The sequence below is a fragment of the Streptomyces sp. NPDC127117 genome, assembly GCF_042677325.1.
Taxonomy (GTDB): Bacteria; Actinomycetota; Actinomycetes; order Streptomycetales; family Streptomycetaceae; genus Streptomyces.
Genome location: NZ_JBHXTM010000033.1, coordinates 1 through 57671, shown reverse-complemented (window position 1 = coordinate 57671; position 57671 = coordinate 1). Strand labels below are relative to the sequence as shown.

The 57671-nt window shown below is 69.5% G+C and carries 51 protein-coding genes and 6 pseudogenes (1 of these 57 running past the window's edge); 39 read left to right on the top strand and 18 right to left on the bottom strand.

Annotated elements, in window-relative coordinates:
* From ACFVH0_RS26490 to ACFVH0_RS26470, 5 genes are all read left to right on the top strand, one after another.
* A protein-coding gene (locus ACFVH0_RS26490) for a (5-formylfuran-3-yl)methyl phosphate synthase (RefSeq protein WP_385824022.1) crosses the window boundary here: on the top strand, positions 1-604 show its 3' portion. The gene continues 173 nt to the left of window position 1, outside the view; only the last 604 of its 777 coding nucleotides appear in the window; its start codon lies off the left edge, out of view; its stop codon occupies positions 602-604.
* Positions 605-611: 7 nt separating this feature from the next.
* Positions 612-2018: an aldehyde dehydrogenase family protein gene (locus ACFVH0_RS26485; protein WP_385824020.1), complete on the top strand. Its 1407-nt coding sequence runs from the start codon at positions 612-614 to the stop codon at positions 2016-2018.
* Positions 2019-2020: 2 nt separating this feature from the next.
* Entirely contained in the window at positions 2021-3124 is a 1104-nt protein-coding gene (locus tag ACFVH0_RS26480) for an NAD(P)-dependent alcohol dehydrogenase (protein ID WP_385824089.1), read from the top strand.
* Between the two features lie 169 nt (positions 3125-3293).
* Positions 3294-4202: a class I SAM-dependent methyltransferase gene (locus tag ACFVH0_RS26475; RefSeq protein WP_385824018.1), complete on the top strand. Its 909-nt coding sequence runs from the start codon at positions 3294-3296 to the stop codon at positions 4200-4202.
* Between the two features lie 290 nt (positions 4203-4492).
* The gene (locus ACFVH0_RS26470; protein WP_385824016.1) at positions 4493-4885 is read left to right on the top strand and encodes a VOC family protein; all 393 of its coding nucleotides are present in this window, start codon (positions 4493-4495) and stop codon (positions 4883-4885) included.
* Positions 4886-5146: 261 nt separating this feature from the next.
* Here ACFVH0_RS26470 and ACFVH0_RS26465 read toward each other — a convergent pair whose 3' ends face one another.
* Positions 5147-5755 carry a TetR/AcrR family transcriptional regulator gene (locus tag ACFVH0_RS26465; protein ID WP_385824014.1) on the bottom strand — a complete coding sequence of 203 codons (609 nt, stop codon included), beginning with the start codon at positions 5753-5755 and terminating at the stop codon, positions 5147-5149.
* Positions 5756-5801: 46 nt separating this feature from the next.
* On the opposite strand from ACFVH0_RS26465, the pseudogene ACFVH0_RS26460 reads away from it, so the two are divergent.
* Positions 5802-5942: pseudogene (locus ACFVH0_RS26460) on the top strand (SRPBCC family protein); the annotation flags it as partial.
* Positions 5943-6020: 78 nt separating this feature from the next.
* Here ACFVH0_RS26460 and ACFVH0_RS26455 read toward each other — a convergent pair.
* Positions 6021-6272, bottom strand: a pseudogene (locus ACFVH0_RS26455) (cytochrome P450); the annotation flags it as partial.
* Between the two features lie 433 nt (positions 6273-6705).
* Here ACFVH0_RS26455 and ACFVH0_RS26450 point away from each other — a divergent pair.
* The gene (locus tag ACFVH0_RS26450) at positions 6706-7767 is read left to right on the top strand and encodes an ATP-binding protein (RefSeq protein WP_385824012.1); all 1062 of its coding nucleotides are present in this window, start codon (positions 6706-6708) and stop codon (positions 7765-7767) included.
* Complete coding sequence (locus ACFVH0_RS26445) at positions 7764-9563, top strand: hypothetical protein (protein ID WP_385824010.1); 1800 nt, start codon at positions 7764-7766, stop codon at positions 9561-9563. Before ACFVH0_RS26450 ends, ACFVH0_RS26445 begins: the two co-directional genes overlap by 4 nt.
* A gap of 191 nt (positions 9564-9754) precedes the next feature.
* Here ACFVH0_RS26445 and ACFVH0_RS26440 read toward each other — a convergent pair.
* Positions 9755-10066: pseudogene (locus tag ACFVH0_RS26440) on the bottom strand (SDR family oxidoreductase); the annotation flags it as partial.
* Between the two features lie 900 nt (positions 10067-10966).
* Between ACFVH0_RS26440 and ACFVH0_RS26435 the strand changes: the two are divergent.
* The 20 genes from ACFVH0_RS26435 (at position 10967) to ACFVH0_RS26340 (ending at position 29891) form a co-directional block, all read left to right on the top strand.
* A complete protein-coding gene (locus tag ACFVH0_RS26435; RefSeq protein WP_385824008.1) occupies positions 10967-12100 on the top strand; it encodes a zinc-binding dehydrogenase in 1134 nt (377 codons plus the stop codon).
* A complete protein-coding gene (locus tag ACFVH0_RS26430; RefSeq protein WP_385824006.1) occupies positions 12097-13053 on the top strand; it encodes an ROK family protein in 957 nt (318 codons plus the stop codon). The genes ACFVH0_RS26435 and ACFVH0_RS26430 overlap by 4 nt, the downstream gene beginning before the upstream one ends.
* Positions 13046-14086, top strand: coding sequence for a phosphotransferase family protein (locus ACFVH0_RS26425; protein ID WP_385824004.1), 1041 nt, complete (start codon positions 13046-13048; stop codon positions 14084-14086). Before ACFVH0_RS26430 ends, ACFVH0_RS26425 begins: the two co-directional genes overlap by 8 nt.
* 372 nt (positions 14087-14458) lie before the next feature.
* Entirely contained in the window at positions 14459-14959 is a 501-nt protein-coding gene (locus tag ACFVH0_RS26420; protein ID WP_385824002.1) for a dioxygenase, read from the top strand.
* 101 nt (positions 14960-15060) lie between these two features.
* On the top strand, positions 15061-16419 hold the full coding sequence (locus tag ACFVH0_RS26415) for an aspartate aminotransferase family protein (protein ID WP_385824000.1): 1359 nt from the start codon (positions 15061-15063) through the stop codon (positions 16417-16419).
* Positions 16416-17372, top strand: coding sequence for an inositol monophosphatase family protein (locus tag ACFVH0_RS26410; protein WP_385823998.1), 957 nt, complete (start codon positions 16416-16418; stop codon positions 17370-17372). Before ACFVH0_RS26415 ends, ACFVH0_RS26410 begins: the two co-directional genes overlap by 4 nt.
* A 14-nt stretch (positions 17373-17386) precedes the next feature.
* The gene (locus ACFVH0_RS26405; protein WP_385823996.1) at positions 17387-18292 is read left to right on the top strand and encodes a diiron oxygenase; all 906 of its coding nucleotides are present in this window, start codon (positions 17387-17389) and stop codon (positions 18290-18292) included.
* Positions 18279-19154, top strand: a complete 876-nt coding sequence (locus tag ACFVH0_RS26400) for a hypothetical protein (RefSeq protein WP_385823995.1) — start codon at positions 18279-18281, stop codon at positions 19152-19154. The genes ACFVH0_RS26405 and ACFVH0_RS26400 overlap by 14 nt, the downstream gene beginning before the upstream one ends.
* Entirely contained in the window at positions 19151-20209 is a 1059-nt protein-coding gene (locus ACFVH0_RS26395) for an NAD(P)H-dependent flavin oxidoreductase (RefSeq protein WP_385823993.1), read from the top strand. The genes ACFVH0_RS26400 and ACFVH0_RS26395 overlap by 4 nt, the downstream gene beginning before the upstream one ends.
* Positions 20210-20211: 2 nt before the next feature.
* Positions 20212-20445: an acyl carrier protein gene (locus ACFVH0_RS26390; protein ID WP_385823991.1), complete on the top strand. Its 234-nt coding sequence runs from the start codon at positions 20212-20214 to the stop codon at positions 20443-20445.
* A 7-nt stretch (positions 20446-20452) separates the two neighbouring features.
* Positions 20453-21004 (top strand): MOSC domain-containing protein, encoded by a 552-nt coding sequence (locus tag ACFVH0_RS26385; protein WP_385823989.1) that lies wholly within the window; start codon positions 20453-20455, stop codon positions 21002-21004.
* A 388-nt stretch (positions 21005-21392) separates the two neighbouring features.
* Positions 21393-22763, top strand: a complete 1371-nt coding sequence (locus ACFVH0_RS26380; RefSeq protein WP_385823987.1) for a hypothetical protein — start codon at positions 21393-21395, stop codon at positions 22761-22763.
* Positions 22764-22779: 16 nt separating this feature from the next.
* Positions 22780-23637 (top strand): TIGR03620 family F420-dependent LLM class oxidoreductase, encoded by an 858-nt coding sequence (locus tag ACFVH0_RS26375; protein ID WP_385823985.1) that lies wholly within the window; start codon positions 22780-22782, stop codon positions 23635-23637.
* A 136-nt stretch (positions 23638-23773) separates the two neighbouring features.
* On the top strand, positions 23774-24478 hold the full coding sequence (locus ACFVH0_RS26370) for a hypothetical protein (RefSeq protein WP_385823984.1): 705 nt from the start codon (positions 23774-23776) through the stop codon (positions 24476-24478).
* Entirely contained in the window at positions 24391-25356 is a 966-nt protein-coding gene (locus ACFVH0_RS26365; protein WP_385823982.1) for an alpha/beta hydrolase, read from the top strand. The genes ACFVH0_RS26370 and ACFVH0_RS26365 overlap by 88 nt, the downstream gene beginning before the upstream one ends.
* Before the next feature lie 57 nt (positions 25357-25413).
* Entirely contained in the window at positions 25414-26412 is a 999-nt protein-coding gene (locus ACFVH0_RS26360) for a hypothetical protein (RefSeq protein WP_385823980.1), read from the top strand.
* A gap of 235 nt (positions 26413-26647) precedes the next feature.
* A complete protein-coding gene (locus ACFVH0_RS26355) occupies positions 26648-26881 on the top strand; it encodes an SDR family NAD(P)-dependent oxidoreductase (RefSeq protein ID WP_385824087.1) in 234 nt (77 codons plus the stop codon).
* A complete protein-coding gene (locus tag ACFVH0_RS26350; RefSeq protein WP_385824090.1) occupies positions 26814-27080 on the top strand; it encodes a hypothetical protein in 267 nt (88 codons plus the stop codon). Before ACFVH0_RS26355 ends, ACFVH0_RS26350 begins: the two co-directional genes overlap by 68 nt.
* A gap of 240 nt (positions 27081-27320) precedes the next feature.
* Positions 27321-28199: a hypothetical protein gene (locus ACFVH0_RS26345; protein ID WP_385823978.1), complete on the top strand. Its 879-nt coding sequence runs from the start codon at positions 27321-27323 to the stop codon at positions 28197-28199.
* Positions 28200-29024: 825 nt separating this feature from the next.
* On the top strand, positions 29025-29891 hold the full coding sequence (locus tag ACFVH0_RS26340) for a hypothetical protein (protein WP_385823976.1): 867 nt from the start codon (positions 29025-29027) through the stop codon (positions 29889-29891).
* 231 nt (positions 29892-30122) lie between these two features.
* On the opposite strand, the gene ACFVH0_RS26335 is transcribed toward ACFVH0_RS26340, so the two are convergent.
* Positions 30123-30986, bottom strand: coding sequence for a DUF3592 domain-containing protein (locus ACFVH0_RS26335; protein WP_385823974.1), 864 nt, complete (start codon positions 30984-30986; stop codon positions 30123-30125).
* A gap of 92 nt (positions 30987-31078) precedes the next feature.
* On the bottom strand, positions 31079-32170 hold the full coding sequence (locus ACFVH0_RS26330; protein ID WP_385823972.1) for a hypothetical protein: 1092 nt from the start codon (positions 32168-32170) through the stop codon (positions 31079-31081).
* Between the two features lie 23 nt (positions 32171-32193).
* Between ACFVH0_RS26330 and ACFVH0_RS26325 the strand changes: the two genes are divergently transcribed.
* On the top strand, positions 32194-32574 hold the full coding sequence (locus ACFVH0_RS26325; protein WP_385823970.1) for a hypothetical protein: 381 nt from the start codon (positions 32194-32196) through the stop codon (positions 32572-32574).
* Here the strand turns inward: ACFVH0_RS26325 and ACFVH0_RS26320 are convergent.
* On the bottom strand, positions 32571-33464 hold the full coding sequence (locus ACFVH0_RS26320; protein ID WP_385823969.1) for a hypothetical protein: 894 nt from the start codon (positions 33462-33464) through the stop codon (positions 32571-32573). The two genes, ACFVH0_RS26325 and ACFVH0_RS26320, sit on opposite strands and share 4 nt — an antisense overlap.
* Before the next feature lie 768 nt (positions 33465-34232).
* Here ACFVH0_RS26320 and ACFVH0_RS26315 point away from each other — a divergent pair.
* Positions 34233-35147, top strand: coding sequence for a serine protease (locus ACFVH0_RS26315; RefSeq protein WP_385823967.1), 915 nt, complete (start codon positions 34233-34235; stop codon positions 35145-35147).
* A gap of 695 nt (positions 35148-35842) precedes the next feature.
* Here the strand turns inward: ACFVH0_RS26315 and ACFVH0_RS26310 are convergent.
* A pseudogene (locus ACFVH0_RS26310) lies at positions 35843-36403 on the bottom strand (FAD-dependent oxidoreductase); the annotation flags it as partial.
* Positions 36400-36822 carry an arsenate reductase ArsC gene (locus tag ACFVH0_RS26305; RefSeq protein ID WP_385823965.1) on the bottom strand — a complete coding sequence of 141 codons (423 nt, stop codon included), beginning with the start codon at positions 36820-36822 and terminating at the stop codon, positions 36400-36402. The pseudogene ACFVH0_RS26310 and the gene ACFVH0_RS26305, both read right to left, overlap by 4 nt.
* 95 nt (positions 36823-36917) lie before the next feature.
* Here ACFVH0_RS26305 and ACFVH0_RS26300 point away from each other — a divergent pair, with 95 nt between their 5' ends.
* Together ACFVH0_RS26300 and arsB are read left to right on the top strand one after the other, a co-directional pair.
* Entirely contained in the window at positions 36918-37226 is a 309-nt protein-coding gene (locus ACFVH0_RS26300) for an ArsR/SmtB family transcription factor (protein WP_385823963.1), read from the top strand.
* Positions 37223-38341 carry an ACR3 family arsenite efflux transporter gene (gene arsB / locus ACFVH0_RS26295; RefSeq protein ID WP_385823962.1) on the top strand — a complete coding sequence of 373 codons (1119 nt, stop codon included), beginning with the start codon at positions 37223-37225 and terminating at the stop codon, positions 38339-38341. Before ACFVH0_RS26300 ends, arsB begins: the two co-directional genes overlap by 4 nt.
* 698 nt (positions 38342-39039) lie before the next feature.
* Here arsB and ACFVH0_RS26290 read toward each other — a convergent pair.
* Complete coding sequence (locus ACFVH0_RS26290; RefSeq protein ID WP_385823960.1) at positions 39040-39405, bottom strand: ArsR/SmtB family transcription factor; 366 nt, start codon at positions 39403-39405, stop codon at positions 39040-39042.
* Between the two features lie 104 nt (positions 39406-39509).
* Here ACFVH0_RS26290 and ACFVH0_RS26285 point away from each other — a divergent pair, with 104 nt between their 5' ends.
* Together ACFVH0_RS26285 and ACFVH0_RS26280 are read left to right on the top strand one after the other, a co-directional pair.
* Positions 39510-40898 carry an NAD(P)-binding domain-containing protein gene (locus tag ACFVH0_RS26285; RefSeq protein ID WP_385823958.1) on the top strand — a complete coding sequence of 463 codons (1389 nt, stop codon included), beginning with the start codon at positions 39510-39512 and terminating at the stop codon, positions 40896-40898.
* Positions 40899-41123: 225 nt separating this feature from the next.
* Complete coding sequence (locus tag ACFVH0_RS26280) at positions 41124-41321, top strand: hypothetical protein (protein WP_385823956.1); 198 nt, start codon at positions 41124-41126, stop codon at positions 41319-41321.
* A 128-nt stretch (positions 41322-41449) separates the two neighbouring features.
* Here the strand turns inward: ACFVH0_RS26280 and ACFVH0_RS26275 are convergent, their stop codons facing one another.
* Positions 41450-42241, bottom strand: a complete 792-nt coding sequence (locus ACFVH0_RS26275; RefSeq protein ID WP_385823954.1) for an MBL fold metallo-hydrolase — start codon at positions 42239-42241, stop codon at positions 41450-41452.
* Positions 42242-42354: 113 nt separating this feature from the next.
* Between ACFVH0_RS26275 and ACFVH0_RS26270 the strand changes: the two genes are divergently transcribed.
* The gene (locus ACFVH0_RS26270) at positions 42355-42957 is read left to right on the top strand and encodes a CGNR zinc finger domain-containing protein (RefSeq protein ID WP_385823952.1); all 603 of its coding nucleotides are present in this window, start codon (positions 42355-42357) and stop codon (positions 42955-42957) included.
* Positions 42958-43160: 203 nt separating this feature from the next.
* Here ACFVH0_RS26270 and ACFVH0_RS26265 read toward each other — a convergent pair whose 3' ends face one another.
* Together ACFVH0_RS26265 and ACFVH0_RS26260 are read right to left on the bottom strand one after the other, a co-directional pair.
* Positions 43161-43298, bottom strand: coding sequence for a hypothetical protein (locus tag ACFVH0_RS26265; RefSeq protein WP_385823950.1), 138 nt, complete (start codon positions 43296-43298; stop codon positions 43161-43163).
* Between the two features lie 135 nt (positions 43299-43433).
* Entirely contained in the window at positions 43434-44288 is an 855-nt protein-coding gene (locus ACFVH0_RS26260) for an alpha/beta fold hydrolase (RefSeq protein ID WP_385823948.1), read from the bottom strand.
* A gap of 314 nt (positions 44289-44602) precedes the next feature.
* Between ACFVH0_RS26260 and ACFVH0_RS26255 the strand changes: the two genes are divergently transcribed.
* Positions 44603-45571 carry a dimethylarginine dimethylaminohydrolase family protein gene (locus ACFVH0_RS26255; protein ID WP_385823946.1) on the top strand — a complete coding sequence of 323 codons (969 nt, stop codon included), beginning with the start codon at positions 44603-44605 and terminating at the stop codon, positions 45569-45571.
* 464 nt (positions 45572-46035) lie between these two features.
* Here the strand turns inward: ACFVH0_RS26255 and ACFVH0_RS26250 are convergent.
* Positions 46036-46197: pseudogene (locus ACFVH0_RS26250) on the bottom strand (IS5/IS1182 family transposase); the annotation flags it as partial.
* 165 nt (positions 46198-46362) lie between these two features.
* Here ACFVH0_RS26250 and ACFVH0_RS26245 point away from each other — a divergent pair.
* Positions 46363-47343 (top strand): carbon-nitrogen hydrolase family protein, encoded by a 981-nt coding sequence (locus tag ACFVH0_RS26245; protein ID WP_385823944.1) that lies wholly within the window; start codon positions 46363-46365, stop codon positions 47341-47343.
* 163 nt (positions 47344-47506) lie between these two features.
* Here ACFVH0_RS26245 and ACFVH0_RS26240 read toward each other — a convergent pair.
* Positions 47507-47986, bottom strand: a pseudogene (locus ACFVH0_RS26240) (SMI1/KNR4 family protein).
* A gap of 337 nt (positions 47987-48323) precedes the next feature.
* Here ACFVH0_RS26240 and ACFVH0_RS26235 point away from each other — a divergent pair.
* Positions 48324-49112, top strand: a complete 789-nt coding sequence (locus ACFVH0_RS26235; protein WP_385823942.1) for an SAM-dependent methyltransferase — start codon at positions 48324-48326, stop codon at positions 49110-49112.
* Between the two features lie 1017 nt (positions 49113-50129).
* Here the strand turns inward: ACFVH0_RS26235 and ACFVH0_RS26230 are convergent.
* From ACFVH0_RS26230 to ACFVH0_RS26215, 4 genes are all read right to left on the bottom strand, one after another.
* Positions 50130-51434 (bottom strand): BNR-4 repeat-containing protein, encoded by a 1305-nt coding sequence (locus ACFVH0_RS26230; RefSeq protein ID WP_385823940.1) that lies wholly within the window; start codon positions 51432-51434, stop codon positions 50130-50132.
* Between the two features lie 225 nt (positions 51435-51659).
* Positions 51660-52961 (bottom strand): extracellular solute-binding protein, encoded by a 1302-nt coding sequence (locus tag ACFVH0_RS26225; RefSeq protein WP_385823938.1) that lies wholly within the window; start codon positions 52959-52961, stop codon positions 51660-51662.
* 76 nt (positions 52962-53037) lie between these two features.
* Positions 53038-53961, bottom strand: coding sequence for a carbohydrate ABC transporter permease (locus ACFVH0_RS26220; RefSeq protein WP_385823936.1), 924 nt, complete (start codon positions 53959-53961; stop codon positions 53038-53040).
* Positions 53958-54905, bottom strand: a complete 948-nt coding sequence (locus ACFVH0_RS26215; RefSeq protein ID WP_385823934.1) for a carbohydrate ABC transporter permease — start codon at positions 54903-54905, stop codon at positions 53958-53960. The genes ACFVH0_RS26220 and ACFVH0_RS26215 overlap by 4 nt, the downstream gene beginning before the upstream one ends.
* Before the next feature lie 433 nt (positions 54906-55338).
* Between ACFVH0_RS26215 and ACFVH0_RS26210 the strand changes: the two genes are divergently transcribed.
* On the top strand, positions 55339-57636 hold the full coding sequence (locus ACFVH0_RS26210) for an FAD-dependent oxidoreductase (protein ID WP_385823932.1): 2298 nt from the start codon (positions 55339-55341) through the stop codon (positions 57634-57636).
* The last annotated feature ends 35 nt before the right edge of the window (positions 57637-57671 follow it).

The window sequence follows — 57671 nt, the reverse complement described above, 5'->3', positions numbered from 1 at the left end:
CCCGGCGGACAAGCCGGTGTCCGCCACCGTGGGAGACGTGCCGTACAAGCCCGGCACAGTGGCCCAGGCGGCGCTCGGTGCGGCTGTCTCCGGAGCCACGTACATCAAGGTCGGTCTCTACGGATGCACGACGCCCGAACAGGCCATCGACGTCATGCGGGGAGTCGTCCGGGCGGTGAAGGACTACCGGCCGGAGGCATTCGTCGTTGCCTCGGGCTACGCCGACGCCCACCGGATCGGTTGCGTCAACCCGCTCGCACTGCCCGACATCGCCCTCCGCTCCGGCGCTGACGCGGCCATGCTCGACACCGCGGTCAAGGACGGGACCAGGCTGTTCGACCACGTTCCGCCGGAGGTCTGCGCGGAGTTCGTCCGGCGAGCCCACGAGGCCGAGCTGCTCGCCGCACTCGCGGGCAGTGTGAAGGTGGGAGACCTCGGCACGCTGACCCGCATCGGCACGGACATCGTGGGGGTGCGTGGAGCGGTCTGTGAGGGAGGCGACCGCACCACCGGAAGGATTCAGCCGCAGTTGGTGGCAGCCTTCCGGGCGGAGATGGACCGGCATGCCCGGGAACACACGGCTGCTGTCACCGCGGCGAGTTGACCGCAGCATGGTGACAGGCCGGCCCCATCAGGCGTCGCCCGGCACCGTCGGCGGCCGCTTCGCGGTCCTCGATCCGGCGACGGGCGAGGCATTCGAGGAGGCCCCTGACCAGCAGCCGGACGAGTTGGACGTCGTTGTCGGCCGGGCCCACGAGGCCTGGCGCAGCTGGCGGACCGACCGCAACGCCCGCGCCACCGCACTGCTCGCGGCAGCCGACGCCACGGAGGCCGCCGGTGCCGAGCTCGCCTCCCTGCTCACCCGTGAACAGGGCAAACCCCTGTCCGAGTCGTACGCGGAGGTCGCCCGCACGGCGGCCCGCCTGCGCTACTTCGCCGGACTCGACGCCGGACCCCGGCCCATCGCTGACGGTCGCCCGGTCCGCAGCGAGGTCCGCTGGCGACCCCTCGGGCCCGTCGCCGCGATCGTTCCGTGGAACTTTCCCCTCCAACTGGCGTCGGCGAAGCTGGCGCCCGCGCTCGCCGCAGGCAACACGGTGGTACTCAAGCCCTCGCCCTTCACGCCCCTTGCCACACGCCTGCTGGGATCCGTCATCTCCACCGCGCTGCCCGACGACGTGCTCACGATCATCACTGGTCATGAACCCCTCGGGGCCCGCCTGGCCGCCCACCCGGGGATCCGCCATGTGACCTTCACCGGCTCGATTCCCACCGGACGGGCCGTCGCGGCAGGCGCGGCGGCGTCCCTCGGCCGGGTCACCCTGGAGCTGGGTGGCAACGATGCCGCCATCCTGCTGGAGGACGTGGATGTGGAGCGGATCGCGGACCGGCTGTTCTGGGCGGCGTTCCGCAACTGCGGGCAGGTCTGCATGGCGGTCAAGCGCGTCTACGCGCCGGCCCGGCTCTACTCCGACGTTGTCGAGGCCCTGGCACAGCGCGCGAAGGCCACCGTCGTCGGATCCGGCCTCGAACCGGGCACGCAGCTCGGCCCGGTCAACAACATCCCCCAACTGGCCCGGGTCGAGCGCTGCACGGCCCAGGCCCTGGCCGACGGCGCCCGAGCCGCGGCCGGTGGCCACCGGCTGGACCGTCCGGGGTACTTCCATGCCCCGACGGTCCTGGCCGATGTCCCGCCCCACAGTCCGGTGGTGACGGACGAGCAGTTCGGTCCGGTCCTGCCGGTGCTGCCGTACCGGAGCCTCGACGAAGCCGTCGAGGCGGCCAACGACACCGGTTTCGGGCTGGGCGGCTCGGTATGGGGGACCGATCTCGACCGGGCCGAAGCGGTGGTCGACCGGCTGGAGTGCGGGACGGCGTGGATCAACCACCATGCCGAACTGTCCCTCGCCCAGCCCTTCGCGGGCATCAAGGAGAGCGGGGTCGGCATCGCGGGCGGGCCGTGGGGGCTCTACGGGAACCTCAGACCATTTGTCGTGCACCGCCCGGAGGAGGCATGACGATGAGGTTCGGTGCGGCCGTACTGCGCTCGTACGAAAGCCGATTCGCCGTCGAGGAGGTGGTGCTGAACGCGGGACCGGCCGACGGTGAGATCCTGGTCAGGATCGCGGGCTCCGGGATGTGCCGTACCGATCTCGCGGTCCGGCGTTCGGACGGTCGCTCACCGCTGCCGGCGGTGCTCGGCCACGAGGGGGCCGGGGTCGTGGTGGAGACCGGAGGCCCGCACACCGGCCTGAGCAACGGCGACCACGTCGTGCTGAGCTTCGACTCCTGCGGACACTGCCGGAGCTGCATGAACGCCGCCCCCGCCTACTGCGACTCCTTCGCCTCGCTCAACCTCTTCGGCGGGCGCAAGGAGAAGGCCGCGCGGTACACCGACGCGGCCGGGGGCGAACTGGCCCCCCGGTGGTTCGGTCAGTCCTCGTTCGCGGAGTACGCGTTGGTCCCGGCCCGCAATGCGGTACGGGTCGACCCCTCGCTGCCCATCGAACTGCTCGGGCCGCTCGGCTGCGGTTTCCTCACCGGCGCCGGAGCGGTCTTCAACTCCTTCGGCGCCGGGCCCGGCGACACCATCGCGGTCCTCGGCGCAGGAGCGGTGGGCCTGGCCGCGGTGATGGCGGCCGCCGCCTCCGGAGCGGTGACCGTGGCCGTCGACCGGCACCCCGAACGGCTGGCCCTCGCCGAACAGTTCGGCGCGATCCCGCTGCACGCCGCATCGGCCGACCTGCCCGGCCGCATCCGGCGACTGACCGACGGCGGCGCGCAGTACGCGCTCGACACCACGGCCTCCGTCCCGCTGATCAACGACGCGCTCCGGGCCCTGCGCCCGACCGGCCGCCTCGGTCTCGTGGCACGGCTCCGCACCACGCTCCCGCTCGAACCGGGGGCACTGGACCGGGGGAGGAGAATCTCCCACATCAGTGAGGGGGACGCGGTGCCGGGACTGATGATTCCACGGCTGACCGGGCTGTGGCAGGCCGGCCTCTTCCCCTTCGACGAGCTGATTCGTACGTACCCACTCGCCGACATCAACGATGCCGAACGCGACTGCGACGCGGGCCGCGTGGTCAAACCCGTCCTGCTTCCGGAGGGGAAGCACCGCTGAACGAGGCGTTCGACTCCTCTGCCCATCCGGTGACCGCGGGACTGCCCGCTGTCGGGCGCTTCCCGACGAACAGCATGCCCGCAGCGGCGGCACCATGTGTCCACTGCTGATCCATCGTCCATCCGCATTCCTCGCTGCGCATGGTCTCAACCTGTCCGAAGGAGAACACGTGGTCGGCACAACGTCTCGGAACACCGGAGTGGAAGGCGTGGAAGGAGGTGTCGGCCTGACCGCGCTCCTGGTCGCCGCGGCACGGGCGATCGAGACCCACCGCCACGACACCCTGGCACAGGACGTCTACGCGGAGCACTTCGTGCTGGCCGCACCGGCGTCCGCCGGCTGGCCCGTCCGGTTGCAACAGGTTCCGGACGGGGACACCAACCCGCTGTGGGGGAGGTTCGCGCGTTACTTCGGTCTGCGGACGCGGGTCCTCGACGACTTTCTCCTCCGGTCGGTACACACGGGTGACATCCGACAAGTGGTTTTGCTCGGGGCGGGGTTGGACTCGCGGGCGTTCCGGCTCGACTGGCCTCCCGGCTGTGTGGTCTTCGAGATCGACAGGGAGGGTGTGCTGGCGTTCAAGCACAAGGTGCTCGACGGACTGTCGGCCACTCCGAAGGCAGCGCGTGTACCTCTCCCGATCGATCTGCGCGCAGACTGGGTCGGAGCGCTGGCCGACGCCGGGTTCGACACGGACGCCCCGAGCGTCTGGCTGGCCGAAGGGCTGCTGTTCTACCTGTCCGCGGCCGCTGAGACGGACCTCATCGACACGGTGGACCGGTTGAGTACGGGAGGGAGCGCGCTGGCGTTCGAGGTCAAGCTGGACAAGGACCTGTTGGAATACCGCGACAGCCCGCTCTACACCTCGACGGCACACCAGATCGGCATCGACCTGCTCACCCTGTTCGACAGAGAGCCGCGGCCCGACTCCGCCGGTGATTTGGTGAGCAGAGGCTGGGACACATCGGTTCGGACCCCCTTCGACTTCACCCGCCGGCACGGACGCGGCCCGCTGCCCGAGCCGAACGACGCGTTGGCGGGCAACCGGTGGGTGTTCGCGAACAAACCCGGACTGTAACGCCGCGGCCGGCGTCCTGGCCGCCGACCGTGTGGCGGATCCGACTGTACGGCCGCCGCCGCTGCCTCCGTCTCATGGGCTTCTTCCTCCGGCCGGGCCGCCCCGGCACATCGATATTCGCCGGAGCAAGCCGGTCTTTCGCCTCGGGCGTCGCCTCAGCTGCCGACAGCACGGGGCGACCGGCCAGGCGGAACACGGATCCCCCGGCAGAGCCGACCGCACCGCACCGATGAGCAGGAGATGCCGGCATCCGACCCGGTGGAGAGAACCCGGCTAGTAGGTTGGGACTCATGTTCGCTCTGTATCCGCGTGTGCTCGCCGGGGACTATCCAGCCGTCTTCGCCTTCTACGCAGCCGTACTGCCCGAGCTGACGGGATACGCGCTCGCGCACGGTGACGCGAGGTCCGGGTACGCCAGTTGGGACGCGCCCGGGGGAGCGACCGCGTTCGCCGTGATCCACCGGGACGATTTCGTCGGTGAGGTTACGTCGGCTCCTGGCGAGGGCGGTGCGACCCTCGTGGTGCCCGTCGCGGACGCGGCTGCGATGGACGCGGCGGTCGCACTGTGCCGACGGCATGGTGGGGTCCTGGTGGCGCCGGCCAGGGACCTGCCGGGTTGGGGGCTGCGAGCGGCGCACCTGCGCGACCCGGACGGCAATCTCCTGGAGATCCAGACGTACTGACCGCCCCCCGTCCGATGCCCGACCGGGAGAGCCGGCAGCTTCACAGCGATTACATCTGCACTCTGGCCGAGGGGCTGGAGCGGCACCTTCGACAGGGCAGGGGGCGGAGCCGGGAACCCGACGAACCGCGCTGGCTCCGGACTTTTCGAATGCTTCGCGGAAAGCCCGAGGAGCAGGCCGAGGCGTACTTCTGCCTCGGTGACCGCTGAACGAACGGTGGTCGTCGTCCGGCCCGGCCGCTCGGCCCGATCAGCCACTCGGTCACTCCGGGCCGTAGTACAGCCGGAGGAACTCCTCCATCGCCGCATCGACGCCGCCGCGGTCACCGGTGGCAAGCAGGTCGAGCAGCAGACCGCGGACGGTGGCGAGTCCCAGCCTGGCGCGGTTCCGGGCCACGGCAGGGTCCTCACCTGCGGCGACCTCGGCGGCCATGAGTGGCTCCAGCCAGTCGTTCACGAACCCTTCGAGGACCGGGGCGGCCTCGGGGCGGCCCCGCAGGGCCTGTCCGCAGATTTCGAAGAAGAGCCGCTCCTGCCCGGCCAGTCGAGGGTCCGTCAGCTGCCGCCAGAGGAGCCTCGCAGCGTCGGAGGCGGAGAGACCGGGCTCCAGACGGAACCGGGACAGCAGATCACGCTGGCGCTGCTCCGACGTCCGGACGATCTCGACGAGCAGCGCTTCCTTCGAGCCGAAGTAGTGGATCAGCATGCGGTGACTGACGCCGATCGCGCCGCCCAGGCTGCGCAGGCTCAGGTCCGCGAAGCCATGTGCCGCGACGTGGTCTACGGCCGCGTTCACCAATTGAGAGCGCCGGTCCCCGTCCGTGTCGGACGTGGCTTTGCCCTGAGGATGCGAGCCATTCTTGTCCACCACGTCGCGAGCGTACCAATTGGTACATGGCCTGTGTACCGTGTGGTACATGAAGTCTGTCACCGTGTCGATCGACGTACCGCAGACGCCCGAGCAGGTCTACGACTTCCTCGATGTCATGGCTCACCACGAGCGATTCACCGACCACTACCTGACCGGATGGCGCTACGGCGGCCCCGGCCGTGGCATCCAGGATGGGGTGGGTCCGGCGCCGGCCGGGCAGATTTTTGAGGCGCCAACGGGCGGTGATGTTCGCGAGGGCGAGGGTGGCCTCGGTCATCGCGAAGGTCTCGCCGATGCACTTGCGGGCGCCGGTGGCGAAGGGAATGTATGCGTGGCGCGGTGGCTGGGGGCGCTCGGGATCCCAGCGGAAAGCGCGTGCCCGCCCAGGTGGGTGTGACGGGTGACCGTGCGGGTGATGAACCAGGCCGGGGCGTAGAGCCGGAGGGTTTCGGCGATGACGCGTTCGCTCACGGGGCCGCGGATTCCGACATCGCCGGTTGCGGTGATTCCGACGCACCCCGGACCGGCTACCTGCGGAGGCGGAGGCGGAGGCGAACGATGCGTCCAGGCGCCTGACGAGAACCAAGCGTCCGACTCGTCCGACGGCATGGCGGGCGGGGATACGGCAGTGGGGACGTTGCGAGTTCAGGCGGTGCACGGGGATGTCATGGGTCGCGGCGGAGCCGGTACGTGAGCCCGGTCGGGCACCGGTCGGCCAAGGAGGGGGAGAGCACCGGACGGAGGCAGGCACGGCTGCGGCGCCCCGGACGGTTCGCGCCACTGAACAGAGGCTGCGCCGCCAAAAAGGGGCTGCGCCGCATTTTGTACCCCACGCATACTGGATCACCCGGACGCAGTCGGAAGCTGTTGCACGCCGTCACCAGTTCCGTCACACCTTCCGTCACCCGTGCTGTCCCGTCCCGCCCCACCCCGTCCCGAGGAGCCGAGCCTTGCAGGCTGCCGTGTCCGTCACCCCTGCCCGCATCCCCGAGCTGCTGCTCGGACTCGCCACGGTGCGGCCGGTGTTCATCTGGGGAGCACCCGGCATCGGCAAGTCGTCGCTGGTGCGCGCCTTCGCGGATTCGCTCGGCCTCGAATGCGTCAGCCTGATCGGTACACAGCTGGCCCCCGAGGACCTGATCGGCGTCCCGCAGATCCGCGATGGGCGTTCGGTGTTCTGCCCGCCCGAGTCCATCGCCCGCGACGAGCCCTACTGCCTCTTCCTCGATGAACTCAACGCGGCGACCCCCGACGTACAGAAAGCCTTCTACTCGCTGATCCTGGACCGGAGGATAGGCGGCTACGAACTGCCCACGGGCTCCCTTGTGATCGGCGCCGGAAACCGGGCCACTGACAGCGCCCTGGCCAGGCCCATCGCCTCGGCCTTGGTGAACCGTCTCACCCATATCCACCTGGAGGCCTCGGCCACGGACTGGCTGACCTGGGCTGCGGGTATCGGCATCCACCCCTGGATCACCGACTACCTCACCGACCGCCCCGACCACCTGTGGTCCAAGCCGCCCCGCACCGAGGAACCGTTCTCCACACCGCGCTCGTGGCACATGCTGTCGGACGCCCTGCACTCCTTCGGTCCCGCCCTCGACGAGGACACCCTGAAGATCGTCGCGCACGGTACGCTCACGCCCGCGCACGCCGTCTCCTTCTGCGGCTACGCCAAGATCGTCCGTAACGAGTACGGCATCGAGGCCATCATCAAGGGCGACGCCTCCTGGCCGCGCCGGTTGGAGGACCGGGACCTGCTCTACTACCTGGCCGATGCCTTCCGGGGACGCCTGGTCAAGGAGTTGCCCGCCTCCAAGGAGCGTGTCGGCGCCGCAGGGCGGCAGACCGCGTACCGCGCCAAGTCCCTGCTCGTGCAGCTCGCCGAGATCTCGGTGGAAGTCGCACAGACGGTCATCGCGAACGACGCCGACGGACAGCCCGTACTGCCCGCCTGGTTCCTGGTGGAGGCGGCGCGTGACATGCCGCGCCTGGTCGAGGCGCGGCAGTGAGCCACCCCGGGGGCCGCCGCGCGGCGGTGCGGCCGGACCACGCGGCCGAGTCGTTCGAGGCCGGACTCGCACTGCTGCGCGCCAATCCCGCGCTTGCCGCCGTGGGCGCCACCTTCTGCCGGGACAAGAGCTGCGCGCTGGCACCCGGCCACGGTCTCGCCCGCGTCGACTCCGCCGGCACCATCCACGCGCACCCCGCCCGACGCGCCGAACCGGCCGAATGGGCCTGGGCTTTGGCCCATTGCGTCATCCACCTCGGCTTCGGCCACGTACCGGCTACCCGGGGCGAGCGAACGCAGGCCGATCCGTACGACCAAGCCGCACGCTGCGCCGTGGTCAACCGCTTTCTGCTGACCTTCTCGGTGGGCCGTCCGCCGGACGAGCTACCCGCCTCCTACCCCGGCGGGGACGAGGAACAGCTCGCGGCCCGCTGGCGGCGTGACGGGATTCCGCCCGATTACCGGCACTGCGGAACGGCGGACGGCGCGGGCGACCAACTCCTGCTCCCCTGGGCCGGTTTCGGCAATCCCCCCGACTGGCAGCTGTCCTTCGCTCAAGCCCTGACGCGCACCATTTCGCGGGCCATGGACGTGGCCGGCGGCCTGCGCGAATCGATCGGCGGGCAAGCGACCCGACGTCCGCCGTGGGAGCACGCGCTCAACTGGTTCGTGTCCTCGTACCCGCTGCTCGGTGGCATCGCGGCCGGCATGACCCTGGTCGCCGACGCCGAACTCGCCCGCGCCCACGGCATTTCCGTCGCCGCCGTCGACGCTTCGGCGGGCGAGATCTACCTGAACCCTCACCGCAGCTTCACCGACGAGGAATGGCGCTTCGTGCTCGGCCACGAAATGCTGCACGCCGCGCTGCGGCACGCGGACCGTCGCGGTGCCCGCGACCCGTACCTCTTCAACATCGCCGCCGACTACGTCATCAACGGCTGGCTGCGCGAGATGCAGATCGGCGTCATGCCGGAAGGGCTGTTGCACGATCCGGAGCTCGCCGGCCTGTCCGCCGAGGAGATCTACGACCGCATCGCGGGCGACCTGCGCCGGATCCGGCGACTGGCCACCCTGCGTGGCAAGGGCGCGGGCGACATCCTCGGCGAGCCGCTCCGCCCACCGAAGGACTACGTCGACCTCGACACGTTCTACCGGCGCGGCCTCACCCAGGGCTTCGACCTGCACCGGCAGAGCGAGCGGTCGACGCTGCCCGCCGGCCTGGTGGAGGAGATCCGCGCCCTGACCCAGCCGCCGCTGCCCTGGGACGCACAACTCGCCCGCTGGTTCGATGAGTTCGTGCCGCGTCCGGAGCCCGTGCGCAGTTTTGCCCGCCCCGCCCGCCGACAGGCGTCCACCCCGGACATCCCCCGGGCAGGCCGGTACTTCCCGCCCGAGGAAGTGCAGAGTTGCACCTTCGGCGTCGTCCTCGACACCTCCGCATCGATGAACCGGACCCTGCTCGGCAAGGGACTCGGCGCCATCGCCTCCTACGCGACGGCGCGCGACGTGCCGGCCGCCCGGGTCGTGTTCTGCGACGCGGCGCCCCACGACGCGGGCTACCTGCCGGTCACCGAGATCGCGCAGCGCCTGCGGATCCGAGGCCGGGGCGGCACGCTGCTTCAGCCCGGCATCGACCTGCTGCGCCGGGTGGACGACTTCCCGCCGGGCGCCCCGCTTCTGGTCATCACCGACGGCGAGTGCGACGTGCTGCGGATCAGGACGGAGCACGCCTATCTGCTGCCCAGAGGCGGGCGGCTGCCGTTCACAGCCCGGGGGCCGGTGTTCCACGTGAGCTGACGTGGGATGCGTTCGGGCGGGAAACCCCACCACAACGCGCTCCCGGGCGCGTACGTCCAGCTCTCCAGTCGCAGCGCGCATGCCGTCCGGAACGGCAATTCCGGCGTCGAACCCGTAGAGGGCTCTGGGGTAGGCGAGGGCGTCGAATCAGTCGGTGGGCCGGCCGTTGTGACTCCGTTATCCCGCCCTGATCAGCGGGTTCCGTGCGCGCCCCCGTTCACGTTCAGCACCTGGCCCGTGATGTGGCGGGCCCCTGGGGAGGCAAGGAAGGCGACCGTGGTGGCGACGTCCGAGGGGGTACCGGCGCGGCCTGTCGCCGTGGCGGAGACGAGGGTGGTGCGGCGGCTGTCCGGGAGGCGGTCGCGGAAGAACTCCGTGTCGGCGATGTAGCCGGGCGAGACGACGTTCGAGGTGATGTAGCCGGGCGAGACGACGTTCGAGGTGATGCCGCGTGGGCCGAGCTCACGGGCCAGATTCAGGTTCCAGGTGGCGAGCCCCGCCCTTTCAACGTGCACGGACCGAGCCGGTACGAACTGGAGCCGCACCTGCGCTGGCGGCGGTCATCGGAGGTCGGCGAGGCGCTCATCGCACCGCCGCGGCCGTCCCTCTGCTCGACGGCCGCGGAGGGGCATACTGCCAGGACTGCGACATCGCGGAACCGGCTGCCACCGACGACATGCTCATCGGCGGAGTCAAACCATGGGCCATAGACCCCGACGCGGCAGCCCGGCTTTGGGATCTCTCCAGCAGACTTACCGGGCTGAATGCGTTCTGATGGGTCATCAGGTCATTCTCTTCCGCAGTGAGAACCCGTCACTGCGGAAGAGAATGACCGAGAACGGTAAAGAATGACCGAGAACAAGCGAGAGTGGGTGAGATTGCTGTATCTGCTGCTTGTCGGGCGGTATGGGTGTCCCTGTCCGCCGGCCGGCGGCGCCCGAGCCGGTACCGGGCGTCGTCGCGTCGCTGCCGTGTTGTCGGCCGGCCGCTGTCCGTCCGTGCACGCATACGGTCCTGTACGACCCGAGGGCCTGATCGGGGCGGAGTTCCCGCCTGTCATGCCGGGCCTTTTCGGCCGTCGAGGGGTGGGGGCCGGTAGGCCGCCGGGCATGCCGAACGTGTTCGCGGGGGAGCGCACCGCCGAACCCACCAATTGAATGCCGCCGCCGAATCTCGGACTACGACGGCGCAGGGACACGAAGGATGCGTACGACCGGACCTTGGATCCGCACGTGTTGGCAGAAGGCTCTGACCAGCCAGCACTCCGGCCGGTGCGCCGGCCGGCCCGGAGCCCGCGGGGCCGTGTCGGGCCGGGCCCCGGCCGAGAAGTGGCTCAGAGGCGTCGTATCCAGCGGCGTCGGCCTGGGCTAGCGTCGCCCCTCAAACACCGATGGGGAGGTTCCGTGCGCGCTCTCGTCTATCTCGGTCCAGGCTCCGCCGAACTGCAGGACCGGCCCGCCGGGCAACTCGTGAACGATGACGACGTCGTGGTGGAGGTTGTCGGTACGGGGATCTGCGGAACGGACCGCAAGATCCTGCTCGGGCGGTTCCCGGCCCGGCCGGGCGTGGTGCTCGGACACGAGTCGGTGGGCGTGGTGCGGGAGACCGGGCCCCAGGTGCGTTCGGTCGCGGTGGGGGACCGGGTGGTCGTCAACCCCACGCTGTACTGCGGCTGGTGCCTCCCGTGCCGCCGGGGGGCGACCAACTTCTGCCGCCACAAGACCGGTACCGAGGTCGGCGTCGACCGTGACGGCACGTACGCGGAGACCGTGACTCTGCCGGAACGTTTCGTCGAACGTGTTCCCGCCGGGCTGTCTCTCCGCAGCGCTGTCCTGATCGAACCCCTCGCCTGCGTTCTGAACAACGTCGGGGCCGCTTCCCTCACCTTCGACGACACCGTGGTGGTGCTCGGCGCGGGACCGATCGGGATTCTGACCGCACTGGTCGCCGCACGCCAGGCGCGCCGGGTCACCGTCGCCGAACCGGACGCCTTCCGACTGGAGCGGGCCCGCGAACAGTTCGCGCACGTGGTGGACGTGGCCGGAACGGATACGGCCGAAGCCGTGGTGAAGGGCTCGGGCGGCGAGCGCCCCTCCGTCGTCTTCGACACCACGGGCACCGGCCTGGACGCGGCGCTACGGTTGATCGACGACGGCGGCCGGGTGGTGGTGATGGGCTTCGACGACTCCTACACCGCGCCGCTGCGCCCGCTCCAGCTCACCAACCGTGGCATCCGGCTCATCGGCGCCGGGGACTACCGGGCCGACATCTTCCCGGTCGCAGTGGACCTGGCCGCCGAACTCGGTGACCCACAACGTACCGGCCCCGGCACCGGACCGGTCCTGGAGCGGCTGGTGACCCACGAGTTCCCGCTCGAACGCTACTCGGAGGCATTCGCCGCGCTCGGCGGGCTCACCCCCGACGGCGGCGATGGGGGCGGGGATACCGGACGGCCGGCAGGTTACGACGCGCTCAAGGTCGTCATCCGCTCGCACTCCGGCCCGGTCGGCGCCGACGGCTGGCCGGTGGACGCGTGAGCGCTCCGAGGCTCGGGTCGATCGAGTCCGGCGGGACCAAGTTCGTCTGCCTGATCGGCTCGGCCCCCGACCGGATCGAGGCCGAGACCCGGTTCCCGACCGGCGAACCGGGCCCCACCCTGGCCCGGGCCATATCCTTCTTCCAGGAGACGGCCGCCGCGACCGGGCCACTGGACGCGATCGGGATCGCCTCCTTCGGTCCCCTTGAACTGCGCCCGGGCCACGCGAAGTTCGGCCACCTCGCCGCCACCCCCAAGCCCGGCTGGTCCGGCGTGGACGTGGCCGGACCGGTCGCCGCCGCGCTCGGCGTGCCGGTGGGCATCGACACCGACGTCAACGGCGCGGCCCTCGGCGAGGGCCGCTGGGGCGCGGCGCGCGGCCTGGACACCTACGTCTACCTCACCGTCGGCACCGGCATCGGCGGCGGCGCGGTGATCGGCGGCAAAGTGGTGAGCGGCCTGATCCACACGGAGATGGGCCACCTCGCCGTGCCCCGGATCGCGGGCGACGCATTCGCGGGCTCCTGCCCCTTCCACGGTGACTGCTGGGAGGGGCTGGCGGGCGGCGAGGCGATGAGCATCCGCTGGGGGAGCCCGGCCGAAGAGCTGACCGGCGACGCACTGCGCGAGGCGCTGCGGCTGGAGGCGGCCTACCTGGCCGCGGGGCTGCGTAACATCGTCTACACGGTCGCACCTCAGCGGATCGTGATCGGCGGCGGCGTCACCGAACTCCCCGGACTGTTCCCGCTGCTCCGCGCCGAACTGACCGCGACACTGGCCGGATACCCCGGGCTCCCCGAGCACGCGGCCGAGGACTTCGTGGTCCCGGCGCAGCTCGGCCGGCTCGCCGGGCCGGCGGGTGGACTGGTCCTGGCAGCCGGAGCCGCCGCCGCAGCACGTCCACGGCCACGGTCGCGGCCCGGCACTGGGCCGTCGGAGGGACCGGATGCATGACGACGGCCCCGGGCCGGGCAGGCTGGCCGGTGTGACGAGCCCCGACCGGGTCGGCCTCCTCGATCCGGCCACCCACTCCTGGCTGACCCGGCATGCCCTGCCCGGGGCCCGGCTGCACGAGGTGGACCCACTGCCCGGCGGGTTCACCAACGACATGGCCCTGCTCACGGCCCAGCCCGCCGGCGCGCCGGGCCCTGAGCGCTTCGTGCTGCGCCGCTATCGGCCCAGTGGCAGCAGGGTTCCGCGCAACACCTGTGCCGTGGAGGTCGCCGTCCTCGGTCGTGCGGCGGCCCGCACCGTCCCGGTGACCGCGGTGGTCGCGTCCGACCCGCACGGCCGGTCCACCGGTCGCCCCACCCTGCTCTACCGGTTCGTGGACGGAATCCCGCTCAGCCACGTGCTCGCGGACGGCCCGGTGAGCAGCGAAGCACGCGCCCTGGGACGGGCCGTCGGCGCGGTGCTGGCGCGGATCGGCCGGGTCAGGCTGCCCCGCCCGGGCGCCTTCGGCGATGCTTCGCTTGTCCCCGCCCCGGAGGAAGCGGTCCCGTTGGGGGACCTGCAGGGCTTCGTCGACCGCTGTCTGGCCACCGCGGCCCCGGACGGCCCGTTGAGCGGCACGGACTCGGCTGTACTGCGCGCATTGGCTCGCCGGGGGCCTCGGGCACTCGCCGCCGTGGCCGGTGAACGGAGCCTGGTGCACTGTGACTTCAACCCCAAGAACGTTCTGGTCGAACGGCGCGCGGGGCAGTGGGCGGTGGCCGCCGTGCTCGACTGGGAACTCGCCTTCAGCGGCTCCCCGCTCTTCGACGTCGGAAACATGCTGCGCTTCGCCCACGAGTACCCTCCCGCCTTCACCGCGGGCTTCCTCCAGGGATTCCGGGGCGGGAACGGCCGACTGCCCGAGGACTGGCGACAGCTCAGCCGGACGCTGGACCTCTTCGCGCTCGCGGACATTCTCACCACACCGCCCGACCCGGCCTACTTCACCCGCTCCCGCGCCGTCCTGCACAGGGCCGCCGCCGACCGGCACTGACCGAAGCCGGTACCGAGCGAAGCCGGTACCGAGCGAAGCCGGCAAAGCTGACCGAATTCGGCATCGACCGAAGCCGAAACTGGCCAGGGCCGAAAGTGGCCAAAGCCAGTCCGGCCGGGATCGGGCGAGCGCGCGCCACCGTTCGTCCCACCTTTCCCATGCGGCCCGTGCGCCGCTCAATTCCCGAAGAGCAACTCCTGTACGTGCCGATCATGCCGACCTTTGGCGATAAGCGTCGTGTGAATGGCGCAGAGGTGGCACATGGGCTTCTTCTCAACATCGGCAACGTCGGTTAGTCTGCCTGGATCGAACCCGGCATCCCCTTGATCAAGGGAGAATTCTGCAATGGAGAGCGGAAGTCCGAAAAGTATCGTGAAAACTCTCACGCCGACTGTTCGCTGCAACGGGACACCGCCCACCCCTGCCCTGCGCGAAGGGCCGTACTACAAGCCCGACACCCCCTTGAGGACCAGCTTCCGGGGCGACGTGGACGGGGGCACCCCGCTGCTGTTGCACGGGGCCGTGCGCACCCTTGAGGGCAAGCCGATCGGTGGCACCCTGCTCGACTTCTGGCAGGTCGGGGACGCCGGAGTCTACGACGGCGACGGATTTGGGCTGCGCGGCCACCAGTTCGCGGACGCCGATGGGCAGTGGCGGCTGGAGACGGTGCTGCCCGCCGTGTACCCGGGGCGGACACGGCACGTGCACGTGAAGGTGCAGCCGCCCGGCGGGGCTGTATTGACCACGATGCTCTACTTTCCCGGCGAACGCCGAAACCACCTGGACAAGTATTTTCGGCCAGAGTGCCTGATGGATGTGAGTGAGACATCCGAAGGCTGGGATGCCGCGTTCACCTTCGTTCTGGACGTATGAATTCTGGTCACCGAATTCGGGAGGAACTTTTCATTCCGCAGCCCGGAGATATCGGTATCCGTCGTCCGTGATTCCGCGGGACGGAAGTCGACAGGAGACACATGTCCGACCTCATACGCGCCCAGCACGACACGCAGATGGATGCCGGGAGCAACGCGCGAAGCGGTGCCCGGAGTGACGTCCGCGGTGATGCCGTGGACTACGCGAAGAACCACCTGTACTACCCGGTCAGTGCATTCGAGATGGACCACGGCGAGGGCATCCACCTGTACGACACCGACGGCAACGAGTACGTCGACTGCGCGTCCGGCACCTTCAATCTGAGCCTCGGCTACGGCCACCCCGAAGTGGTCAAGGCCATGCGTGATCAAACCGAACGGCTGGTGCACACCACCTCCACCTTCCGGACCGCCCCCGTCAACGAACTGGTCCGGCGTCTGGTCGAGGTCACCCCGCCGAACCTGACCAAGGTGCACCTCAAGGTGTCGGGCGGCTCCACCGCCAACGAGGGCGCGGTCAAGATGGCGCAGCTGGCCACGGGCCGCCGCGACGTCATCACCCTGTTCCGCAGCCACCACGGCCAGACCATGATGACGACCACCATGTCGGGCGAGTCCTTCCGCAAAGCACCCTTCCCGCACCTGATGCCCGGCGTGCTCCAAGTCCCCGACCCCTACTGCCTGCGCTGCTTCTACCGCCAGGCCGGCCCCGACAGCTGCGGCATGCTCTGCGTCGAACGTATCCACGACTTCCTGGACCACGCCAGCTCCGGCAGTGTCGCCTGCGTGGTCGTCGAACCGGTCTCCGGCAGCGGAGGCAACATCGTGCCGCCCGACGGCTACCTGCCCGCGCTGCGCGCCCTGTGCGACGAACGGGGCATCGTCCTCATCTTCGACGAGATCCAGACCGGTATCGGCCGGGTCGGCAGGATGTTCGCCGCCGAGCACTACGGGGTCCGGCCCGACATCCTGACCACCGCCAAGGGCCTGGGCGGCTCCGGTGCCCAGGTCGCGGCGATAGTCGCCGACGAGCGGATGTCCGGGCTCAGCAGCGACCACCACTCCTTCACCTACGGCGGCAACGTCCTCGCCGCCGCGGCGGCAGCCGTCACCCTCGACGTGATCGGGCGCCCCGGTTTCCTGGAGAACGTACGGGAGGTCGGCGCGCACATCATGGACCGGCTCCGGACGCTGGCCGCCCAGCACCCCGCCATCGTGGATGTGCGCGGCCTGGGCCTGATGATCGGGATCGAGATCGGTGACGACGAGGGCCGCCCGCACAGCGAGCGGGCCCAGGCCCTGGCCCGGCGCGGCATGGACCACGGCCTGATCCTTCGCACCTCCCGATACGGACGAGGCAACGTGATCAAGATCCGCCCACCGCTCATCCTCACCCGCGCCGAAGCCGATCTGCTCTGCGACCGGCTCGATGCCCTCTTCGCGGCGGAGGCCGCCACATGACCGAACCCGAGCACGACAGCACATCGGAGGCCTCAGCCATGCGGAGTTACGTGACCGGGCTCGCCGGTGCCGTCCGCGAGGCCGTACTGGCCGCTCAACACCGAGCGGGCAGTCGCCTGGTACGGGGCCATTCACCGGGCGGGGACGCGCAGTTCGGTCTCGACGATGTCGCGGAGGCAGCCGTCTGGAAGTACGTCGTCGACCATGACGTGCCCGTAGCCGTCTACTCCGAGGACCGCGGCCTCCAGTTCCACGGCGAGGACCCGGCCCACCTGCTGGTCGTCGATCCCATCGACGGGACACGGCCCGCCGTCGCCGGTCTGGAGTCGGCGACCGTCTCGGTCGCCGTCGCCCGCATGGCACCGCGGCCTCGCATCGCCGACGTCGAGTACGCGCTGCTGATGGAACTGCGCACGGGCGCCTACATCTACGGGGACCTGACGGCACCCGGCATCACGTCGCACGGCTACGACAGTCCCGTCCCGGCCCTGACCCGCACCACCGATCTCGCGCGGATGTTCTGGTCGCTGGAGTTCAACGGCCACCCGGCCCATCTGATGACCGACGCCTACGGCCACCTCATCGACCGCTCGGCCAACACCGGCGGGGTCTTCGTCTTCAACAGCGCCACCTGGTCCATCTCCAGGCTGCTCACCGGTCAGCTCGACGCCTACGTGGACATCGGCAACCGGCTGCTGCGCGACGACCCGGCACTGCTGCCCGAGTTCGAACGCGTCGGCAACGGCCGGGTCCTGCACCTGTTCCCGTACGACATCGCGGCGGCCGTCTTCCTCGCCGAGCGGGCCGGGGCGGTCATCACCGACGGCTACGGACAGCCGCTCGGCGAAACCGTTCTGACCGACCTGAGCATCACCAATCAGCGGTCCTGCGTGGCCGCATCCACGCCCGAACTCCACCAGGCCCTGCTGTCGGCCGTCCGATGGAGGGAGTGACGCCCGTGCCTCCCGTGAACACGCCCCACACCGGCCCGGCCGGCACCGCCACAGGGGACGACACCGAGTTCCGGACCCTGCTCGACCGGCTCTCGGACAAGGCCACCGCGGACTACTACAACCCGTTCACCACCTTCGACTGGCCTCCCACGATCCCCGTCGACGGGCTCTGGATGTCCCCCGAACTGCTCTCCGTCCACGGCACCGAGCTGATGGACGAACTGAGCCGGGCCCAGCTCCAGGCCCTGAGCCGGTGGGAGAGCGTCAACTTCTACAGCCTCAACGTGCACGGCATCCGTGAACTGCTCATCGAGGTCACCCGCCGCATCCACACGTCCGGCTTCGAGCTGCCCTCCGAGTTCTTCCACCACTTCATAGGTGAGGAGAACGACCACATGTGGTTCTTCGCCACCTTCTGCCTCAAGTACGCCGACAAGATCTACCCCGATAAATCGCTCAAGCTGCCCGAGGCTCCGCGTGCCCCGGACGTCGAGAACTTCCTGGTCTTCGCACGGATCCTGATCTTCGAGCAGATCGTGGACCACTACAACGTCCACCTGGCCGCCGACCAGCGTCTGCACCCGACCGTCCGGCACATCAACCGCCTCCACCACCAGGACGAGTCCCGCCACATCGCCTTCGGCCGCCGCCTGGTGCAACTGCTGTGGGAGCGGCTACTCGACCGGGGCCTCGACGAGGCGGACCGGCTCGATCTGCGCGACTACCTCGGCCGCTATCTCACCATCAGCATGGAGTCCTTCTACAATCCGGCCGTCTACCGGGACGCGGGCCTCACGGAAGGCTTCGCACTTCGCCGACGGCTGCTCGCCCACCCCGCCCGGCAGGCCGCCCACGCCAAGGTCCTGCACAAGACCACCGACTTCCTGAACCGGATCGGGGTGTTCGATGCCCGTCACTGACCCCACGGCCCCGGGGGACACCGGGACCACCTGGTCGGTCCGGGACGGCCTGGCCACCCTCGACGAACCCGCCGTCCTGCTGATGGCCGCACTCGACGAGGTGTTCACCCGCTGGGGCACCGATGCCGGAGCCCGGCAACAGAGCTACCCGCCGCTGCTGCGCGCCGACGACCTGCGCACCCTCGACTATTTCCGGAACTTCCCGCACCTGGGCAGCCCGGTCACCCGGATCCGCACCGACCGCCTGGCCGCGCTCGCCGCGGACCCGTCCGAAACCACCGTGCTGCCGGCGGCCGACCTGACCGACGCCACCCACCTGCTGCCCTCCGCGGCCTGCTACGGCTGTTTCCTGCACCTCACCGGCACCAGCGCGCACGACCCGGTCCTGATCACCACCGTCGCGCAGTGCTTCCGCAGGGAGGACCACCACGACGGGCTGCGCAGGCTCTGGGCGTTCACCATGCGGGAGATCGTGTGCGTCGGCTCCGCCGAGGACGTACGCGCTCACCTCGACCGGCATCAGCAGCGGATCCTCACCTTCGGTACGGCCCTCGGCCTCACCCTGGACCGGCAGCCCGCCACCGATCCGTTCTTCCAGAAGGACGGGGCCCGGACCGTCATGCAACTGCTCGCCCCGGTCAAGGACGAGTACCTGCACACCGACGGCACCGCCATCGCCTCCACCAACAACCACCGCAACTTCTTCGGTGAACGCCGCACCATCCGCCACGCGGGCCGCCCGGCCTTCACCGGCTGCGTCGCCTTCGGCCTGGAACGCTGGGTGCACGCCCTCGGCGACCGCTTCGACGGGGACCTGGCCGCCGCACACCGCGCGGTACGGCAGGCGGGGGAGCGTTCGTGACCCGGCTGGCCGCCCTGCTCGGGCTCGAACTTCCGCTGTTGCAGGCCGGTATGGGCGCCGTCGCCGGCCCCGCTCTGTGTGCCGCGGTGTCCAGGGCCGGAGCGGGCGGCACCCTCGCCCTGTACAAGGAACCACCCGCGCGGGCCGCCCGCCTGGTCCGGGAGGTGGCGGCGGCCACCGACCGCCCGTTCGGGGTGAATGTGGTGCCCGAGGTCACCGGCCCGGCCCGCTGCCTGGACCAACTGCGCGCCGTCCTGCCCGAACTGCCCAGGGGCGGCTTCGTCACCACCTTCGGGCTCCCCGGAAACGCCGATGCGGTACGGGCGGTGCAGGCCGCTGGACTCCCACTGGTGGTCCAGATCGGTACCCTCGCGGACGCCGACACCGCACTCGGACAGGGCGCGGCAGCACTCGTCCTCCAAGGCACCGAAGCCGGCGGCCACCTCCTGGGCCGGCACCCCGTGGACCGCCTCCTCGCCACCGTCCGGGCCCGCCACCCCCGGGCGATACTGGCCGTCGCGGGCGGGGTCGCCACCGGGAAGGACCTCGCCGACGCCGTGGCCCGCGGCGCGGACGGCGCCATGGCCGGAACCCTCTTCGTACCGGCCGAAGAATCCACCGCACACCCTGAATTCAAGCGGCGAGTGGTCGATGCCGTAGCCGACGACACCCTCATCACCTCCCTCTTCGACATCGGCTGGCCACACCGCCCACACCGCGTCCTGCACAACCCCCTCACCACCACCACGGACCGTGCCCCGGCCACCTTCATAGCCACCACACGGGTGGACGGCCGAAACCACCCGGTTCCGCGCTACAGCGCGGCGGCTCCGGGCGACACCACCACCGGTCGCATCGAAGAGATGGCCATGTACTGCGGCCGGTCCTGCACCCGTGTCACCACCCCACACCCGGCCGGCGTCACCGTCGCCCGGATCCGCCGGGAGTACGAGGCCGAGCGGCGGATCACAGAAGGAGCCCCGAACGCCACCGCAGCAGTACACGCGAGGCACACGAACAGGTCCGAAGAGCCGCACCGGATCCAGGAGAGGTGACCATGGATGACGCGATCAAGCCGGTCGTCGACTGGCTGCGCGAACGCAACCCCGCCATCGAAGAGATCCCGGAGGACCTCGATCTGATCGAGAACCGGCTGATCGACTCGCTCGCCTTCATGGAGTTCATACTGTTGCTGGAAGACCTGATCGGCCGAGAACTGCACCTCGACGAGATCGACGTGAACCAGTTCCGCACCCTTCGCTCCCTCACGGACCACTTCCTGAAGAGGTGAACCGCCCATGACGCAGGCCTCGCCGCTCGCCGGACCCGGTCGGGTCACCTCCCTGCACCTCGCCGCGCACAGCGGCGAGCCCACCTTCCACGTCGCACAGGCCCGGGCGGTGACCGGCCGCGGCTTGGCGGGGGACCGCAACTACTGGGCGGGTGAAGGCCCCCGGCCCCGGCGCCGGGGGACCGGCCGGGCGTCCGGGGTCTGCGACGTCACCCTCATCGAGGCCGAGACCCTCGACGCCCTGGCCCTCGAATACGGCATCACCCTCACCCCCGCCGAATGCCGTCGCAACCTGGTCTGCCGCGACATCCGGCTGAACCCGCTGGTGGACCAGGAGTTCCAGGTCGGCACCGTGATCCTGCGTGGTCTCAGACTCAGCGAACCCTGCGCCCGCCTGGAACAGTTGGTCCGCCCGGGCCTGATCCGGGGCCTGCTGCATCGCGGCGGACTACGAGCAGAGGTGATCCGCGGCGGGACGATCAGGGTGAACGACCGGGTCCACCCGCTGCCGCACCACGCACGGCCACGCCTGCCACCCGTCCCGGCAGACCATTCCTGAGGCCGGCACAGGTACGCCGCGATGCACCGGACTCCGCCCGCCCTCACCGATCCGAGGCTCCGCCCACCCCCGACCCCGCCACCACCGTGCTGTTCGCCATCCCGGCGGACGTCGGCCGCCCACCCCCTGCCGGCCGACCCGGTCACCACCCACCTCGTCGTCCTCGCGTCGCCCGCTCGCATCCGGTGGCGCGTGCGCTGACGGCAGAAGACCGACCGGCTGCTTGTCGCACCGCATGCCCGATGAATCGTGGAGAAGCCCGCAGACCGGCGCACACCTCGCCAGGAACGGGCCGTAAGCGTCCATGTCCGTGGGGCCGGACGGTTCGCCCGCGCACCGCGCGGAGAGCGGACCGACCGGCCCACGGCCCTGCAGGCAGGAAGAGAGCATGACGATCGAAGGTGCCGCCCTGGGGCGGAAGAACAACACAGCACCGGACTTCGGCGCGGACACACCGTCGGCCAAGGCCGTGGAACGCGCGGAACGGGCGAGAGAGGAACTCGCCGAGGCGGGGGCGGCTGTCTCCGTCCGCCTGCTGGCGTGGGGCTTCGCCCTCAGCCTGGACCAGCGGTCCGCCGACCGCCTCGCGCCCCCCGACGGCAGCGGGCCCGTCAATGGATTCCCCGGCCTGGTACAGGAGGTGCTGGCCGGAGTTCTGCCCGGGGCCCTCGCCGAAACCGTCGGCGCGCGGCTGCCCGCCCGCGCCGGGCAGGTTCGGTCGGCCGCCCGGGACACCGGATACGAGCTGTTCTCGCCGTGGGCCGCACCCACCCTCCTCGCACCCATGGCCCGCGACGCGCAGCCGAGCGAGACCGGCCTGTGGTCCAGCGTGTTCGACCCGGGCACGGGCTGGGGATCCGACTCACAGTTCACGGCCCGCTACGCCTCCGAAACCCCCGCCCTGGCCGTCTTCCGCGAGGACCTGTACTGCGTCTACCAGGGCCGGGGCGACAACCCGGACCTCTGGTGGACCGCGCACCGCGCGGACGGCAGCTGGTCCGAGGACCAGCCCTTCCCCGCCCACCACACCCTCGGCAGCCCGGCTCTGGCCGTGTTCCAGGACAGGCTGTACTGCGCCCACCGCGGCGGCTCCGGCGACTGGGGCATGGCGCTGACCTCGTACGACGGCAACGGCTGGAGCCCGGACCAGCCGGTCCCCAATACCGAGAGCGTCTACGGCCCGGCGCTCGCCGTCTTCCACGACGCCCTCCACCTCGCCTACGCCGACGCCGCCCAGCGCATCATGGTCACCACCAGCCGTGACGGCCACACCTGGGACACCCCCGAACCCGTCCCCGGCTGCGCCACCACGAGGTCCCCGGCACTCGCCGTGTACGACGGAGCCCTGCACCTGCTGCACAGCAACCCCAAGGACGGGGCGATCCACTGGACGCGGCTGCGTGACACCACCTGGACCTCCGAGGGCGCACTGCCCGGGCACCGTACCCGGAGCAACATCGGCCTCGCTGTCTTCGACGGCAAACTGATGTGCGTCCACCGCGACCCCGCCCGCCAGCAGCTGTGGTGGTCCGCCTTCGACGGCACCGGGTGGAGCACGGACACCGAACTCCCCGGTCACAGCAGCAAATACGGTGCAGCACTGGCCGTGTACCGGGACCGGACCGGCACCCGCGACCAACTCCTGTGCATCCACCGCGGCCACGCCCAGCGCTTCGTCACCGCGACCGGGGAAGTGCTGATCGACGAGGACCCGGCCGGGCTGCACGAACTCGACGATCCGAGCTCCGCCGCCGACTGATGCCACCCGGTAGGACGTGCCGTACCCGCACAGCGCGGCCGGGGCGCTGGGCGCGATGGACCGCGTCACTGTGACAAGCGCCTGCGTATCCATCTGGGACCAGCCCGCAGACCGTCCGGCGAGTGCGTACGACGCGCTTCCGGCAGGCGAACCGGCGCGGTTGGTGGCCTGCCTGGGCGTCGGCCACGGCGAAGTGGTCGACTCGTACCGGCGGCCCTTCACCACAATGGCCGGCTACCTGGACGGACTGGACTCGGCGGCTGGCGCACCACCGGCCTCCGCACGGCTGGCCGGGGCGCACGGCCCCCGGATGACCCGGCTGGCGGCCTCCCGCACTCTTGGCGTCCACCCGTACCTCGTAGACACCGGGCATGTGACCTGGACCCGAGAAATCCTCGGACAAGGGCCCTTGCTCGCCTTGGGACAGACCGTCATCCTGCACGCCGACCCGGCAACGGCACGCGTCCGGGCGCGGCGCGCGCTCGCTCCGTACATGCCCATGGCCAACTACCGGTCTGCGTGGCTGCGGTCCGGGTTCACCGAGGAGGACCTGATCGGCGGAGGCAGTGACCGACTCATCGACGCTCTCTTCCTCTGGGGGAAGCCGGAGGGCATAGCGGCAGGGCTCGCAGAACGGCGCAAGGCGGGCGCGGACCACATCGCCGTGCAGATCGCCACCGACTCGCACGACAGGTTCCCCCGCGGCGACTGGCGAGAACTCGCCGCCGTGCTCCTCGCCTGGGGTCTTTCGTTTGGATCAGGCCGGGCTCGCGTGCCCCGGTGCCGCACCTCGCCGCGTTGTCGTCGGGCGCCGACGCTCTGCGTCGACTCCCTCCGCGCCTTGCGATGCACGACGCCGGACCCTGCTCCCTGATCCGGCCCGATCCAAACGAAAGGCCCTGGATCCTGTCCAGGCCAGGACCCCGGAACCCGCAGTCGACGGCGCAGTTCAACCGCGACCCGGAACAAGCGCGCGGCTTGGTGCCTGGTTCGCCCTCAAGGCTCGCGGTGTGGAGAAGATACTCGTATCCGAGCCGAGCACAGACCGTCGCGCGATCATCGCCGGCCCGGGCGCAAGTGTCGTTGACCCGGTGAACGAGAACCTCGCCGCCGCCGTCGCGGTGGACGCCGCAGGTGCGGCGGTCACCGCTGCGCCGGCGGGCCTCGTCCCCGGCGGCCGACTGGTGGTTGCCGCGCTCCATGAGCACCCGATGAAGTTCCGGCCCAAGCAACTCATGGCGACCGGGACAGAGACTGTCGGCGCGGTCGGACATCGGCCCGCGGGGTTCGACGCGGTCTTCGCGGAAACGGCCGAGGGGGTCTACGACACCAGCGGCTGGGTGCGGGGACTGCCGTTGGAGGGTGTCACCGACGCCCTCCAAACGCTGCGCAGCGGCGCCGGGGCGAAGACCCTCATACAGGTCGGCCGATCGCCTCCGAACGGTCCGGTACGAGTGGCTTCCCGCTTCCGGGTCGCCCGTACCGGGCCGTGGCATGCCGGCAGGCCACGCGCGAACGGCGGAGGCCGCACGCTGATTCTGCAGCGTTCGGCGGTTCCTCGCGCAGCAACACACGCAGGACGATTGATTCGACGTCGCAACCACGCGGCGCTGAGGAAGGAGTCCCGATGGCCCTCAACAATCCGCGACCGCCGTTCGACCCGGAGCTTGAGGCTGTGCTCGTGGTCCTTGCAGATCAGATTCCCCCGACCCTGACCGCAGAGATGATCCCTGACATACGTCGAGCGGCGATGGCAGGGGTCACCGGTGAGACGATCGAGGCTTCCGGTCTGACTCGACGCGACTTCACGATCCCGGGGCACCTGGGCGACGAGATCATTGTCTCGGTGATCGCCCGCCGAGATCATCAGGGGCTGGGGCCGGGGATCTACTACACGCACGGCGGCGGCATGATCGCCGGTGACCGATTCGCCGGCCTCAACCAGGCCCTCCCGTGGGTCGTCGAGCACGACGCCGTACTGGTCACCGTCGACTACCGGCTCGCACCCGAGCATCCCGACCCCTACCCGGTTGAGGACTGCTACGCCGGGCTGGTCTGGACGGCCGAGCACGCCCGGGGCCTCGGGATGGACCCTGAGAGGCTGATCATCGCCGGGCCGAGCGCCGGTGGCGGCCTTGCCGCAGGCACCGCGCTGATGGCACGTGACCGGCGGGGACCGGCCCTGGTCGGCCAGGTCCTCGTCTACCCGATGCTCGACGACAGGGACCGGACGGTCTCCTCGGCCCAGTTCGATGGCGTCGGCGTATGGGACCGCGGGAGCAACGTCATGGGCTGGACCGCGCTTCTCGGAGAGCGACGCGGAACCGACGAGGTGTCGATCTACGCCGCACCCGCCCGTGCGACCGACCTCGCCGGCCTGCCGCCCGCCTACATCGACTGCGGCTCGGCCGAGGTCTTCCGGGATGAGGACGTCGCCTATGCGACTGCCCTCTGGCACGCGGGCGTGCAGGCCGAACTCCACATATGGCCCGGTGGATTCCACGGCTTCGACCTGACCGCACCCCACACCGCTCTCGCACACGCCATGACGGCCGCGCGAAACGCTTGGGTAGGGCGCACCCTGGGTTCCTGAGACGACGCACACTCGCGGATCTCGGATGAACTGTGGGAAGAGCGCGAAGGAGCGCAGTTGCAGCAGTTGGTTGGACGACTGAACGCATTCGACCCGGAGGCGAGCGAAACCCTACGGATCGTGTCGTACTTCGATGTGCTGATCTCCCGGAGCGTCGGACTCGACGGTCTCCTGCGCGGTGCTGCGGTCCTTTCCGGTGCGGTCGCAGGCGCCGAGATCCGAGGACGAGTGAGCCGGCGGGATCCCGACGGACGCCGGCCCGCCGTGGTCGCCGACGTCCGCCGACGTACTTCCCGAAGGTCCGGCGCCGGCTGGACGGTGTGGATCGAGCGAAACGGCGACGCAGACCCCGACGACGAGATGGTCGTGGAACGCCTCGCGTTGGGTGTCGAACTGCTGGAGGCGCGTCGCAATCCCGGGAGCGGCTTCGACGCGCTCATCGATTCGGCCCGTCCGATCGCCGAACGGCTGACACTCCTCGCCAAGCGCCGGATCGATCCGGCCACGCCGGTGCGGATCCTGGCAACCATGGCGGATGCCGCTGAGATCGACGCACCCTCGGCGATCGTACCGACCCGGTACGGGCTCCTGAGAGCCACACTCGATATCTCCGGCAAGCTCAGTCCGCCGGAGCCGGCCGGGATCGGAACTTGGGTGCGCGCCGACCGGGCACCCGAATCCTGGGACGGGGCGATCATCGCGCTTCGGCTGACGGACGCCTCTGCGCCGACGGTCGACGCGACGGATCTCGGGGCGATGCTCCTGCTGGCGCAGTCGTACGACCCACAGTTCCCGCATGAGGACGTGCGAGCCCTCGCCCGCCTCGAACGGCGTTCCGCAGACGTGCTGCACACACTGGTGCAGGCCGACAGCATCCGCTCCGCAGCGGCCCATCTGGGCATGCACCACTCGACCGTGCAAGCGCGCCATGAAGCACTGACGCGCGCCCTGGGCCACGACCCACGCACCAGCGTCGGCAGAATGCGCTACACCGCCGCGGCACTGCTGCTGCGCCTCACCGACCCGATCCCCCCGCCCCACTCCGAGACCGCGTAACCGGCACCGCAACGCAGCCGCGCGGAGCCGGTCCGGCGAACCCACCGGATGACGGGTGACGAGCCCGGAACGCGCCACGGCCGGCGGGTGACCGCCGGATCGGCCGACAGTAGCCCGGCACTGGATTCACCACCCACTCCGCGCGGACGACTCTGTTGTCGTCCGTCGGCAACACAGGACGACCGACATCCGCCCGGCCCATCCGGACATCATCAAAGTGGAAACGGAGAAGACCATGACCTGGCCGGCAGAGGAAGCGGCACTCGTGACCGGCGCGGCATCCGGGATCGGCTTCAGCATCGCCCGGGCGCTCGTCGCCGCGGGTGCGAAAGACGCACTCGTCGACATCGACGAAGCGTGGCTCGCGGAAGCCGAGGAGTCCTTGCGGGACGCCGAGCGAAGTGCTCGGACGGGAGACGGACACAACTGCCGCCGAGGAGAACAGCGCGTTGCTCTCCCAGGGAGCTGATCCTGACCGCGTCGGCGAGCAGGTGGTCGAGGCCATCCAGCAGAGGCAGTTCCCGGTCGTCACCCTTCGCGAGTGGGCGCCGTTCGTGGCGGGTGTGCGCCAGGAGATCGAGTGCGCCTACGTCGAGTTCGACGGCCGTCACGGTCCAGCCCCGGTCGCGACCGCCATGGCAGTCGGCGGGCAGCCCATCACCTCGTAGCGCTGTTCGCGTACTCCCGCAGCAGACGCGTACCCGATCGCGTACGGCTTCACGCGCCCGTCCAGCACCGCCGCCATCGCCACCACTGCCGCCGGGCAGTCATCGTGTCGAGGCCCTGCTTCTCAGGTCAACCGGCGTTCATCCAGGGCTCATTGACGGTGGTCGTCCGCCGCTGCTGTAATCCACTCGCCCCCGAAAATCGACGTTCCGCATTGCAGAACAAAGGGAGGGTGGAATCAGATGAAGCTGGGCAGGATCTCGGCGGTCGTGGTAATCGCGGCCGCGACGTTCATCGGGAGTGCGGCGTCTCCCGCAATGGCCGCGACGTGGACACGGACGGCCGACTATGAGCGGTGGACAGGGCTCAATGCACTGGAGCGCGGGCAGGGTGTGGCGACGGACGGGACGTATTTCTACTATGCCGGGCCCGGCGGGATGGTGAAGGCCACCGTCGCCAACGACTCGGAGACCGCATCATCGCTGGCCCCGATTCCCTGGGAGCTGAGCAGCACGTACGGCGGCGATCACATAGGGGACGTGGAGTACCACGGTGGCTATGTGATCGCGCCGATCGAGGACGGCGACAACGGCTACCAGCATCCGCTGCTGGCGCTGTACAACGCGAGCGACCTGAGCTACACGGGTCGCTATGTGCAACTGCCCCTTGCACAGATGCCGGGCGGGGTGCCATGGGTCGCGGTGGACGCTGCTGCGGGACTGGTCTATACGTCGCCGTGGGATCAGGATGCCGCACAGGGCACGAACAAACTGGTCGCCTATAGCCTGAATGACCTGCTGAGTCTTCCGGCCGGTTCGACGCTCCCCGTGGTGAGGACCGTGACGCTGTCACAGCCCCTGAGCCGGATCCAGGGTGCCGCGATGTGGCAGGGCAAGCTCTATGCCTCCGTGGACGACTCGGCGAAGTCGGTCTACTCGATCGACGTCAACTCCGGTCAGGCTGCCTACGAGTTCCATCAGGACGTCGAGTCCGGGGACGAGGTTCAGGGGATTGCCGCCTGGGACTTCGGCCCATCGGGCGGTCAGCTGCACATCGTCAACGTGGGATCGGGCTGGAAGTCGATCTTCCTCTATCTGCAGCACTACAACCCGACCGGCTGAACCGGCGCAGCATCAGGAATCCATCGACGTGGCAGCCTACCCGCCCGCCGGACCTGACGGAAACGTGCTCAGGCGGCAGGACAGTTGAAGCCCGGAACCGTCACGACTTCCGGGCGGGCGTGATGCCTGCGGGGGAGGTGAGGGCCAGGACACCGGCCCTCACCTCCCCACCGGTGGGTCAGCGTCCCTGCCGCTCCGCCTCCACGTCACTCACGTAGATCAGCGCCACGCTCTGCACGTAGGAGGCTCGGCGACGTGCTCGGCCTCCAGCGACCCCGCCGCGTAGTAGTGGCGCTGGTCAGCCACGCACTGCCTCAGCGGATACCCACCGACTCCCGACGAGTCCCCGGGCGTGACATACACGTACGGTGCCCGCAGCACGGCCTTTCCGGTCTCGCGCAGCCACCGGCAGACGGCCTCGATCCGCGCCGCCGGTGGGCGTCTTGCGGGTCGATGACCCGCAGCCGTACGGACAGGGTCAGGATGGCGGGGGCGTCTTCCCCGCTGAACCACTCGTCGGCTCCCGGGCACACAGCCCGGCGAGGTCACGGCCGTCCCGGTGAGGAGCGGGGAACGCGCAACGTCAGAAGACCGTCTCGGTGTCGATCGTCAAGCGCAACGCGCTCACCATCAAGGCCGAGCGTCGTCCGAGTGCCGGGCCGGGCCAGGCCATCAAGGTCGTCACCACGGAACGACCTGGGGTCCACCGACCGCCGTTCGTCCGGGCATGGCCTGATCCGTCAGCCGCCTGTTTCCCCGGCCCGCCACGTGCGAGAGGCTGTGGCGACCACGGACAGCGGCCCGGCGGGCAGAACGGAGCATGTGATGGCCGAGGTACGGGAAGACGACACGGGGGAGCCCGCGCAGCGCGCGATGACCCCGTTCGACGACATCTACGACCAGGCCGACCCCCGCGCCTTCTTCCGTGAACTCGGCGCGTTCGGCTACCGGACACCGCATCACGCCCAGCGCATCTTCCGCCGCCTGGCAGCACTCCGGCTGTGGGCGCCGGGGGATACGGTGCTGGACCTGTGCTGTTCGTACGGCATCAACGCAGCCCTGCTCAACCACGACCTGACCCTGGACGACCTGTACGCCCACTACACGTCGCCGCGGGTAGTGGCCATGACCACGGAGGAACTGGCCGAGCACGACAGGCCCTTCTTCCGCGCCCACCGCAGACGGGACGCTGTCGCGGTGATCGGCCTCGACATCGCGTCCAACGCCATCGCCTACGCACGGGCGGTCGGCCTGCTCGATGACGGATTCGCCGAGAATCTGGAGACCGCCCCGCCGACCCGAGAACTGCTGGACGCGGCCCGGAGCACCCGACTGGTCACTGTCACGGGTGGTGCCAGCTTCCTGTCCCGGGCCACATTCCAGCCACTCCTGGACAGTGCCCGCTCACTGCCGTGGGTCGCTGCCTTCGTCCTGCGCACCGGCTCCTACGCGCCCATTGCCGAGCACCTGGCCGGTCACGGCCTGACCACCGAGACGTACACCGGGCACACCTTCATCCAACGCCGCTTCACCGGCGCTGCCGAGCAGCAGTACGCCATCGACGCGGTGACCGCCCACGGGCAGGACCCGGACGGCAAGGAATCGGCGGGCCATTTCCACACCGCACTGCATCTCTCGCGCCCCGCGACCGATGCCGACACGCCTCCACTCGACGAACTGGTCGCCCGGTGATTGATCCCTGCCTGTGTGCCCCCTGCCCTCTATCAGTGCATGCCGAGGGCATCGAGGGCCGCCCGGCGCTGCTCGGCGAGCCCGGTACGACCCGATGACACGAGTGCGCCGGAAATCGGTGAAGTACGTGCGGGACAACGGCTCGTCACCCGGCGGCACCCGGATCGACTGCGAGCTGCTGTAGTCGAGCATGAGCAGATCCACGGGGGAGAAGATGGCCCCACACACGCGTTACAGCGCGACGACCCCTACGACGGCCGCCGCCCCCACGACAAGGAGGCCCAGGACGTTGAAGACGATGTCCTGCTTCCGGGAACGGCGTTCGGCCGCGGGGTCCAGGGTGAAGACGCCCGGGTCGTCGGGCGAGTAGTGGATCGTGACATCCCGGCCGTACGAGCCGGCGGGATCCGGCAGCCCTGAGGCGCAGTAGGCGGTGACGGCCGTGCCGTCGCGGGTGGTGAAGGCCACGACCGGCATCAGGTTGGTGTAGGTGTGGCCGTCGTCCGCGTCGACGCTGACGCTCTTGAGCACGGCGATGACGTGGCCGGGGACAGCGGTCATGGAGGCCAGCGTGTCGAGTTGGCCGTTCACCTCGCGCACGTTCCCGGGCAGGTGCCACAATCCGGAGATGGCCCACAGCCCGCAAAAGCCGAGCAGCGCCCACGGCCAGCCCCGGTCGACCGCGGCGACGACGACCAGCCCGGCGTAGATGAGGAAGACCGCGAAGTTGGGCCATCCCAGCCCGCGCCCTCCCTCGCCGAGGTTGCTGGTGAACCGGAAAGCATGGGGTCTTCCGCGTGGGTAGTGGACTCCGATCTCCCGGCCCGTCCAAGCCGTTGTGATCCTCTCGCCACGCTCACCGTCGTTGGTCACGGTGAACTCCTGCCCGGTGGACGGGTCGCGGAAGGAGACGACCACCGGTATCCCCTCGTTCGGGGAGCTTCCGTGCCTGGGCTCCTGCACCCGCTCGATCCGCCCCACCGCACGGACCGTCCTCCGGGCCCGGGTCATTCCGGCCAGCGACCTCCCGTACCCGATCAGCGCGACCGCGCCGAACACCCCACACCACAGTGCCAGATATCCGTGCCAGCCCATGCGTCTTTCTCCTGCCACTTCGTAGGGGACGGCCCACCGAGTACGCCGCGAGCACACCGTTGCCGTCCGGAACAGCGCGGTCCCACGTCACCTCAGCGTGCCGGGGTGCGCCGCACCACCGTGCCCTGTCCGTCCGCCTCCAGCGAGGCCGTGCCGTCGGTGCCGGTCACGCTGACCCTGATGGTCACGGCGCCGGTGAGACGGTCGGAGGTGATCTGCCAGGTCTGCGGCGAGTGGATGCCGAGCGAGGTCGTGGCCTCCTTCACCAGGGCGGGGAAACGGTCGTAGGGCAGGGAACGCGGGTCGAGTTGCGGAGCCTGCGTGCCGGTGGGCGAGAACACGACCGTCAGCAGGCGTTCCCGCACGACGACGGTGAGTGCCGGGCGTTTGTTCTCGCCCTTGGTGAGCGAGCCAACGGCCCGGCCCATCTCGCCCTTGTCGAGAAACGACTGGCCGGGGGCGAGGGCGACGGTACCGGAAGCCGACGAAACCACCGTGATCGGCGACGTGGCGGAGACCGACGGCTGCGCGGAGGACGACGGCCGTACGGTGTCGTCCTGGCCGAACAGCTCCGCGCGGAACAGCAGGACCACGACGACCACGCCGAGGAGCAGGCCGAGGAGCAGGACGAAGCCGAAAGTACAACCCTCCGGGGGCTCGACCACCCGGGCCGTCCGGGGCGCCGAGTCGAGGCGGGCCCCGGCCATCCGGTCCTCCCACTCCGGTGTCGGCCGCTTGACGATCCGCACCCGCCACGGCCGGTCCGGCGGGTACTGCACCACCAGGACGCCACGCGGCCGGTAGTCGGGCAGGTCGACGAGGTTGATGTCCTGTGTGATTTCCACGCGGTACGCCGGCCCGTCGTCCGGTGCGACAGTCAGGTCGAACCGCACCGGTATGTCGCTCGACTCACCCCCGACGGCTTCCAGGCTCTCGATCATTGCGAGAGCCGTACGGGGCACGACCGCCGCCTCCCGGGCACGCCTCGGCACACCGGCGAGGAAGAACAGCAGTCCGTAGACCATGGGGAGGATCAACCCCGCGACGAACAGGGGAACGTACTCGATGATCCCGCCCACGACGAGCGCGGCGAGCGACGTCCCGACCACGCCACCGGTCAGCACCCCTCGGGCGAGCCCGGCGGGTGTGTTGTGCGTGGGCGGCGCGCCCGCGGTGACTGTCATACGCGCGATTGTGCCGGGCCCGGGTGACGGCCGATAGACCTCAGCATGGCCATCTGGCAGGTCACGGCGGAATCGCCTCGATCGCTTCTCCGAGGTGGTGCAACGCGGCCCGGAGTCCGTCCGGGGCCGCGCGGCGCTGCTGTGTCAGCGTCAATCCGGAACCGGGCAACGAGGCGCCCGGCACCCTGCTGCGCGACTGCACGGACGAGGTCGACGGCGTACACGCCTGGCCCGGCCAGGTCATCCACGCCGCCATCCTGAACGACTGGGACGACGTCTGGAACCTTCCGCCTGAGGACGAGCAGCACGCGATCAAGGTCCTGTTCGAGCCCCTCGACGAGATCGCGGCCGAGCGCGAAGTGGCCCAGGGCACACAGTCCTTGAGCGACGCGGAGATGATCTAGCGGCCGAGGGCCTGTCGCACGGTCAGGTTGTGGTACTTCCGCAGTCGGTACAGTTCCCAGCAGGACAGCACCGTCACCGACACCGGAGCGCCGAGCAGGAACACGATCCGGGCAAGGGCGGGAACCTCGGCGTTCTCGTTGTTGATCACATCGAGGGCGGCCATCACCCACACCAGCAAGGTGGCGAGGATCGGCGGCAGCACCTCGTGGATGTCGGCGGTGCGGAACACGTGCATGAGGCAGAGCACGATCCCGTACAGGACGAAGCCCAGCGACCACGCGCAGAGGGTGATGATGACGACCATGCCGGGGGTTCCGATGGCGTCACGGAAGCCGGCGGTCCCCGGGTCGGGCGCCACGGCGAGGGGGAACGTGGCCATGGACCCCATCAGAGCCGCCACCGACCCGAAGGACTTCAGGGACCGACGCAGATAGAGCCCGCGCAGCGTACCCTGCGCAGCGAACGCGAACAGGGCGATCACGAACGGGAAGGCACACACGAGGACGAGTGTGCTGATCCAGCTCTGGTCGAACTTGTCGCTTGCGACGGTCTCGACGCCCTTGGCGGTGTCGACCGGCTTGTACGACATGACCAGCACGAGCCAGGCGGCGATGCCGAGCCCGGTCCGCCACATCTGGATCTTGCGCACCGTCAGGTCCTCGACGACGTCCGGGCGCGAGGGGCGGAAAGCCCGCTGAGCGGCGTAGAACGGGTTGTAGACGCACTTGAGGATCCGCTGCCTGCGCGTCAGCGGCGGCCGGGGCGGGCGCGGGAACGGCGGCTGCGGGGCACCGCCGTGCAGCTGTGGCGGGTACGGGCCCCAGCCCTGCGGATGCCCCGGGTACCCCTGCGGCGGCACGGGCGCGGGCTGCGGCGGGTAGGGCCCCACGCCGGGACCGCCGGGGTACGGGTGGTGTCCGGCCCCGGGGTAGGGCTGATGGCCGGGAACTGGGCCCGGTTGTCCGCCGGGGCCGGGGCCGGGGCCGCCCGGCGGACCCCAGTATCCACTGCCGCTCGTACTCATCCGCGTACCCCCGATGATTCGGCCTGTGCCGTGCGCGGCGCGGCCACGAACCGCCCGCTCCACGTGCGGCGTGATCCTACCCATTGCGGAGGCCGAGAAGTGCACGTTCCGGGACCGGGCCGGGCACCGGTGGGTATGGACTCACCGGCTACCAGCTATCGGCTACCGGCGCCCGTGGCTGGGGACGGGTGCGGGTCTTCCGGGTGACGGCACTCCGCAGGGCCACGTCCCCGTGCCGCACCGAAGCAAGGGGATCTTGCCGGCGAAGGGTACGCGTGAGGCAGTGGGTTGACGTGTCGTAGGGCGATGGGCGGGGAGGGGGTGTGTCGCAGGGCTGGAAGATCACGGGAATGGTGGTCGGGGCGGCCGGTGCGGTGGCGACGCCGTTGTCCGGCTGCTGGACAGTCCTGATGCCGGTCACCGTTCCTGGTCCACCGCATCCACCGCTCGGCATTTGTGCACCCAACGACCAAGGAAGACAGTCCCGGTGCGAAGACCGTCAAGGGAGCGAAATGAGCCAGGACGGAGCTGCGAGGTAGCGGAGAACTTGGCTGTACGCCGACAATGCGGTCACCCTTCACAGTCCAGGGGCCTCCGGGCTCCTGGACCGAACCGAGAGGACCGACCATCACCATGCGCAAGCCTCTCCTCGCCACCCTCACCGCAGTTGCCCTCGGTGCCGCCGCCTTGATAGGCACAACGGGCACGGCAGCCGCAGCGTCCAACCCCGTGGGCGGGGCGACCTCCACTGCCGCGACGGACGCCGTGCGCTCCGACGGTACGCCCGCCTCGGTGACAGCCTCCTCCTTCGCGGGCACCGTGGCGCTCAGTAACTGCTCGGGCTCCCTGATTCGCATGCCGAACTCGCAGGCGACGGACCCAGGGCTGGTCATGACGAACGGCCATTGCCTCGAAACCGGTCTCCCGAGCGCAGGTCAGGTCATCACCAACCAGTCCTCCACCCGCAGCTTCACCCTGCTCAACGCCTCGGCCGGCACCGCCGGAACACTCAAGGCGAACAAAGTCGTCTACGCGACGATGACCGACACGGACGTCACGCTTTACCAACTGACCAAGACCTACGCCCAGATACAGCAGTCCACGGGAATCGCGCCGTTGACGCTGTCCGCGACCCACCCGGTGCAGGGGCATGCGATCGACGTCGTCTCCGGCTACTGGAAGCGGGTCTACTCCTGCTCCGTCGACGGATTCGCGTACCGCCTGAAGGAGGGCCAGTGGACATGGAAGGACGCCGTCCGCTACACCCCGGAATGCCAGGTCATCGGGGGCACTTCGGGTTCCCCGGTCATCGACACGACGACCGGGCAGGTCACGGCGATCAACAACACCATTAACGAGAACGGCGAAAGCTGCACCCTTGACAATCCCTGCGAGGTAAGCGAGCAAGGAGCCGTCACCATCCACCAGGGAACCGGATACGCCCAGGAGACCTACGGCATCCCCGCATGCTTCACGACGGGCAACAAGCTCAACCTGTCAGCCACGGGCTGCACGCTCGCGAAGCCGACAGCGGCGACGGCACGCTGAGTGGACACCTGAGGGGTCAAGCAGGCCTTGTCCACGGCCAGTCGGGCCACCGCGTCGTGCGCGGCTGGCACACCGCCGGAAGGTGGCTGTTCCGGCTCGGTGGAGTCCGCCGGATCCTGCAGTGTCCTGGACAGCCAGGGTCTGTCCGGGCCCTGGTGTGTGCGTCTTCAGTGCAAGGGGAGGCGAGCGAGTAACTGGTCGGGGTCGTAAGGCCGGTGGGCGGGGCGGAACGCCGGTGACCGGAGCAGGGCGAGCCGGGGCGCGACCCGTTCCGGCGCCAAGAGCGCCTCGTACGCACAGTGCCTGACGGTGGGTGGGTCACGTCCACGGGCGTGACCCATGCTGCAGCCCCGGGCATCTCGGATCTCTGGGACTGCGCGTGGTCACCAGGTCGGCAGAGGTGATGTGCGGGTGACTGCCGCAGGAAGCTGCCGGTTCAACACTCGACGCTGCCCTTCGAGAGGCGACACCTTCTCTTCCAGCGCGATGACTCCGGGTGGAACGGCTGCGCTGGATCGGTTGTGGGAGTTGTTCCTGCGGGTGTTTCCGGTTGCTCCGGACACTCCGGTGCGGCCCGAGGGCGGTGGCCGGATTCATCGACGACGGCCCGCCGAGCTCCATGCAGGCAAGGGCTACGTCTACGACCACCTCCGCCGATGGCTCCGGTCCCGGAACATCGTCCCGAGCGCATCGACCTTCGAGGCGCGCCGGGCGGAGGGGTGGTGGACGACGGTGACGGAGCGGGTGAAGCGGGGGAGGGGGGTGGCTTCCTCCATGACGGTGTCGCCGCCGCCCACCACGACCACGTCGCGGTCGGCGGTCACGGAAAAGGAATCCGTCGCAGGTGGCGCACCAGGTCACGCCCTGGCCAGACAGCGTCCTCTCTCGGGAGGCCGCGCTTGCAGTGACCGGAGCTGGTCGCAATGATCACCGTCCTCGCGCGGTGGACGGTCCGGTGGAGTCGGTGAGCAGCTCGACGGGGTCGGTGAGGCCGACGGCGGTGATGTCGTCGTCGATCATCTCGGCGCCGAACTTTTCGGCCTGGCCCGCCTGTTCTCCATGAGGTCGGGACCGTCGACGCCTTCGGGAAGGCCGGGGAAGTTTTCAATTTCGGTGGTGGTGGTGAGGGAGCCACCGACGAAGATGCTCCTGCCGGACAGTACGGGCCTGAGCTCGGCACGGGCGGCGTAGGGGGCGGCGGTATGTCCGGCGGTGCCGGAACCGATGATGATGACGACGTCGCGCATGTCGCTCACGCCGTGGCCTCCGGGGCGATCTCTGCGATCAGGCCCTCGACCAGGGTCTTGATCTCGTCGCGGATGGGGCGTACTCCTTCGACGCCCTGTCCGGCGGGATCGTCGAGCTTCCAGTCGAGGTAGCGCTTGCCGGGGAAGACCGGGCAGGTGTCGCCGCAGCCCATGGTGATGCACACATCGGATTCGCGGACGGCGTCGGTCGTGAGGATCTTCGGGGTTTCGGCGGAGATGTCGATGCCGACCTCGGCCATCGCCTCGACGGCAGCGAGGTTGACAGTCTCCCCGGGGTTGGAGCCGGCGGAGCGGACCTCGACGCGGTCCCCGGCCAGGCGGGTCAGCCAGGCGGCAGCCATCTGGGAGCGGCCGGCGTTGTGGACGCAGACGAACAGGACGGACGGCTTGCCGGAGGACTCGGTCATTCTGATCGTTCTCTCTCGTCGCACGGCGGAACCCGGCCGCCAATGACTTCAGCCCCCGCTGGTATCAGCAGGTAGTGATGTGAGAGTATCAGTGCATGCTGACTTCAGTCGATCCTGATGTGATCCGGGCGCTGGGCGATCCGCTCCGGCTCCAGATCGTGACCCTGCTGGCGCGCGAAACGCTCTGCACGACGCACCTGGTCGCGGAGACCGGGGCCAAGCAGACCAACCTCTCCAACCATCTGAAGGTGCTGCGCGAGGCCGGGCTGGTGGAGACCGAGCCGTGCGGCCGCTTCACCTACTACAAGCTCAAGCCCGAGGTCCTGGCCGGCCTCTCCGGGCAGTTCGCCACGCTGGCCGAGTCCGCCCGCAGTGCCGCCGGGAACAAGAGGGCCTGCCCGTGACCACCGAGCGCACCACGACGGGCCCCGCCGCAGACCAGGCTGGGGGAGGTGACGACTCGATCGTCAGGAAGCTCTCCACGCTCGACCGCTATCTCGCGGTGTGGATCCTGCTCGCCATGGTGATCGGCCTGGGCCTGGGCCGCCTCATCCCGGGCATGAACGACGCGCTCGCGAAGATCGAGGTCGGCGGAATCTCCCTGCCGATCGCGCTCGGTCTGCTCGTGATGATGTACCCGGTCCTCGCCAAGGTCCGCTACGACCGGCTCGACCGTGTGACCGGCGACCGCAAGCTGATGGTGTCCTCGCTGGTCATAAACTGGATCGTCGGCCCGGCCGTCATGTTCGCGCTCGCGTGGATCTTCCTGCCGGACCTGCCCGAGTACCGCACCGGCCTGATCATCGTCGGCCTGGCGCGCTGCATCGCCATGGTCATCATCTGGAACGACCTCGCCTGTGGTGACCGTGAGGCCGCCGCCGTGCTCGTCGCTCTCAACAGCGTGTTCCAGGTCATCGCGTTCGGCCTGCTGGGCTGGTTCTACCTCGACCTGTTGCCCCGGTGGCTGAACCTCGGTGACGGCCAGGGCCTGGACGTCTCCGTATGGCATATCGCCCTCAACGTCATCATCTTCCTCGGCATCCCGCTGCTGGCCGGCTTCCTCACCCGCCGCATCGGCGAGCAGAGGATGGGCCGCGAGGGCTACGAGACGGAGTTCCTGCCGAGGATCGGCCCCTGGGCTCTGTACGGGCTGCTGTTCACGATCGTCATCCTGTTCGCCCTGCAGGGGAAGACGATCACCTCGCAGCCCCTGGACGTGGTCCGGATCGCACTGCCGCTGCTGGTCTACTTCGCGGTCATGTTCTTCGGCACCTTCCTGCTCGGCCGGGCACTCGGTCTCGCCTACGACCGCACGGCGACGCTGGCGTTCACCGCGGCGGGCAACAACTTCGAGTTGGCCATCGCCGTCGCCATCGCGACCTTCGGCGTCACTTCCGGCCAGGCCCTGTCCGGGGTCGTCGGCCCGCTCATCGAAGTGCCCGTCCTGATCGGCCTGGTCTACGTCGCGCTGGCCTGGCGCAAGAGGTTCGCCGCCGACGCGGTGACGACGGCGCCGTGATGCACAGGGTGGACGTGGTGGGGGTAGGGGGGGGGGGCGCGGGGGGGGGCCCCCCCGGCCCCCCCGGGGCCCCCCACGCCGATGGGGGCCGTGCCAGTGCGGGCGCAGAAGGCTGATCCGTCGCCGATCACCACCTGCGCCGTAACAAGCTCGACCTCAACATCCTCGACGCCCAGGAAGAGCCGGGCGGCGCCTGGCAGTACACCTGGGACTCGCCGCACCCGTTCTCCCCGGCCGTGTTCTCCTCCCTGCCCGGCCGCCTCATGCCCGCCCAGCCCGGCGAGGAGTGCCCGGACGCCGAGCGCGTGGTGCAGTACCTGGCCGCCTGTGAAAACCGCTACGAACTGCGTGTTCACCGCCCGGTCCCCGTCCCGGCCGTGCGCCGGGACGGGGACCGGGCGCGGATGGAGACGGACTCCGGCGACCGGTCGGCGCGGACGGTCACCTGCGCGCCCGGGACAGGGGGGCGCCCCTTCCTCCCGGCTGTCCCCGGCCGGGAGATCTTCACCGGCCGCCAGTTGCACACCACCGGCCGACGCTGCCCGGCGAGTCGGCCGGGCAGTGGTAGCCGGTGGTCGGTGGCAGCAACTCCGGTGCACAGATCGCCACCGACCATTTCTGTGCTCCAGGCGTATCAGGCGCGCTGCTGCCCGGCCGACGGCACCGGCCGACCGCCGGCACGGGCCGCTGGCCGTCGGTCAGATGCGCAAGTCGAGCATGGCGGACATGGTCGCAACGACGGGCGGTGCGACCCGGTAGTAGACCCAGGTCCCGCGCCGCTCGGAGGTCAGGAGCCCGGCCTCGCGCAGCTTCTTCAGGTGGTGGGAGACGGTCGGCTGGGAGACGCCGACGTCGGAGATGTCGCACACGCACGCCTCGCCGCCCGGGTGCGAGGCGACCTTGGAGAACAGGCGTAGCCGCACCGGGTCCGACAGGGCCTTGAACATCACGGCCATCTTCTCCGCGTCGCCCTGCGACAGCTCCCCGGCGGTGATCGGCGGGCAGCACGGCACCACGGTCCCCGCGTCGAGAACCGGCAGGTCCGCAATCTCTGACTTCGACATGTGTCTATGTTGACACTTGTCGATATCGGGGGGCAAGCTCAAGACATCGACAGCAATCGAAACAGCTGCCGGATCAGCCGCCTATCCCGGAGGACATCACCGCCATGACCACCACTGCAGACCTGCCGGTCGTCGTCATCGGAGCCGGCCCCGCCGGGCTGGCCGCCGCCGCCCACCTGGTCGAGCGCGGCATCGAACCGCTGGTCCTGGAGGCGGGACCGGCCGCCGCCGCAGCGGTTCGCGACTGGTCGCATGTGCGGCTGTTCTCCACCTGGGGCGAGGTCACCGACCCGGCCGCAGAGAAGCTCCTGGCCCCGACCGGCTGGACCAAGCCCGACGCGGCCACCTACCCGACCGGCGGGGACTGGGCCGAGCAGTACCTCCAGCCCCTGGCCGATGCCCTGGGCGAGCGTGTCCGCTTGGGCGCCACTGTCACCGGGGTGTCGCGCGCCGGCCGCGACCGCATCGTCGACGCCGACCGCGAAACCCAGCCCTTCGTCGTCCACTTCACCACCGCCGACGGCAGTGAGGAGCGCGCCTTCGCCCGCGCGGTCATCGACGCCTCCGGCACCTGGGCCACCCCCAGCCCGGCCGGGGCCAGTGGCCTGCCCGCCCTCGGCGAGAAGACAGCAGCCGACCGCATCACCCACCGCGTCCCCGACCTCAAGAACCCGGCCGTCCGCGACCGCTACGCAGGCAAGCGCACCGCCGTCATCGGCTCCGGCGCCTCCGCGTTCACCGCCCTGGCCACCCTCGCCGGCCTCGCGAAGGACGAGCCCGGCACACACGCGGTATGGATCCTGCGCCGAGGCATCGGCGGATCCACCTTCGGTGGCGGCACCGCCGACCAGCTCCCCGCCCGCGGCGCCCTCGGCCTGGCCGCGAAGGCCGCCGTCGACAACGGCCATGCCGACGCGGTCACCGGCTTCCGCACCGAAGCCATCAAGCCCGACGAGGACGGCCGCCTGATCCTTACCGGCGAGGACGGACGCCGTCTCGACCCGGTGGACGAGGTGGTCGTGCTGACCGGTTTCCGCCCCGACCTGTCCTTCCTCTCCGAGGTCCGCCTCGGCCTCGACGAACGCCTCCAGGCTCCCACCGCGCTGGCCCCGCTCATCGACCCCAACCAGCACTCCTGCGGCACCGTCTACCCCCACGGCCACCGCGAACTCTCCCACCCCGAACCCGGCATCTACCTGGTCGGCATGAAGTCCTACGGCCGCGCCCCCACCTTCCTCGCCAGGACCGGCTACGAGCAGGTCCGCTCCGTCACCGCCGCCATCGCCGGTGACGCCGAATCAGCCGACCGCGTCGAACTCACCCTCCCCGAAACCGGAGTCTGCGGCGGCGCCGGACTCTTCGACGAGCCGGCAACCGACCAGGCCGACACCGGCGGATGCTGTGCTGCTCCGGCGCCCGCGCTCGTACAGATTGGCGTCGGCTCCTCTCTGCCGGTCGCAACCGCCGAGGAATCGTCGTCCGGCTGCTGCTGACTTGAATCAGGGCGCCCCGGCCGCCTTGCGTCAGGTGTCGTGAAAGCCGACGCCGACTTGATGATTAAGCGGAAGGCAGCACATCCTGCGCGGATCCGGCAGTCACCGAATCAGGCCTGGTAGGCCGGTCGAGACCGGTGGCCGCTGCCCGTGACCGAGCCCGACGCCCTAGGGGCCGCGGCCGGAACAGGGGACCGGTCGCGGCTCCGCGCCGTACTTCCGGCCGTGTGCATCACACAGATCACCAGCTGGGGAATCGTCTGCCGCCCCTTCCCCGTACGCGCCCCCACCATCACCGCCGACACCGGCCGGCCCACCGGAGCGACGGCAGCCGCGTTCTCCGCCGCCCTCGATCACGCAGCCGTCGGCATCCGCATCAACGCCGTCTGCCCCAGGATCGATCGACGTCGAGATGATCCGTAGCTTCGGCGTCACCCGCCCCGGCCGACGCGAAGGACTCATCGCTGCTGAACCCGACGGGCCGCCACGGATCGAACCCGTATGGGAGGAATCAACCGCTGGTGACCGTGCTGGACGGTCTCGTCGCCGGGTCAGCCCCGGTGGCCCCAGTCCAGGCGGTCAGCCAGCCCCGCAGCGGTGAAGGCGGCCGCCAGGTCGTCGCGGCCCTCGGTGAAGTGGGCCCAGCTGTCGTAGTGGACAGGCACCACGCGGCGGGCGCCGAGAAGCTGGGCTGCCTCGGCGGCCCGGGTGCTGTCGAGGACGATGCACTGGCCTTCGAAGAGGGCGGAGAAGCGGGGTGCGCCCGCGAAGAGGACAGCGGTGTCCACGGGGCCGAACCGTTCGGCGATCTGCTTGACCAGGTCGAGCGAGGCGTTGTCGCCACTGACGTAGACGGTGGGCAAGCCGGCGCTGGTCAGTACGAAGCCGACGACCTCGCCGGTGAACGGTTCGACCTCCTCGCGTGTCCCGGGCCCGTGAACGGCCGGCACGCCGGTCACCGTGATTGTGCCGCCGCCCGGGCGGTCCAGCTCGATGGACTCCCAGTCGGCCAGGCCCCTGGCCTTGTCCGCGAGGCGCTTCCCGCCACCGGGGGTGGTGAGGGTGAGTGGGACATCGGCGAGCAGGGCGCGTCCGGAGTCGTCGAGGTTGTCGGCGTGCTCGTCGTGGGAGAGCAGGACCACGTCGACGCGGCCGAGGTCGGCCGGGCTGCCCGCGGAAGGCGCGGTCTTGGTCAGGACCGGGCCGTCCGGCGCCCGGAAGTCGCCCGGGCCGTCGAAGGTCGGGTCGGTGAGAAAGCGCAGGCCGCCGTAGTCGAAGAGGGCTGTTGGGCCGCCGAAGACACGGACGGGAAACTGCTCGTTCGCTGCAGTGTGGGAAGACATGAGAAGCGCACCTCACGGATGGTTGTAACTGAACCGTGAGGTCACGATAGGGCGGGCATCACGGATAAGGCAATGCCAAACCGTGAGAATCATGGATGGCTGGAGCTTGTACCATGAGGGTCATGGAAGAGATCGTGCCCTCCGAATCCAGCCTGCCGATCGCACCGGGCGCGGAGCAGTACCCCGCTCTCGCCCTCGCCAACAGCGCCATCGCGCTGCCCGGCGGGCACTACATCGACCAACTCGGCACCCCCGCAGGAGCGAACGAGTGGCTGACCGAACGCGATCTCGCCCCGGTCGAGATCGGGATGCGGGAAATGTGCGCGACGCAGCTGCGCTCCCTGCGTGAGCAGATCAGGGCGCTGTTCGCCTCCCGAGTCGACGGGCTGCCCGCCCTCCCCGCTGCCCTGGGCGCCGTCAATGACGCGCTGATCAGGGTTCCCACCGCCCCGCTGCTGCAGTGGGACGACAAGACCGGCCCTTACCGCGCCGCCCCGCACCCCACCACACAGATCGTCGACCACGCACTCGCGACCCTCGCCGCCGATGCCGCCGACCTGCTCACTTCCCCCGATGCCGAACGCCTTACCGCCTGCGGTTCCCCGCCCTGCAACCGCTACCTGCTCAGGCGCGGCCGCCGCCACTGGTGCTCCACCCGCTGCGGCGACCGCGCCCGCGCCGCCCGCGCCTACGCCCGACGCAGTAGCGCCCCCTGATGACAGGGCTCATGACCGGCGAGCCATCGAAATCACCACAGCTCCCCGTAACGCCCCTGTCTGGGCTCGCGGTGGCGAACGCAACCACCACGACGCCCTGGCGGAGTTCCTCGGCGGCGGTGAGGGAGATGCCGAGCCGCTGCGTACCTCGGCCAAGTTGACCGGGGTGAGGATCGGCGCGGGTGCTGCGGTGGACGCGAAGGTCACCAGGGGCGGGCGATCGCGGCGAGGTCGTCGGCGGTGGCGTCCGCCTCCCACCACTCCGCGTAGGGGGAGCCCTGCGACTGGGTGGGCAGCTGCATCCCGTGCAGCAGCCGCCCCGGCGGAAACCTGTGCGGCATCCGCGTCCCAGCCTCTCACCGAGGCAATCTGTCCGGGCGTCAGATAGACCATGCCGCACGTACGGTTGCACCTGATGAGACTGACCGCCAGGCAAGGGTGGGCAGCGCGGGACTGGCAGCCGATGCGGAACCGGGTCAGCCCCAGAACTCCCGCAGGGCGGCGTTGACGGCGGCGGGCTGCTGGGTGTGCGGGTAGTAGCCGGGCACCCGCAGGAGGCAGCCCCCGAGGGAGTCCGTGAGGGACTCGGCCACAGCCATGAGGGGGAGCCCCACGTGCTCGCGGTACGTGGCCGGCGCGCGCTCCCAGGTTCCGCAGATCACCAGAGTCGGCAGGGCGGCGCCCCGGACCATTTCCAGCGGGATCTCCGCCTCCCAGATGGGCCGCTCCCTCATGGATGTGGCAACGGCACGCAGCCGGCGCGACGTGGGCTCGGGCATAGTCATCCCCAACCCCTCGGTGGACGCACGTAGATACTGCTCCGGCGTGATGCCGTCCGGGATGCCCGGGGCACCGTCGCGTACCCGGCCGAGGAGGTCGGCGACGACTGGGTGGTGCGCGGCGGCGGTGAAGGCGGAGGGCTGGATGAGGGCAAGGGAGCGGACGAGGTCGGGTCGGCGCGCGGCGACGATGAGCGCGGCGACGGCGCCGTTCCCGTGCCCCACGAGGTGGGCACCGCCCAGGCCCACGGCGGAGACCCCTTCGTCGAGAACCTCCACGATGTCCTCGGCGTCGACGTCGAAGTCGCTGCGCGCGGTGTCCGGGCTGTCGCCGTAGCCCCGGCGGTCTACCACGAGGAGCCGCCGGCTGTCCGCGAGGGGCCGCTGCCCGGCGAACCCGTACATGGAGTCGCTGCCCCAGGTGAAGATGTTGTGGATGAAGAGGGCGGGGGCAGCAGCGGCCTCCGGGGTCACCGGGGCCGCCGAAGCTGTCGGGGCCCCTCCTTCGACCCGATCGCGGTCATCCCACACGGTCACGTGCACGGCTGCCATAGGTCATCCTCCCGAAGCTGAGGAACATCAACTCCCGTCAGGCTAAACCGTGATCCACGGCCGATGCCTGCGGATGACGTTCGGAAGATGGAGGACTGCCTTGTGACCTGCGATGACGGGAGTTCTTCGCGGTTCCGGCACACGCAGTCAGCAAGGCCCTTCCGACGGCCGTATCGGCAGGGCCGGCACCGCGGTCCTGCCGAAATGGCCCCCTGGCTCACACGCACCACAGAGGGGCTTTCCTGTAAATAGCAGGTCATGGAGATATCGTCACGAAAGGTGCACGCGAGTCGGCTGGAGTCAAGAGGAGCGCTATGCCCGAGGTGTATGTGGAGAGTGAGTTCGCTCCGTTGCGGACAGTGGTTCTGGCGCAGAGCGAGGTGTCCATTCCCGCGTCGGCCATGTCATCGGACGACATGCGATTCCTTCCCGCAGGGAGCCGGACGGAAATCTCCGCCGGCGGAGACATGAAGGACTTCGCCCCGGAACGACAGGCCCGCTGGGAAGGCGAACGGGAAGCTTTCCGTGCGGTTCTTGAGCGCCACGGAGTCCAGGTCCACAGACCTCGTCCGCTCACTCCGGAGGAGAAGGCAGCTGCCGACGGCGGTTACGCCAACTTCTTCGCCCGCGACCCCTTCTTCACTGTCGGGAACCAGGTCGTCGAGGCATCCATGCGCCTCTTGCATCGGCGTCGCGAGGTGCTGCCACTACGAGAAGTGATGCGCGATCACGTATATCCGAGCGACTGCACGTACGTCGCGGTTCCCATGCCGGAGGTCGCCGCTCCTGATGACCTCACCCTCGGACCGGGCCCCTTCCTCGAAGGCGGCGATGTCCTGGTCCTCGGGAAGAAGGTCTTCGTCGGTACCTCCGGGCTGGCCTCCAACTCACTGGGTATCCAATGGCTGGCCAAGTTCTTGGCGCCATACGGCTACACGGTCGAAAAGGTGCTTCTGCATGATCGCATTCTGCACCTGGACTGTGCGTTGGGGTTCATCAAGGAAGGGCTTCTCGTTGCCTCTGAAGAGGCATTGCTCGAAGGAATCCCCGACTCGCTCAAGGAGTGGGAGAAGATCACCGTCGACCTTGATCAGGCCACCTCCTTGGCCACCAACGGTCTCCCTCTCGGCCCGGACGTGTACGTAACCGACCCTGAGTTCTCCTTCCTGGGCCAGGAGATCGAAAGGTTCGGCGTACGCGTCGAATACGTGGACTTCTCGATCACCCGTTCTCTGGGCGGGTCGTTTCGATGCAGCACTCAACCGCTCCTGAGGAAATTCTGATCCACAGATTCCGGCCGAAGAGGGGTACGGCGAGGATGTATTCCAGGCCGCGTCTTTCCAAGGCGGTGAGGAGTTCGGAGGCCGCCGTAGACCTCGTCGCCGGTCAAATGAGCGAGGCGGAGCGGGGCGCACACCTTCTACGAGGCGGCCGACGCGTCGGCCGGGGAGCAGCCCTGCCCGGTTCGAAGGAGACCGCGAACGGCTCATGACCGAGTACCACCAGTCGCATACGCAGTAACAGATCGGTACGCGATTGAGCTCGGGTCGTGCCGACTCGACCGATTGGCTGGTGGGTGATTGCCAGGCGGTGCTGCGTGCGAGCATGAGTTCGGTGCTCGGGCGCTGTCGGGAGGCCCCGCGGTCGGTACGCTCGGAGACCAGCCCAGTGATGGTGACCTGCCCGGGTGCGCCGCCGGACCGATCACCGACCTCGGCATCGTGGTCTCCGGGGAGGCCGGCACGCCCGAGTTGCCGTCGATGGCGAGCTGGTGGTCGGTGGTGTGCCGGTAGTCCTTCGACTGCTCGGCGGTGACGTGATCGCGGGTCGGGGCCAGGATGCCGTCCACGATCAGCAGGGCGTCCTTGGCGTACCTCTTGCACGGCTGGAGGGCGAGTATCGGCCCGAGGTCGATGGCAGTCTTCTTCGTGACCGACTCACCCGACCATCCGCATCTGGACCGTGCGCCCCGGACACCGCTCGACGGGCTGTTCCTGCCGGGGTGCGCTGCACTTCTGAGGAGGACTCCGACATGTCATCTCCCACTTCTTCCACGAAACGAACTGTCGCGGCGGTGCACGCAGCTCCGGTGTTCATGGACACCGAGGCGACCGTCGACAAGGTCATCCACTTCATCGAACAGGCCGGCCGGGAAGGCATCGACCTGCTGGTGTTTCCAGAGACCTTCGTGCCCGGTTACCCGTACTGGATCGAGGCCTACGCCCCGCTGGACCAGCAGGGCGCCAACGTCGCCTACGCCGAGGCGTCCGTCGAGGTGCCCGGTCCGCAGATCGCCCGGGTCCAAGCCGCATGCGACCGCGCCGGGGTCGGCGCCGTTCTCGGTGTCAGCGAGCGGCTCGCGGGTACCCGCACGTGTTTCAACAGTCAGGTCTTCATCGAACCCGACGGCACCCTTCTCGGAGTTCACCGCAAGCTCCAGCCCACCTACGCCGAACGCATCGTGTGGGCTCAGGGCGGCGGCGCCACCCTCAGCGTCTTCGATAGCACTCTGGGCCGGATCGGCGGCCTGGCCTGCTGGGAACACACCATGAACCTGGCCCGGCAGTCCCTGATCGCCCAGGGCCAGCAGATCCACGCAGCAGCATGGCCCGGTCTGTCCACCATGACCGGCTTCGAGACCGTCGCCGACGTCCAGATCGACGCCATGATGAAGACCCATGCGCTCACGGCGCAGGCGTTCGTCATCTCTGCCGGAAACCCGGTGGACGAGACGTGCCTGCGGTGGATGGAGTCGACTGTCGGACCGCAGAAGCACATCACTGCGGGCGGTGGCTGGTCGGCCGTGATCCACCCCTTCAACCAGTACCTCGCCGGCCCGCACACCGGCCTTGAGGAGAAGCTCGTCACCGCCGAGATCGATCTCGCCGACATCGACGCCGTCAAGGTCTGGGTCGATTCCCGCGGCCACTACGCGCGACCGGAGATCCTCGGCCTACGGGTCGACCGACGCCCGCTGTGGCATGACGAAGGACACCGCGAATGGCCTGCCGCCCCGAGCGACGGCATCGCCGCCCCGGCAGCCGAAACGGCCTGAGCAGACGACATCGGTCCCCGTTGTGTCGGTTACCGTTCAGCTCCGGTACGCATCGCCGTGTGGCGACCATAGAACCTGGTCCGGATAGGACCCCGAGCGTCACAAGGTCTGCGACAGAGCCAACTCGGGTTCGGGCTCACGTTCGGCGAGCGGTTACGGACAGTCAGATCCTCGGAGCCGCCATGCGATGGCGGTTCGAATGGGCACGAGGTCGGGGCGAGGCAAGTTCCGGGGCTCGGTAGTCGCGTCCGGCGCTCATGTGGTTCGGCCGGCGTTCGTACCGGTCGAGGAAGTCGGTCGCGGAGGAGACGTTGGGGCCCCAGTACCTTCGCTGTCCGTCGAGGACGCGGCCGGTGAGTGGACCGGTCACAGCGAGGACGCATACGTCGGTGCAACCCATTTCAATGATGTGGAGGAAAGATCGCGTTCGTCTGCTCTGGGGCCTGCGTCACCGAATCCGCGGGGTGATCCTGGTTCTCCGCGCGGATTCATGACCAGCGGAGAACGCCGTCCCAGCGTTACGAGACTGTAGAACGGTGCCGCGCCTGAGCTGCCGATTGCTCTTCCCGAAGGAGTGGCTGCGCATCTGTTGGAAAGGGATCGCCGCCAACTTGCGACGCAGGTGCGGTACGCGTGGATCCACAGTGCATCTTCTCTCGTTCCGGTCACCCTGTGGGGGCTGCCCACGACCGCGCCGGTCATGGTCCGTCAGATCTCCACGAGCCACGCGTAGATCGTTCCACAGCGAAGATCAACATCTCGAACGTGCCTCAACAGGCGACATCCCAGTCCACTGAGCATCCGCAGCGCGCGCAGAATGACCGCGTATGCCCTGCAAGCCAAGTTGGGCGCCATCACCGTCGCCCCCGACGGGAAAGGGCACGTGCGGAGCCGACGCGTGGGCGGGCCTGGCATGATGCCGGAGACCACCGAGACTGCCGCCACGGCTGCCCTTCGGACACTACGAGACGAGAAGCGAAATGACCGAACAGACAGAGCTTGAGGCACAGATCCGCAGCGGCGTACCGCACTCGGCCCGCGTGTGGAACTACTGGATCGGAGGCAAGGACCACTATCCGGTCGACCAGGAACTGGGAGACCAAGTCATCGCGAGCTACCCCCAGACCCGGGACCTCGCCCGCGCGTCACGGGCCTTCCAGGCGCGTGCGGTGCGCTACCTGGCCGAAGAGGCGGGAATCACCCAGTTTCTCGACATCGGAACCGGGCTCCCCGTCCAGAACAGCACCCACGAGGTCGCCCAGAGCGTCCAGCCGAAGGCACGCATCGTCTACGTCGACAACGATCCGCTGGTTCTGACCCACGCCCGCGCCCTCTTGACGAGCGCACCGGACGGCATGACGAATTACGTGCACGCGGACATGCTCGAAGCCGAGCGGGTACTCCATGAAGCCGGACAGACCCTGGACATGACACAGCCGGTAGCCGTCATGGTGCTGTCCACGCTGGGACACGTCGATCCCCAGTCCGGCATCGACCTCATGCGCCGATACATGGCCGGCACCGCAACAGGCAGCTATCTGGTGCTCTGCGACACGATCGCCACTCCCCAGACTCTGGCAGCCCAGGAAGCCTACGCGGCCGGAGACACTCCGCCCTACCTGGTGCGGCGGCCCGAGGAGATCCTTGCCAGCGCCGACGGGATGGAACTGGTCGACCCGGGATTCGGCTCCATCTCGCTGTGGCGTCCGAGCCGGAGCGAAGATGGCGTTGAGCCCGTCGATCAGTGGGGGTTCGTCGCCCGCAAGTGATATGCGGCCCTTGCGCCCCAGGGCGGTTCGGGGTCTCGGCTGCGCGATCCGGGAAGGACTGTGGAAGGTTCGCGTTGCACTCGCGGGCGCCGTTTCGCTGCCAGGCCGGCCGGCGTCACATGGGGATGTCGTGACCTGACAGAGGGGTCGGCCCTGCGGAACGCGCGAAGTGACCGCAGAGCCAACCCGGACAACCGTCCTGTCAGGGCACCCGCGCCCGACCGTACGAGCGGCAGTAGTCCACCCCCGGCCTCGAACTTCCCGCTGCCCTTCAGGAATGCCCTGAGGGTCCGGGATCGGATGCCGGGGGAACTACTGCCCGAGCAGGCAGCCACGGCCGCGGCCGTGACGCCTGGCAGTTGGTATCGCAGCGTGGCACGGTGCCGCACCATCGGGACGGAGTCCCTGGTGTCCGTCGGACCTCCCCTCCTGTCTCCGTCATCGCGCACCCGAGCGCGACGGGTACACACACCGTTGCTGCACCCTCACCCTCGCCCTCACCCTCGCCCTCACCCTCACCCTCAGGCCGGCGGCGCGACCCTCTATGACCGAACCCATCAGCCCCCTGGCTTCCTTCATACCTTGAGAATTGACGTCGGTCCGGAGGGGGTGGTGCGCAGCGGATCGCCCCAGCTGAAAACATTGAGCGGTGTGAGCATGCTGCGTCCACCACGGTGTGGTGTGGGCCGTGACCGGCGCCGAGGTGGAGCACCACCGGGGGAGCGGTCTGACGAAACGTCGTTGGCGTGGGCATGAGCGAGTGACCAGCAACGCCTGAAGGCAATGACGCCCGCGACTCGGGCGGCCGAGCTTCCGGACAGCACCAACCTTGCCAAACGCATCATCGAAGAGGCTGCTACCGATGCGGCAGAGATCCCCGTCCGGGCCCCGGGCGGGAGGGATTGGGGGAGAGCCGCAGGCGAGGGCAGCCGCGCCTGGAGGTTCCGAAACCCGCGGCGGACGGGCAGGCCGTGCCCCGGCCTGCCCGTCCGTGTCCGGCGGCTGCCGGACGGGGTCTCAGCGCAGCCCGTAGTAGAGCGAGTTGTGTGCGGTGTCCGGCAGGTACAGCACGTCGTTGCCGTCCGAGTCCCGCCGCACCGCGAGCCGGTCCGCGCTCACGCCCGGCGCGGCGGACTGCGCGGTCCAAGTCCCGTCCGCGGACTGGGTCGCGGCGAAGACGCGGTCGGTTCCGGAGCCGGTGATGTAGTAGACCCGCTTGGTGTCCGTCGCGTCCCAGGTGATGCCCAGGGCCGCGGCGGTCTGGCCCCCCGCGTACACGGTCTTGCTGATCCAGCCGCTGCCGCTCGGATAGGCGTAGTACACGCGGAAGTTGCCGCCGCTGTCGGCCGAGCGGTAACGGTAGGCGACCTTCGGGGAGGAACCGTCGAGAGTGAGCTTGGCGCTCTGCACCGCCGGGCCCGGGTAGGCGTTGTCGGTGCTCCACTCCTCGCCCGCGGTGAGGTCCTGGATCACGTCGGAGGTGGCGGGGGTGACCGGGGTGGTGACGGCCGCGCCCGTGCTGTCGGCGAAGGCGCCGGTCGCCGGGTCGTAGCGCAGGTAGGACAGCTGGTGGCGGAACGCGGTCGCCGGGGCCTTGGCCCACTCGTACAGCAGGTGCACGCGCCCGGCGGCGTCCACCGTCAGGTCGTCGGGGTACACGGAACGGTTCAGCGCCCCGGCGAAGGTGGCTACCGTGCTCCAGCGCGCGGCTGCGTTGTCCCAGCGGTACAGCTTGCCGGGACGCTGGTCGGCGCCGGAGCCGACCCGGGCGGCCAGATACAGGTCGCCGTTGGGTGCGGTGGTCACGACGGGGTAGGTGATGCCCACGCCCTGGTCGGGCAGTTCGGCCGCGTGGTCGGTGACATCGGTACCGGGGGCCTCGGTGCGGAAGTAGCGCCAGGAGTTGGCGTGCATGGAGGCGAACACATGCAGGCGGCCGCTGCCGTCGCGTGCGACGGAGGGCTGGTTGTGCCCGTTGTCGTCGGGGAACTCGGCCTGCTGCCCGCTGCCGTCCAGCAGTGGCAGGCGGCTCCAGACCCCGTCCGGGTCACGCCGAGCGATGGCCGGGCGGTGTGTGGCGGCCGTCGATCCGGGCTCGTTGAAGGCGAAGTACGTGTACTGACCGCGGCCCTTGTACGTGGCGACCGGCGTCCACCAGGCGGCCTGGTTCGACGAGTCCATCGCGTACGGGACCTTCTCGATCACCGTCGCCGCGGCCGCCGTGCTCTGAGTGTTGTCGGCGTGGGCGGCCGGCAGGGGCGAGAGCAGGGCGGCCAGGGCCGCGGCCGAGGCGGCGTACGCGCGTGCCGTGGGACGTCGCAAGGTGAACTCCTTCGCGGGCGTGGGTGGGGCGGACGGGGGCCGCCCCGCAGGTCGGGCCGCCCCTCGTTCGATGCGTCGGGAGCCTACAGCGGATCCCGGATCATGAATAGAAGTTGCACAATGCGGATTCGGATTACGTACAGGGGAATGCGTGTGCGGCATGGCGAGGGGCCCGGTGCAGACCGAAACGGCCTGCACCGGGCCCCTGTGGCGCCGCGTGCCGGTTCAGCGCCTGATGAGGTCGGTGACCTCCTCGGCGGCCTTCCTCATCGCGTCCTTCGGCTTCTCCTTGCCGACCAGGACGGCCTGGACCTGCTTGGCCACGGCCTCCTCGATCTGGGCGTTCTGGGCGAACTGCCAGAACGGGCTGCCGGTCGCCGTGTCGGTGATCTTCTCGGTCCACTCGGTGGTGAAGGTGTCCTCGGCGACCTTCGGGTCGGCCAGGCCCGCGGTGGTGGACGGCGGCAGGGCGCGCTCGGTGAAGTACTCGGTGGTGGTGGCGCGGTCGGAGGTGGCGTGCAGCGCGAACTCGGTCGCCGCGTCCTGCCCCTTGCCCTTGACGATCGCGATCACACCGCCCCACAGCAGCGCCTGCGGCTTGTCCCCGGCGCGCAGCACCGGGCGCTTCATCGGCTGCATCGCGTCGGCCAGCGTCTTGTCCTTGGACTGGGCCGCGGTCACGCCCTTGCCGATGATGGCGTCATCGTAGAAGGCAGCCTTGCCCTGCCCGAACAGGGCGCGCGCGTCGAAGCGGTCCACGTCCGCGGCGATCAGCTTCTCGTCGTGCAGCTTCTTGTACCAGGTGACGGCATCGACGGAGGCGTCGTCGCCGATGGTGACCTTGCTGTCCTCCAGGAGCGTGCAGCCGAAGGTCTGCATCCACGGGAAGATGTCCTTGAGCTGCGCGACCTTGGTGGCCGCGGCGTAGGGCACGATGCCGCCGCCCAGCCCCTTCAGCTCCCGCAGCGCGTCCTCGAACTCCTGGATGGTGGTGGGGTGCTTCTTGATGCCGGCCTTCGCCAGGAGCTTGGAGTTGGCGATCACCCCGATCGAGCCGGTGTTCCACGGCAGGCCGTACTGCTTGCCTTCGTACATCCCGCTGTCCAGCGCCACGTTCGTGTAGCCGCCCTTCAGGGCCACCGTGCTGAGGTCGGCGAGCTTGCCCATCTGCGCCACCGCGGCCAGCCAGGCGATGTCCAGGTGCACCGCGCCGGTCGTCTCCCCGCCGCCGAGCTTGAGGGTGAGCTGGCTCAGGTACTCGTTGTACGGGTACGAGACCGCGCGGATCGTGGAGCCCTCGGCCTTCTCCCACGCCTTGATGATCTTCTCGATCGCGGGCTTGGCGGCTTCCTCGTTGAGGGACCAGGAGGTGAAGTCGAAGTTCTTGGACTTCGTGTCGCCTCCGTTGGAGGAGGAGCTCGCGCCGGACGGCGCGCAGGCGCCCAGCACGCCGGCGCCGGCCACACCGAGCGCGCCGATGCCGAACATGCGCAGCGCGCCGCGCCGGCTGATGCCAGAGGTGGTCATGGTGTCTCCATGGGGGAGTGGGCGGAAAAAGGGGCAAGCAGGTGGGGGGAAGGGTGCGGGACGGATCCCGCGGGCTTCAGCTCTTGACCGAGCCGGCGGTCATGCCGCCGACGAGGTAGCGCTGCAGGAACATGAAGGCGATGACCACCGGGACCGACACGATGAGCGAGGCGGCCATCAGCTCGGGCCACGCGGTCTGGAACTCGCCGATGTAGGTGGAAACGAGGCCGGGCGGCAGGGTCTGCTTCTCCTTGTCGGCCAGCGTGACGGCGAAGATGAAGTCGTTCCAGCCGCGGACGAAGGCGAACAGGCCGGCGGCGATCATGCCGGGCGCGGCCAGCGGCGCCACCACGGAGTGCAGCGTCCGCCAGCGGGACGCGCCGTCGATGGACGCCGCCTCCAGCAGGGCGTCGGGGATGGTGTCGAAGATGCCCTTCAGCATCCACACGCACAGCGGCATCGTGAACGTGGTGAAGGACAGCACCAGGGCGGTGTACGTGTTCAGCAGCCCGAAGCTGGAGAACACCGCGTACAGAGTCACCAGCAGGAGCGCCTGGGGGAACATCTGGGAGGCCAGCACCAGATGCATCAGCGAGCGCCGGCCCCGGTAGCGGAACTTGGAGAACGAGTAGCCCATGTACGTGGCGACGACCACGCTCAGCACGGCGGTGATCGAGGCCACGATCAGGGAGTTGACCAGGTACGTGATCAGCTGGTCGTTCTCGGCCAGGGCCGTGAAGTTGTCGAAGGTGATGTCGGTTGGTATCAGCTTCGGCGGGAACTGGAAGGTCTGCTCGGGGCTGCTGAGGGCGGTGGCCAGCAGCCAGTAGACCGGCAGCATGCCGAAGGCGCCGATCACCAGGACCGCGCTCCAGGCGGCGATCCGCGAGCGCAGCAGGTCCTTGCGGATCCGGCGCCGCGAGGTGCGCCCGGCGGAGGTGGCCGACGTCCTGTGCCGGCCGGTGCCCGACAGCGGGGTGGTGGAGGTCGTGGAGGTCATCGGGCGTCGCCCTTCCGCTCGGTGATCCTGAGGTAGACGGCGACCAGAAGCAGCAGGAGCAGCATCCACAGGCCGCCCAGCGCGGTGGCCCGGCCGATGTCGAAGCCCTTGAAGGCGGTCTGGTACACGGCGGTCGCGAAGGTTTCGGTGGCACCGGCCGGACCGCCGCCGGTGAGCACGTAGATGGTGTCGAAGTGCTGGAAGTTCCAGATGAACTCCAGCAGCAGCACGATCGAGGCGACACCGCGCACCTGCGGCCAGGTCACGGCGAAGAAGCGCCGGATCGAGCCCGCCCCGTCCATCGAGGCCGCCTCGTGCAGCTCCTTGGGCACGGTCTGCAGGCCGGCCAGGAGCATCACCATCATCCAGGGGAAGCTCGCCCAGGTCTTGGTGACGATGACGGCGAGCATGGCGGTGCCGGGCTGGCCGAGCCAGGAGATGGACTCCTCGATGATCCCGGCCTTCATGAGGATGCCGTTGAGCACGCCGTAGTTCGCGTTGAAGATCCACATCCACAGGAAGGAGACCACCACGCCCGGGATCACCCACGGGAAGAGGAACAGGCCGCGCAGAAAGCCGCTGCCCTTCAGGCCGGAGTTCAGCGCGAGCGCGAGTGCGAAGCCGATCACGAAGGGTACGACCGTCGCGCCGACGGTGAAGACCAGCGTCTGCTTGAAGATCGTGAGGAAGTCGCCGTCCAGCCAGTATGCGAAGTTCTCCAGGCCGACGAACTCACGGCCCGGCAGTCGCAGGTCCTGCTTGAAGAAGCCCGTGAACAGTGCCGATATCAGCGGATAGATGATGATTGTCGCGAACAGGGCGAGTCCCGGTGCGGTCAGCAGCAGTGCGAACGCGCCGTTCGAGAGTCGCCCGCCGCCCCGCTCACGGCGCGCAGCGGCCTTGCGGGGAGGTGCGGCCTTTTGGGGAGGTGCGGCCGTACTCATGGGTGTGTCCTCTCGAACGGGGCGGGAGCGGTGGTGCGGGGCATGGCACGGCGGGCCGTGTGCCGGAAGGCGGACGCGACGCGGCCGGGTGTGAGCGGCGATGCGCCCCGTCGCCTGTCCCGGCCGGGCCCTTGTATGAGTGCCATGCATGCTCCATTGAACGCAAGTTGCAGCATGCGGGATCGTTCTCCATATCGCGCGACGGCGTCAACCCTTCTGACTGGTGAAACGCCGGTTCCATGCAGGACGGCGGCATCGCCGAACAGGCCAAGTCTGACTGTCGGCCCACGGCGGCGGTGTCGTCGACTGCGCCGGAAATCTACAACACATCCCACTGGCTGAACAGTGGTTGCACAATATGCATGTGATGTACGTTCAAAGCCGCTCCGGTACGTCGGAGAGTAACCGAGCTTCACATCAAGGAGGCCGCACCGTGCGGGAAGAAGAGGCCCACTACGACATCGCCGTCATCGGCGGCGGCCTGGCCGGGACCTGCGCGGCCATCGCCGCCGCCCGGCTCGGCCGACGTGTCGCGCTGGTCAACAACCGGCCCGTCCTGGGCGGCAACGCCAGCAGCGAGATCCGCGTCTGGGTCTGCGGCGCCACCGCGCACGGCGTCCACCGCTGGGCCCGCGAAACCGGCATCATGGGCGAGCTGTACACCGAGAACCAGTACCGCAACCCCGAGGGCAACCCCTACTACTGGGACCAGGTCGTCCTCGATGCCGTACGGGCCGAACCGAACATCGACCTGTACCTCAACACCGACGTACGGGAAGCCGACGCGAGCGGCCCGGACGACGCACGCGAGATCCACTCCTGCACCGGCTGGATGATGGGCTCCGAACGCCGCATCACCTTCCACGCCGGGCAGTTCCTCGACTGCACCGGCGACGGCCTGCTCGGCCACCTCGCCGGCGCCCACTACCGCATCGGCCGCGAAGCACAGTCCGAATTCGGCGAACCCTGGGCCCCCGAAGAAGAGGACGAGGCCCTGCTCGGCTCCACCATCCTCTTCCACACCAAGGACACCGGCCGCCCCGTCAAATTCGTCCCCCCCGCCTACGCCCGCGACCTCGCCACCACCCCCATCCTGCGTAACCGCGTCCTGCGCACCGGCGACAACGGCTGCGACTACTGGTGGATCGAATGGGGCGGCGAACTCGACACGGTCCACGACAACGAACGCATCCGCGACGAACTCCAGGCCGTGATCATGGGCATCTGGGACCACATCAAGAACTCCGGCGAGTTCCCCGACGCCGAGAACCTCACCCTGGAATGGGTCGGCAGCCTCCCCGGCAAACGCGAATACCGCCGCTTCCTGGGCGACCACGTCCTCACCCAGCAGGACATCCTCGAACAACGGCAGTTCACCGACCGTGTCGCCTTCGGCGGCTGGTCCGTCGACCTCCACCCCGTCCAGGGCATGTACGCCGACGAGCCCGGCGCCCGCCAGCGCTACGCCGACGGCATCTTCCACATACCCCTGCGCTCCCTGTACTCGGCCAACGTCACCAACCTCCTGTTCGCCGGACGCAACATCTCCGCCACCCACATCGCCTTCGGCGCCACCCGCGTCATGGCCACCTGCGCCACCCTCGGCGAAGCCGCGGGCACGGCCGCCGCCCTGTGCGCCGCCGAGAACCTCACCCCGCGCGAACTGGCCACCAAACACCCCGACCTGGTACGCCACACCCTCCTGCGCCAGGACGCCTCCGTCATCGGCCTCGCCGACGACGACCCCGACAACCTCGCCCGCACCGCCCGCGTCACCGCCTCCTCGCACCAGAACCGGCTGGCCGCCGAACCCGCACCCTCCGCACCCGGCGAGCCCTACCCGCTCACCCGCGACCTCGCCCTGCTGCTCCCGGCCGATCCCGCACTCGACACGGTCGACCTGCTCGTCCACGGCGCCCCCGGCCGGCCCAGCGAACTGACCGTGGAACTGTGGAGCACCGGCCGCCCCGAGAACGCCGTCCCCGCCGACCACTTGCTCACCACCACCGTGACGGCACCGGCAGGCGGACCCCACTGGGTCACCGCCCGCCTCGACCACCGCCCCGGCACCCCGCACAACGTCGTCCTGATCGTGCGCGCCTGCCCGGACGCGGCCCTGGTCCTGCTCCCCGAACGCACCGACGGCGTCCTCGCCCTGCGCAGCAAGGCCGAGGGAGACGCAGCCGTCGACCACGACATCCCCGAAGAGGACGGCCAGCCGGTACTGGAATGGCAGGCCCGCGGCCTGCGCCGCCACACCTTCGCCTTCCGCGCGACCCCCGACACCGCCGCCTTCCTGCCCGAACGGGCCGTCGGCGGATATCAGCGCCCCTACAAGGGCCCCCAGATGTGGTCCTCCAGCACACTGCCCGACCCCGGCCGGGCCGCACAGTGGCTGCGCCTGGACTGGGAAGGGCAACAGCGGCTCACCGAAACACGCGTGGTGTTCGACGACGACGTCGACGAGTACCTCAACAACCTGCACCGCCACCGCACCCCGTTCGAGATCATGCCGGAACTGGTCCGTGACTACCGCATCCAGAGCCGTGAGCCCGACGGCACCTGGCACACCCTGCTGACGGTGACGGACAACCGTCGCCGCCACCGTGTGCACCGGCTGAAGGGCGCGGACGGCGGCCCCGTGCGCACCGACGCGTTGCGGCTCGTGGTGGATGCCACGCACGGGGCGCCGCATGCCCACGTGATCGCGTTCAAGGCATACGGCGCGTAGTCGGCAGACGGAAAGGTGAGGGGGCCGGTGGAGGC

Bases quoted from the DNA above. Each gene is read 5' to 3' on its own strand.
- ACFVH0_RS26410 (WP_385823998.1), top strand. From the start codon at position 16,416: ATGACCGAACCCGAGCACGACAGCACATCGGAGGCCTCAGCCATGCGG.
- ACFVH0_RS26290 (WP_385823960.1), bottom strand. From the start codon at position 39,405: ATGTCGAAGTCAGAGATTGCGGACCTGCCGGTTCTCGACGCGGGGACC.
- ACFVH0_RS26235 (WP_385823942.1), top strand. From the start codon at position 48,324: ATGACCGAACAGACAGAGCTTGAGGCACAGATCCGCAGCGGCGTACCG.
- ACFVH0_RS26380 (WP_385823987.1), top strand. From the start codon at position 21,393: ATGACGATCGAAGGTGCCGCCCTGGGGCGGAAGAACAACACAGCACCG.
- ACFVH0_RS26270 (WP_385823952.1), top strand. From the start codon at position 42,355: ATGAGGGTCATGGAAGAGATCGTGCCCTCCGAATCCAGCCTGCCGATC.
- ACFVH0_RS26335 (WP_385823974.1), bottom strand. From the start codon at position 30,986: ATGGGCTGGCACGGATATCTGGCACTGTGGTGTGGGGTGTTCGGCGCG.
- ACFVH0_RS26470 (WP_385824016.1), top strand. From the start codon at position 4,493: ATGTTCGCTCTGTATCCGCGTGTGCTCGCCGGGGACTATCCAGCCGTC.
- ACFVH0_RS26365 (WP_385823982.1), top strand. From the start codon at position 24,391: ATGGCCCTCAACAATCCGCGACCGCCGTTCGACCCGGAGCTTGAGGCT.
- ACFVH0_RS26330 (WP_385823972.1), bottom strand. From the start codon at position 32,170: ATGACAGTCACCGCGGGCGCGCCGCCCACGCACAACACACCCGCCGGG.
- ACFVH0_RS26275 (WP_385823954.1), bottom strand. From the start codon at position 42,241: ATGTCTTCCCACACTGCAGCGAACGAGCAGTTTCCCGTCCGTGTCTTC.
- ACFVH0_RS26480 (WP_385824089.1), top strand. From the start codon at position 2,021: ATGAGGTTCGGTGCGGCCGTACTGCGCTCGTACGAAAGCCGATTCGCC.
- ACFVH0_RS26345 (WP_385823978.1), top strand. From the start codon at position 27,321: ATGAAGCTGGGCAGGATCTCGGCGGTCGTGGTAATCGCGGCCGCGACG.
- ACFVH0_RS26400 (WP_385823995.1), top strand. From the start codon at position 18,279: ATGCCCGTCACTGACCCCACGGCCCCGGGGGACACCGGGACCACCTGG.
- ACFVH0_RS26225 (WP_385823938.1), bottom strand. From the start codon at position 52,961: ATGACCACCTCTGGCATCAGCCGGCGCGGCGCGCTGCGCATGTTCGGC.
- ACFVH0_RS26355 (WP_385824087.1), top strand. From the start codon at position 26,648: ATGACCTGGCCGGCAGAGGAAGCGGCACTCGTGACCGGCGCGGCATCC.
- ACFVH0_RS26215 (WP_385823934.1), bottom strand. From the start codon at position 54,905: ATGAGTACGGCCGCACCTCCCCAAAAGGCCGCACCTCCCCGCAAGGCC.
- ACFVH0_RS26485 (WP_385824020.1), top strand. From the start codon at position 612: ATGGTGACAGGCCGGCCCCATCAGGCGTCGCCCGGCACCGTCGGCGGC.
- ACFVH0_RS26390 (WP_385823991.1), top strand. From the start codon at position 20,212: ATGGATGACGCGATCAAGCCGGTCGTCGACTGGCTGCGCGAACGCAAC.
- ACFVH0_RS26285 (WP_385823958.1), top strand. From the start codon at position 39,510: ATGACCACCACTGCAGACCTGCCGGTCGTCGTCATCGGAGCCGGCCCC.
- ACFVH0_RS26425 (WP_385824004.1), top strand. From the start codon at position 13,046: ATGCATGACGACGGCCCCGGGCCGGGCAGGCTGGCCGGTGTGACGAGC.
- ACFVH0_RS26265 (WP_385823950.1), bottom strand. From the start codon at position 43,298: ATGCCGCACAGGTTTCCGCCGGGGCGGCTGCTGCACGGGATGCAGCTG.
- ACFVH0_RS26415 (WP_385824000.1), top strand. From the start codon at position 15,061: ATGTCCGACCTCATACGCGCCCAGCACGACACGCAGATGGATGCCGGG.
- ACFVH0_RS26305 (WP_385823965.1), bottom strand. From the start codon at position 36,822: ATGACCGAGTCCTCCGGCAAGCCGTCCGTCCTGTTCGTCTGCGTCCAC.
- ACFVH0_RS26255 (WP_385823946.1), top strand. From the start codon at position 44,603: ATGCCCGAGGTGTATGTGGAGAGTGAGTTCGCTCCGTTGCGGACAGTG.
- ACFVH0_RS26220 (WP_385823936.1), bottom strand. From the start codon at position 53,961: ATGACCTCCACGACCTCCACCACCCCGCTGTCGGGCACCGGCCGGCAC.
- ACFVH0_RS26340 (WP_385823976.1), top strand. From the start codon at position 29,025: ATGGCCGAGGTACGGGAAGACGACACGGGGGAGCCCGCGCAGCGCGCG.
- ACFVH0_RS26260 (WP_385823948.1), bottom strand. From the start codon at position 44,288: ATGGCAGCCGTGCACGTGACCGTGTGGGATGACCGCGATCGGGTCGAA.
- ACFVH0_RS26385 (WP_385823989.1), top strand. From the start codon at position 20,453: ATGACGCAGGCCTCGCCGCTCGCCGGACCCGGTCGGGTCACCTCCCTG.
- ACFVH0_RS26300 (WP_385823963.1), top strand. From the start codon at position 36,918: ATGCTGACTTCAGTCGATCCTGATGTGATCCGGGCGCTGGGCGATCCG.
- ACFVH0_RS26315 (WP_385823967.1), top strand. From the start codon at position 34,233: ATGCGCAAGCCTCTCCTCGCCACCCTCACCGCAGTTGCCCTCGGTGCC.